52 protein-coding genes and 1 tRNA gene (2 of these 53 running past the window's edge) are annotated in these 56,517 nt (G+C 65.7%); 25 read left to right on the top strand and 28 right to left on the bottom strand.

Annotation, left to right across the window (positions count from 1 at the left end; translation table 11 throughout):
• Window positions 1–1,446, top strand: partial view of a carboxylesterase/lipase family protein gene (locus A9995_RS06790; protein ID WP_067610671.1) — the 3' portion only. 138 nt of this gene lie to the left of the window's left edge; only the last 1,446 of its 1,584 coding nucleotides appear in the window; its start codon lies beyond the left edge, outside the window; it ends in the stop codon at window positions 1,444–1,446.
• Between the two features lie 164 nt (window positions 1,447–1,610).
• Here the strand turns inward: A9995_RS06790 and A9995_RS17005 are convergent, their stop codons facing one another.
• Entirely contained in the window at window positions 1,611–1,823 is a 213-nt protein-coding gene (locus A9995_RS17005; RefSeq protein WP_067610669.1) for a hypothetical protein, read from the bottom strand.
• Window positions 1,824–2,299: 476 nt separating this feature from the next.
• On the opposite strand from A9995_RS17005, the gene A9995_RS06780 reads away from it, so the two are divergent.
• The 3 genes from A9995_RS06780 to A9995_RS06770 all read left to right on the top strand — a co-directional run bounded on the left by A9995_RS06780 (window position 2,300) and on the right by A9995_RS06770 (window position 4,940).
• Window positions 2,300–2,992 (top strand): DUF1826 domain-containing protein, encoded by a 693-nt coding sequence (locus A9995_RS06780; RefSeq protein WP_145916841.1) that lies wholly within the window; start codon window positions 2,300–2,302, stop codon window positions 2,990–2,992.
• Complete coding sequence (locus tag A9995_RS06775) at window positions 2,989–3,378, top strand: MerC domain-containing protein (protein WP_168157345.1); 390 nt, start codon at window positions 2,989–2,991, stop codon at window positions 3,376–3,378. Before A9995_RS06780 ends, A9995_RS06775 begins: the two co-directional genes overlap by 4 nt.
• 101 nt (window positions 3,379–3,479) lie before the next feature.
• Window positions 3,480–4,940: a DUF3526 domain-containing protein gene (locus A9995_RS06770; RefSeq protein ID WP_067610665.1), complete on the top strand. Its 1,461-nt coding sequence runs from the start codon at window positions 3,480–3,482 to the stop codon at window positions 4,938–4,940.
• 14 nt (window positions 4,941–4,954) lie between these two features.
• Here the strand turns inward: A9995_RS06770 and A9995_RS06765 are convergent, their stop codons facing one another.
• Both A9995_RS06765 and A9995_RS06760 read right to left on the bottom strand, forming a co-directional pair.
• On the bottom strand, window positions 4,955–5,929 hold the full coding sequence (locus tag A9995_RS06765) for a GGDEF domain-containing protein (protein WP_067610663.1): 975 nt from the start codon (window positions 5,927–5,929) through the stop codon (window positions 4,955–4,957).
• 32 nt (window positions 5,930–5,961) lie between these two features.
• Window positions 5,962–8,856: a pitrilysin family protein gene (locus A9995_RS06760; protein WP_067610661.1), complete on the bottom strand. Its 2,895-nt coding sequence runs from the start codon at window positions 8,854–8,856 to the stop codon at window positions 5,962–5,964.
• A 224-nt stretch (window positions 8,857–9,080) separates the two neighbouring features.
• On the opposite strand from A9995_RS06760, the gene A9995_RS06755 reads away from it, so the two are divergent.
• A complete protein-coding gene (locus A9995_RS06755) occupies window positions 9,081–11,255 on the top strand; it encodes a TonB-dependent receptor (RefSeq protein WP_067610659.1) in 2,175 nt (724 codons plus the stop codon).
• Window positions 11,256–11,474: 219 nt separating this feature from the next.
• Complete coding sequence (locus A9995_RS06750) at window positions 11,475–11,846, top strand: PilZ domain-containing protein (protein WP_145916840.1); 372 nt, start codon at window positions 11,475–11,477, stop codon at window positions 11,844–11,846.
• A 6-nt stretch (window positions 11,847–11,852) separates the two neighbouring features.
• Here the strand turns inward: A9995_RS06750 and A9995_RS06745 are convergent, their stop codons facing one another.
• On the bottom strand, window positions 11,853–13,931 hold the full coding sequence (locus tag A9995_RS06745; RefSeq protein WP_082992534.1) for a TonB-dependent receptor: 2,079 nt from the start codon (window positions 13,929–13,931) through the stop codon (window positions 11,853–11,855).
• A 95-nt stretch (window positions 13,932–14,026) separates the two neighbouring features.
• Between A9995_RS06745 and A9995_RS06740 the strand changes: the two genes are divergently transcribed.
• The 4 genes from A9995_RS06740 to A9995_RS06725 all read left to right on the top strand — a co-directional run bounded on the left by A9995_RS06740 (window position 14,027) and on the right by A9995_RS06725 (window position 20,406).
• On the top strand, window positions 14,027–15,529 hold the full coding sequence (locus tag A9995_RS06740; RefSeq protein WP_067610655.1) for an NAD(P)/FAD-dependent oxidoreductase: 1,503 nt from the start codon (window positions 14,027–14,029) through the stop codon (window positions 15,527–15,529).
• A gap of 33 nt (window positions 15,530–15,562) precedes the next feature.
• Entirely contained in the window at window positions 15,563–16,321 is a 759-nt protein-coding gene (locus A9995_RS06735; RefSeq protein ID WP_067610653.1) for a molybdopterin-binding protein, read from the top strand.
• A 76-nt stretch (window positions 16,322–16,397) separates the two neighbouring features.
• Window positions 16,398–19,388 (top strand): DUF2339 domain-containing protein, encoded by a 2,991-nt coding sequence (locus tag A9995_RS06730; protein WP_067610651.1) that lies wholly within the window; start codon window positions 16,398–16,400, stop codon window positions 19,386–19,388.
• 40 nt (window positions 19,389–19,428) lie between these two features.
• On the top strand, window positions 19,429–20,406 hold the full coding sequence (locus tag A9995_RS06725) for a hypothetical protein (protein WP_067610649.1): 978 nt from the start codon (window positions 19,429–19,431) through the stop codon (window positions 20,404–20,406).
• 44 nt (window positions 20,407–20,450) lie between these two features.
• Here the strand turns inward: A9995_RS06725 and A9995_RS06720 are convergent, their stop codons facing one another.
• From A9995_RS06720 to rplK, 3 genes are all read right to left on the bottom strand, one after another.
• Entirely contained in the window at window positions 20,451–20,630 is a 180-nt protein-coding gene (locus tag A9995_RS06720; RefSeq protein WP_067610647.1) for a hypothetical protein, read from the bottom strand.
• A gap of 224 nt (window positions 20,631–20,854) precedes the next feature.
• Window positions 20,855–21,550: a 50S ribosomal protein L1 gene (rplA, locus tag A9995_RS06715; RefSeq protein ID WP_067610645.1), complete on the bottom strand. Its 696-nt coding sequence runs from the start codon at window positions 21,548–21,550 to the stop codon at window positions 20,855–20,857.
• Between the two features lie 2 nt (window positions 21,551–21,552).
• Window positions 21,553–21,984 (bottom strand): 50S ribosomal protein L11, encoded by a 432-nt coding sequence (rplK, locus tag A9995_RS06710; RefSeq protein ID WP_067610643.1) that lies wholly within the window; start codon window positions 21,982–21,984, stop codon window positions 21,553–21,555.
• 663 nt (window positions 21,985–22,647) lie between these two features.
• Here rplK and A9995_RS16560 point away from each other — a divergent pair.
• From A9995_RS16560 to A9995_RS06690, 4 genes are all read left to right on the top strand, one after another.
• Window positions 22,648–23,436: a hypothetical protein gene (locus tag A9995_RS16560; RefSeq protein ID WP_145916838.1), complete on the top strand. Its 789-nt coding sequence runs from the start codon at window positions 22,648–22,650 to the stop codon at window positions 23,434–23,436.
• Between the two features lie 326 nt (window positions 23,437–23,762).
• Complete coding sequence (locus A9995_RS06700; RefSeq protein WP_067610639.1) at window positions 23,763–23,975, top strand: cold-shock protein; 213 nt, start codon at window positions 23,763–23,765, stop codon at window positions 23,973–23,975.
• 124 nt (window positions 23,976–24,099) lie between these two features.
• A complete protein-coding gene (locus A9995_RS17000) occupies window positions 24,100–24,369 on the top strand; it encodes a hypothetical protein (protein ID WP_067611022.1) in 270 nt (89 codons plus the stop codon).
• 266 nt (window positions 24,370–24,635) lie between these two features.
• Window positions 24,636–25,808, top strand: a complete 1,173-nt coding sequence (locus A9995_RS06690; RefSeq protein WP_067610637.1) for a sensor histidine kinase — start codon at window positions 24,636–24,638, stop codon at window positions 25,806–25,808.
• 72 nt (window positions 25,809–25,880) lie between these two features.
• Here the strand turns inward: A9995_RS06690 and nusG are convergent, their stop codons facing one another.
• Together nusG and secE are read right to left on the bottom strand one after the other, a co-directional pair.
• Window positions 25,881–26,417: a transcription termination/antitermination protein NusG gene (gene nusG, locus A9995_RS06685; RefSeq protein WP_067610635.1), complete on the bottom strand. Its 537-nt coding sequence runs from the start codon at window positions 26,415–26,417 to the stop codon at window positions 25,881–25,883.
• A gap of 62 nt (window positions 26,418–26,479) precedes the next feature.
• A complete protein-coding gene (gene secE, locus A9995_RS06680; RefSeq protein WP_082992533.1) occupies window positions 26,480–26,686 on the bottom strand; it encodes a preprotein translocase subunit SecE in 207 nt (68 codons plus the stop codon).
• Window positions 26,687–26,954: 268 nt separating this feature from the next.
• Here secE and A9995_RS06675 point away from each other — a divergent pair, with 268 nt between their 5' ends.
• Window positions 26,955–28,487 (top strand): sodium:alanine symporter family protein, encoded by a 1,533-nt coding sequence (locus A9995_RS06675; protein ID WP_067610633.1) that lies wholly within the window; start codon window positions 26,955–26,957, stop codon window positions 28,485–28,487.
• Between the two features lie 104 nt (window positions 28,488–28,591).
• Here A9995_RS06675 and A9995_RS16995 read toward each other — a convergent pair whose 3' ends face one another.
• Window positions 28,592–28,741: a hypothetical protein gene (locus tag A9995_RS16995; RefSeq protein ID WP_168157344.1), complete on the bottom strand. Its 150-nt coding sequence runs from the start codon at window positions 28,739–28,741 to the stop codon at window positions 28,592–28,594.
• Between the two features lie 206 nt (window positions 28,742–28,947).
• A tRNA-Trp gene (locus A9995_RS06670) sits at window positions 28,948–29,023 on the bottom strand.
• Between the two features lie 108 nt (window positions 29,024–29,131).
• Between A9995_RS06670 and aat the strand changes: the two genes are divergently transcribed.
• Entirely contained in the window at window positions 29,132–29,869 is a 738-nt protein-coding gene (aat, locus tag A9995_RS06665) for a leucyl/phenylalanyl-tRNA--protein transferase (RefSeq protein ID WP_067610631.1), read from the top strand.
• On the opposite strand, the gene A9995_RS06660 is transcribed toward aat, so the two are convergent.
• From A9995_RS06660 to A9995_RS06645, 4 genes are all read right to left on the bottom strand, one after another.
• Window positions 29,779–30,318, bottom strand: coding sequence for a DUF2155 domain-containing protein (locus A9995_RS06660; RefSeq protein ID WP_067610629.1), 540 nt, complete (start codon window positions 30,316–30,318; stop codon window positions 29,779–29,781). The two genes, aat and A9995_RS06660, sit on opposite strands and share 91 nt — an antisense overlap.
• 4 nt (window positions 30,319–30,322) lie before the next feature.
• On the bottom strand, window positions 30,323–30,721 hold the full coding sequence (locus A9995_RS06655) for an NADH:ubiquinone oxidoreductase subunit NDUFA12 (RefSeq protein ID WP_067610627.1): 399 nt from the start codon (window positions 30,719–30,721) through the stop codon (window positions 30,323–30,325).
• Between the two features lie 79 nt (window positions 30,722–30,800).
• On the bottom strand, window positions 30,801–31,283 hold the full coding sequence (locus A9995_RS06650; protein ID WP_233998117.1) for a DUF192 domain-containing protein: 483 nt from the start codon (window positions 31,281–31,283) through the stop codon (window positions 30,801–30,803).
• Between the two features lie 13 nt (window positions 31,284–31,296).
• Window positions 31,297–31,917: a regulatory protein RecX gene (locus tag A9995_RS06645; protein ID WP_067610625.1), complete on the bottom strand. Its 621-nt coding sequence runs from the start codon at window positions 31,915–31,917 to the stop codon at window positions 31,297–31,299.
• A gap of 129 nt (window positions 31,918–32,046) precedes the next feature.
• On the opposite strand from A9995_RS06645, the gene A9995_RS06640 reads away from it, so the two are divergent.
• Window positions 32,047–33,780 (top strand): fatty acyl-AMP ligase, encoded by a 1,734-nt coding sequence (locus A9995_RS06640; RefSeq protein WP_067610623.1) that lies wholly within the window; start codon window positions 32,047–32,049, stop codon window positions 33,778–33,780.
• A 27-nt stretch (window positions 33,781–33,807) separates the two neighbouring features.
• Here the strand turns inward: A9995_RS06640 and A9995_RS06635 are convergent, their stop codons facing one another.
• The gene (locus A9995_RS06635; RefSeq protein WP_145916836.1) at window positions 33,808–35,421 is read right to left on the bottom strand and encodes a DUF389 domain-containing protein; all 1,614 of its coding nucleotides are present in this window, start codon (window positions 35,419–35,421) and stop codon (window positions 33,808–33,810) included.
• Between the two features lie 163 nt (window positions 35,422–35,584).
• Between A9995_RS06635 and A9995_RS06630 the strand changes: the two genes are divergently transcribed.
• The 5 genes from A9995_RS06630 to A9995_RS06610 all read left to right on the top strand — a co-directional run bounded on the left by A9995_RS06630 (window position 35,585) and on the right by A9995_RS06610 (window position 41,271).
• Window positions 35,585–36,832: a toxic anion resistance protein gene (locus tag A9995_RS06630; RefSeq protein ID WP_067610621.1), complete on the top strand. Its 1,248-nt coding sequence runs from the start codon at window positions 35,585–35,587 to the stop codon at window positions 36,830–36,832.
• Window positions 36,833–36,860: 28 nt separating this feature from the next.
• Window positions 36,861–37,667, top strand: coding sequence for a hypothetical protein (locus tag A9995_RS06625; protein WP_067610619.1), 807 nt, complete (start codon window positions 36,861–36,863; stop codon window positions 37,665–37,667).
• Window positions 37,667–37,969: a polyhydroxyalkanoic acid system family protein gene (locus A9995_RS06620; protein WP_067610618.1), complete on the top strand. Its 303-nt coding sequence runs from the start codon at window positions 37,667–37,669 to the stop codon at window positions 37,967–37,969. The genes A9995_RS06625 and A9995_RS06620 overlap by 1 nt, the downstream gene beginning before the upstream one ends.
• A gap of 168 nt (window positions 37,970–38,137) precedes the next feature.
• Window positions 38,138–38,707: a biliverdin-producing heme oxygenase gene (locus tag A9995_RS06615; RefSeq protein ID WP_168157343.1), complete on the top strand. Its 570-nt coding sequence runs from the start codon at window positions 38,138–38,140 to the stop codon at window positions 38,705–38,707.
• Window positions 38,704–41,271 (top strand): HWE histidine kinase domain-containing protein, encoded by a 2,568-nt coding sequence (locus A9995_RS06610; RefSeq protein WP_067610613.1) that lies wholly within the window; start codon window positions 38,704–38,706, stop codon window positions 41,269–41,271. The genes A9995_RS06615 and A9995_RS06610 overlap by 4 nt, the downstream gene beginning before the upstream one ends.
• Here A9995_RS06610 and A9995_RS06605 read toward each other — a convergent pair.
• From A9995_RS06605 to A9995_RS06580, 6 genes are all read right to left on the bottom strand, one after another.
• Entirely contained in the window at window positions 41,268–42,086 is an 819-nt protein-coding gene (locus A9995_RS06605) for a class I mannose-6-phosphate isomerase (RefSeq protein ID WP_233998116.1), read from the bottom strand. The genes A9995_RS06610 and A9995_RS06605 overlap by 4 nt on opposite strands.
• Complete coding sequence (locus A9995_RS06600) at window positions 42,083–43,117, bottom strand: mannose-1-phosphate guanylyltransferase (RefSeq protein WP_067610611.1); 1,035 nt, start codon at window positions 43,115–43,117, stop codon at window positions 42,083–42,085. Before A9995_RS06600 ends, A9995_RS06605 begins: the two co-directional genes overlap by 4 nt.
• Window positions 43,118–43,182: 65 nt before the next feature.
• Window positions 43,183–43,926 carry an energy transducer TonB gene (locus A9995_RS06595; RefSeq protein WP_067610609.1) on the bottom strand — a complete coding sequence of 248 codons (744 nt, stop codon included), beginning with the start codon at window positions 43,924–43,926 and terminating at the stop codon, window positions 43,183–43,185.
• Window positions 43,927–44,061: 135 nt separating this feature from the next.
• A complete protein-coding gene (locus tag A9995_RS06590) occupies window positions 44,062–46,539 on the bottom strand; it encodes a TonB-dependent receptor (protein ID WP_067610607.1) in 2,478 nt (825 codons plus the stop codon).
• Between the two features lie 248 nt (window positions 46,540–46,787).
• Entirely contained in the window at window positions 46,788–47,717 is a 930-nt protein-coding gene (locus A9995_RS06585) for an isopenicillin N synthase family oxygenase (protein WP_067610604.1), read from the bottom strand.
• A 13-nt stretch (window positions 47,718–47,730) separates the two neighbouring features.
• A complete protein-coding gene (locus tag A9995_RS06580) occupies window positions 47,731–49,050 on the bottom strand; it encodes a NupC/NupG family nucleoside CNT transporter (protein ID WP_067610602.1) in 1,320 nt (439 codons plus the stop codon).
• A gap of 131 nt (window positions 49,051–49,181) precedes the next feature.
• Here A9995_RS06580 and A9995_RS06575 point away from each other — a divergent pair, with 131 nt between their 5' ends.
• A complete protein-coding gene (locus A9995_RS06575) occupies window positions 49,182–49,871 on the top strand; it encodes a queuosine precursor transporter (RefSeq protein WP_067610600.1) in 690 nt (229 codons plus the stop codon).
• A gap of 6 nt (window positions 49,872–49,877) precedes the next feature.
• Here A9995_RS06575 and A9995_RS06570 read toward each other — a convergent pair whose 3' ends face one another.
• The 3 genes from A9995_RS06570 to A9995_RS06560 all read right to left on the bottom strand — a co-directional run bounded on the left by A9995_RS06570 (window position 49,878) and on the right by A9995_RS06560 (window position 52,881).
• Window positions 49,878–50,393 (bottom strand): DUF421 domain-containing protein, encoded by a 516-nt coding sequence (locus tag A9995_RS06570; RefSeq protein WP_067610598.1) that lies wholly within the window; start codon window positions 50,391–50,393, stop codon window positions 49,878–49,880.
• 68 nt (window positions 50,394–50,461) lie between these two features.
• The gene (locus A9995_RS06565; protein ID WP_082992532.1) at window positions 50,462–51,496 is read right to left on the bottom strand and encodes a radical SAM protein; all 1,035 of its coding nucleotides are present in this window, start codon (window positions 51,494–51,496) and stop codon (window positions 50,462–50,464) included.
• Window positions 51,442–52,881 (bottom strand): NAD(P)/FAD-dependent oxidoreductase, encoded by a 1,440-nt coding sequence (locus A9995_RS06560; RefSeq protein ID WP_067610596.1) that lies wholly within the window; start codon window positions 52,879–52,881, stop codon window positions 51,442–51,444. The genes A9995_RS06565 and A9995_RS06560 overlap by 55 nt, the downstream gene beginning before the upstream one ends.
• A 76-nt stretch (window positions 52,882–52,957) precedes the next feature.
• Here A9995_RS06560 and A9995_RS06555 point away from each other — a divergent pair, with 76 nt between their 5' ends.
• Both A9995_RS06555 and A9995_RS06550 read left to right on the top strand, forming a co-directional pair.
• A complete protein-coding gene (locus tag A9995_RS06555) occupies window positions 52,958–54,010 on the top strand; it encodes a methyltransferase domain-containing protein (protein WP_067610594.1) in 1,053 nt (350 codons plus the stop codon).
• A 10-nt stretch (window positions 54,011–54,020) separates the two neighbouring features.
• Window positions 54,021–55,037, top strand: coding sequence for an SDR family oxidoreductase (locus A9995_RS06550; RefSeq protein ID WP_067610593.1), 1,017 nt, complete (start codon window positions 54,021–54,023; stop codon window positions 55,035–55,037).
• Window positions 55,038–55,052: 15 nt separating this feature from the next.
• Here A9995_RS06550 and A9995_RS06545 read toward each other — a convergent pair whose 3' ends face one another.
• From A9995_RS06545 to A9995_RS06535, 3 genes are all read right to left on the bottom strand, one after another.
• Window positions 55,053–55,775, bottom strand: a complete 723-nt coding sequence (locus A9995_RS06545) for a glycosyltransferase (protein ID WP_067610590.1) — start codon at window positions 55,773–55,775, stop codon at window positions 55,053–55,055.
• On the bottom strand, window positions 55,772–56,350 hold the full coding sequence (locus A9995_RS06540; RefSeq protein ID WP_067610588.1) for a TIGR04282 family arsenosugar biosynthesis glycosyltransferase: 579 nt from the start codon (window positions 56,348–56,350) through the stop codon (window positions 55,772–55,774). Before A9995_RS06540 ends, A9995_RS06545 begins: the two co-directional genes overlap by 4 nt.
• Window positions 56,351–56,449: 99 nt before the next feature.
• Window positions 56,450–56,517, bottom strand: the 3' portion of a protein-coding gene (locus A9995_RS06535) for a DUF2474 domain-containing protein (protein WP_067611008.1). Its footprint extends 67 nt past the window's final position; only the last 68 of its 135 coding nucleotides appear in the window; the start codon falls outside the window, past its right edge; the stop codon is at window positions 56,450–56,452.

Below are 56,517 nucleotides of genomic sequence, written 5' to 3'. Positions count from 1 at the left end.
GTCGCCGTGTTCCGCGGGATCAGCTATGCCTCCGACACCTCAGGGGCGAACCGCTTCATGCCCCCCCGGTCGGTCGAACCGTGGGCCGGAGTGCGCGATGCGTTGCACTGGACCGATGTCGCGCCGCAGCTGCCGGGCGATCGGCGGCATACCTATGCCGATCTGATCATGGTCGATCGCAACCCTTCCGGGATGGGCGAGGACAATCTGTCTCTCAACCTGTGGGCGCCCGCCATCGACCCGAACGCGAAGAAACCGGTCATCGTCGTGCTGCACGGCGGCGGTTTCTATTCCGGGTCGGGCAATTCGGTTGGCATGGATGGTGAGCAGATGGCTCGCTTTTCCGACAGCGTCGTGATTGCCATCAATCATCGCCTGGGTGCCTTCGGCTTCCTCCATCTTGCCGAATTTGGCGGCGAGGATTTTGCCACGTCGGGGACCGTCGGCATGCAGGACATCGTCGCAGCGCTGGGCTGGGTGCGCGAGAACGTTGCGTCCTTCGGTGGCGATCCCGACCGCGTGCTGGTCTACGGCCAGTCGGGCGGCGGGGCGAAGACCAGCGTGCTGATGGCGATGCCGGACGGCAAGGGACTGTTCCATCGGGCCGGGGTGATGAGCGGCTCCGCGCTCAGGATGATGCCCCCCGAAATGGCTTCGAGCACGGCGAAGCGGCTGCTGGATGCGCTCGACATCGCGCCCGGAGACGTGCGCAAACTGCAGCAAGTCGCATGGACCACCCTGCTGGAAACTCAGGCCGGACTCGAGGCAGCCGATCGTGCACTCGGGGAGGCCCCCCGCAGTTTCGCGCCAGTGGTGGACGGCATCACCCTGCCCCGCCATCCGTGGGACCCGGACGCTCCAGCCGTGTCCGCCGATGTGCCGATGATCGTTTCATCCGTGCTCGACGAGCGTTCCTATCGCATGGGGAATTTCACCATGGACGAGGGTGAGCTGCTGGATTTCGCGCGCGAGCGGCTCGGCGGACGGGCGGAGGATGCCGTAGCTGCCTATCGCACCGAGGACCCCGATGCCGCACCCTTTCTGCTGGCCGCGCGGCTGGATTCCGATCTGACCTTCCGCAAAGGTGCCTTCGCCCAGGCCGAGCTCAAGGCCAAACAGGGCGGCGCTGCGGTGTGGAGCTATCTCTGGACCGAACCCAGCCCCGCTGCCGACGGGCGGTTCGGTGCTGTGCATGGCATCGATGTCGCCCCCAGCCTCTACAATACCCGCGGCGCACTCAACGGTTCGAGTTCCGCAGCGAATGGTCTCGCCAAAGCCATGGCGTCGAGCTGGGCGGCCTTTGCCGCCAATGGCGATCCCAACAACGAACACGTCCCCGACTGGAAGCCTTACGCGGCTTCCGAAAGAACGACGCTCATCTTCGACAAGGACTTGCGCGTTGAAGCCGATCCCCGTCGGCAATTCCGGAAATTCTGGGTTGAATAAAGCCAAAGCTAGTGGAGAAACGGCGACTCGCCACTCGCAGGGCCAGGGGATTCCTTCGCGCTTCCGACGACAAAGGCATGTCTTGGGTGCGCCTCGCGTTTCTCATGGCGCCGGCCCGGTGGATATCCGAAACCCTCCAGACCGGCGCATAGGTAGTTAGAAGCTCAGGCCGCGGTATCGAACCGCTCGGCGTATTGACCCTCGAGCTTCGCAGCGTAGTTGCGTAACGCTTTGACCGAGCGGTGGTCACGGCGTTGACGGAGGTCGGTGCAGCCGTCGCTTCGCTGCTTGGGTTGTTCTTGCCACAATACGAGCGTTTTGGGGTAGTTGAGCAACAGCTTTTGGGTCGATAGCCGAGCTTCCGGATACGGCTGCATTGCAAGTGATAGGAGACAGTCTCCTAACCGCCCAGCTCGTTGAGCGAGGAGGGTATCGAAATATGGCCCCTGGATTCCCAAACGATACAGTGAAAACTCCGGACAAAATCTCGAGCCTAGATTGTGGGGTAGAAACGGGCATGAAATTGGTGCGGGTGACATTTAGTGGCATCATATAACAGTGGTTCAGAAGATTTGATCGAATCCCTCCGTCTCCGCCACTAATTCGTTCCAGCCGATACGATGGAACCCGTAGCTTCGCGCGGACCTTACTGTTCTGCCATTTCCACTTGATTCCGGCGCCGGCGTGCGGACCCATTTGCTGCGCCGTCGGCGAATGGCAGCCGACGAAGTCTTGCAGCAGGCTTCTGGAAGCCTGTTCTTTGTCCGAACCCTTTGAGACCTCTGCGCCGCCGTCATTACCTCCCCGGTGGGACGGTCTAGCCCATTGCGACACAGCAACCAGTCCACAGTCATTGAGCCAGACCTGCATGCATTCAGAAATTTCCAGATCAGCAAAGGGTGGCGCCGATTCCGGACCAGTCACCTTCGCTGGCGCGCCAACCGCCGGCGGAATCGCGCAACCACCGTCCACTGGCGTATCCGCTCCGGGTCCCGGCGCGATCGGATCTCGGTGGGACGGTCTCGACAGCCCCGAAAGAGCGCTCGCGCTCGAGATTCGCGATGTCGCCCACCTCGCAAGGGCAACCGACCGTCTGTTCGATCGGGATCCTTTTGAATGGATCGGGGCCGGGACGCCCGCCGAAGCGGTCGCAGCACTGGGAATCCTTCCACCGCCTCTGGCTACCGACATTCTGGATCTGGCCACGCGCTTCGACGATCTGATGAAGGCGGGTGGGGTGCGGATCCGGCTTGCGCTTGTGGTCACCAATTCCTGTCGGAAAATCCATTCGGATTACACCGATCTTCGCTTGATAACGACGTACTCTGGACCCGGCACGCAAGTGCTCCCGATGGGCGCGGAGAAGGCGGAGGCAAATCTCTGGTCGATGGCGACCGGATGGATTGGCCTGTTCAAGGGTCGGCTCTTTCGCGAAGGGCACTCTGCCTGCCTGCATCGGTCGCCCCCGGCAGGCGACCTTGGGGTCAGACGTCTTGTTCTGGTCATCGACACACCATCTTCCGCCCCCGAGAGTGCTCTGGCGTGATCATAGCGCGCCGAAAGGTCTCGAACTGGCTCGATGGAGTGGCGGTCTCCGTCTCGACGGCGTGCCTGATCCATTGCCTGGCCCTGCCCGCGCTGCTCGCGATTCTTCCTGCCTGGTCGCGCTGGCTCGGCCTGCCCGAGGCGATCCATTTGTGGCTTCTGGTGGTCGCGCTGCCGCTCAGCTCGCTGGTTCTGTGGCGAGCCGCGCGCCAGTCGGGTCAGGCCTGGCAATCGTTCTGGCTGGGTATGGCCGGTCTCTCGGGAATGAGCGCCGGCCTTCTGGTCGAGGAGCAGTCGGCGGAGACCATCGTCACCAGCATCGGCGCAACGCTGCTCGCCAGCGCGCTTATCATCAATTGGCGGCGGAGGTTTGGTTGCAGCCTCTGATCGACAGGCCTCAGCTCGGTTACGCCGTCCCGGTCCTGAGCCTCTCAGACATTCAACATGGTTACGGTGAGACTCTCGTCCTGCGCGGCTTCAACCTGTCTATGGCCGCCGGGGAACATCGCGTCCTGATCGGCCCTTCGGGTTCGGGAAAGTCGACGCTGATCGCGCTCGCGGTGTGGTCGGGCATCTCGGTATCGCAACGCCAGGATGCGGCGATCGAACGGGTGCAGGCGGCCAGTGCAGCCGCCCTGGCCTCGGTGGCCGAGGTCTATGGCCAGCCCGATGGCGATGCAGGCTATGGCGCGTATTACACCTTCTATCTGACTTGGGATCCGCCCTCGGCACTCGCCTTCGCAGCGGTCGGCCAACGCGACATCCAGCCCTTTGCCCTGCGGGTTCGCGCGCTCGGGCTGCAGCAGCAGCTCTATGAATCGGAGAACATCAATGCCGAGCTCGCGCAGCCGGGGCCGTTCGACTGGTCTTTCGTGCTCATCTATCTGGCACCGCTCGCCGTCATCGTGCTGATGCACGACCTCGTTTCCGGAGAGCGCGAGGCGGGGCGGCTGAGGCTGCTGTTGTCTTTTCCCGGTTCGCGAGGGTTGTGGCTGCGCAGGCTGCTGGCCCGCTATCTGCTCGTGTTTGCAGCGCTTGCCTTGCCGCTGGCGGTCGGCCTGATGCTGATGCAGGCGCCGTTGCTGGCTGGGTTGGGCAGCATGATCGTCGCGGCACTCTACCTCGCTTTCTGGTCGGGGCTTGGGCTGCTCGTGGCGGCATTCGTGCGCAGCTCGGGTGCTGGCGCCGCCAGCCTACTGGGTTGCTGGGTCGTGCTGACGCTGATCCTGCCCACGCTCGCCACCAGCGCGATCAACAGCGCGATCCCGGTTGCCCGCGGAACCGATCTCACCCTGGCACAGCGCGAGGTCATTCACGGGGCCTGGGACCGGCCCAAGGAAGAAACCTTCGACGCGTTCTTCGTCAACCATCCCGAATGGAGCGACACCCCGCCCGTGACGGGCCGGTTCCACTGGAAGTGGTACTATGCTTTCCATCAGGTGGGGGACGAGTCGGTCGCGCCGCAAGTGGCCGAGTATCGCGGCAGCCTGGCAGCGCGCGAACGCTGGACTGAAAGGGCAGGCTGGCTGCTACCGACCGTCGCAACCCAGGTCCTGCTGCATCGTCTCGCTGACACCGATCTTGCCGCCCAGCTGGCCTACCAGGACAGCATCGCCGCGCTTCACCGCCGCATCCGCGGCTTCACCGCCGCATCCGCTATTTCTATTATCCCTATGTGTGCGAGGAGCAGCCCTTCACCGCAGCCGACTTCGAGCGACTTCCCGAATACCAGCCGCGCGCATTCGGCGGGTCGATCGCATTGGGTTCGCTCATCGCGCTTGCGCTCGCGGCCCTGGCGTTGCTCTGGCTCGGCTTGCGCCGCGCCGGTCGGGTCGAGATGGTGCAGCCGACCAAGGGCGCGCGCGAATAGGCACGCCGGCTTTCAGGGTATCGAGACCGCGGGACGACGAGGCCCGCCCCCCGGTCGCGGAAGAGCGGATCCGGCCTGACAGATCGGCCCGGATCAATCCGAGCAGATGCGGTTTCGCCCCTCCGCCTTGGCGCGGTAGAGAGCGGCGTCGGCGCGGTGGATCGCGGCAACGCTGTCGGCATGCTCACCGGTCGCCACGGCGACGCCACCCGAAAAGGTGATCTGACCCATCGGCTGATCGTTTTCGCGCAGCTTGAACTCGCGTTTGGCCAGATCGGCGCGGGCCTGGTCGAGCATTGCAACACCGGCTGCTTTATCGCCGCCTTCCATCACGACCAGGAACTCCTCGCCCCCCCAGCGACCGACGAAATGCGGCGCGCACGCGTTTGCCAGCGACGAGGCGACCTGTTTGAGCACCCGGTCGCCCACCCCGTGTCCGTAGCGATCATTGACCCTTTTGAAGAAATCGACGTCGCACAGTCCCAAAACGCGCGCGCTCCCCTTCTTCGCAAGCCGCTGCAGATGGCGATCGATGGCACGGCGGTTCCCCAGACCGGTTAATTGATCGCGCTGCGCATCGTCGCGCGCGGCTTCCAATTCCTGCCGCAAGGCGGCGACTTCGCTCGCCGTGGCATTGAGGTCGATCTCGGTGGATTTCGAGCGTTCGATCATCCGCGCGACGATCTTGACGGTGCGCGCTTCCTCGCCACCGATGGTTCCCGCTTCTTCGCTCAATTCCCGCGCGAAAGCGCCGGTTGCAGCGGCGGCCGACGATGCGGCCTCACCCAGCTTGATCGCCTGGTGCCGCAGAGCATCCTGCTGGGCATGATCCGGGCTCGCAGATGCCTGCGCGGAGCCTGCGAGGTGAAGTCGGACGATCTCGTCGGCGTGGGTCTGACGGAGGCGGAAACCATCGGAATTGAACGCCTTCACCATCTGACCGATTGGCGATCCGGGGTCGGTCAATGCAATATACGCAAGCGTATAGTTCTCCGGCGTCGGCGCCAGATGCTGGTCGACGAGGAAGGCGAGGGCATCATCGCCCGGAGTGTGGTCGATCTTCGGCATCCGCCCTCTCGATCCAGCCTGCGAGCGCAGGACTAGTCTGCCCCCTCGGTTTCCGGAACCACACGAATCTCGACGGGCTCTGCGCCGGCAAGATATTTGCGTGCCAGATCCCGAATATCCGCGATACTTATTGCGTTCAAAATGTCCAGACGGGTGCGGCGGCGGTCGAGCAGGTCGGTTTTGCTCTGGGCCATTGCGACCAGGTCGAGCCACGCCGAATTCTGCGTTTCCGCCCGCTGATAGCCCGCCTGGATCGGTGACCGCGCGCGCTCGAGCAGATCGGCATCGACTGGATTGGTCGCCATCTCCGTTGCGATCTCACGCATGACCCGGGTGACATCGTCCATCGTCTCGGGGGTTGCCGTGGCAAAGGCTGTCAGGTGGCCAAATCCTGGATAGGTAGATTGCGACATGCTGAAGGCCTGCGGCGAATAGGTCGCGCCCAGTTCCTCGCGCAGGGTTTCGGTCATGCGCAATCCCATCGCCGCGGCGAGTACGTCGCGAGTGATGTCGTCCTTGATGTCCGAACTGTCGTCGGTTGACCAGCTCAGCGCCACAGCACCCTGATCGGGCTCACCGGAGTGGGGCAGCGTGCGGCTGGAGCGATCCGCGACGAATCGCACCGGCGCGGAGGTCTGCGCGGATTCGGTGCGGATGCCGCGCTCGGGCAAGCTGCCAATTGTAGCTGCGACAGCGGCGATGGCCGCCTCGGGATCGAAATCGCCGACGAGCCCCAAAGCGATCGCTCCGCCAGTCAGCTGCGGCTCGACCACTGCGCGCAAGTCGTCGAGCGAAATCTCGGCCAGCTCCCGCGCGTCGGTGAAGCCCAGCCGCGTATCATTCCCGGCGAGCGTCGCGTTCACCGCATTGACGAAGACCTGTACCGGAGCCGAGCGAATGTTCTGTGCGAGGATCGGCGCGATCCCGGCCCATTGTGCCTGCGTCGCGGGCCGCCATGCGGTTGCCGTCAGCCGCGCGGTCAGAAGGTTCAACTGCAGCGCCAGGTCGTTCGCGGTCGTCGTTCCCGCCGACACCAGCCCCGAGCCACCACCATCGAGCCCGAGACTGACTTCCTTGCCCGCCAGAACGCGGCGAAGCTCGTCGGGATCATGGGCTTCGAGCCCATCCACGCTCAGCGCGATCGGGAGCATGGCCTGCAGCCCGGCGACGCTGGCGGGAAAGACGCTGGTTCCCTCGCCGACCCGCATCGAGAAGGCAAGCTTGCCCGGTTCGAAATCGGTCGTCTTCATGTTGAGCTGAAGACCATTGGCGAAGCGCACGGTGCGGATGCCGAGATCCTCGATCGTTTCGTCGAAGACCACTTCGCCCGGTGTTCCCCATTCGTCATAAGCGAAATCGACCGCTGCGGCCTCCACCGGCGCCGCGACTTCGACGGCCGCGCTCTCGGCCAGACTTGCCGCAATCGCGGCCTGTCCGCCCTCGACCGGCTGCTTGGTCGAGACGTGAACCACGCTCGGTCCGCCCTGCCAGGCGGTCTGGAACGCCACACTTACAGTTTCGGCGGTAATGCCGGGCTCGATGGCGCGGTACATCGCCAGGTCGTCAGCGGGAGCGGTCGCCACCGCATCGTTGAGGCTGGCGTTGACCAGCGCATCGGCCAGTCCGGCGCTGGGCCGACCCGTGGCCTGTGCCACGGCATTCTGAAGCGCAGTGGCGATGTTGGCCTTGGCTTCGGCGATCTCGGCAGCGGAGAAACCGTATTGCTCGGCGCGGCGCAGTTCCTGCTCCGCCAGCACCAGCGTGTCGCGCCATTGGCCGTCCTTGGCGACGATCAGCAGGCCATAGGAGCGGGCGCTTCTAAACAGCGGCTGTTCCGCGACCTGTGCGCCGAGCATGGGCGAAGCGGGATCGCGCGAGAGCGCCGCGATCCGGTTCGACAGCGCCACCCCGGCGATCGCGCGCAGCAATTCGCGGCGCTGCGCCTCGATCGTGTTCTCGGCCGGTGACCAGGGGCCGATACGCTGGAGTTCGATGATCTCGGCAATCGAGGGATCGACGAAGTTCGAGATCGCCGGAGTTTCCGAAGCGGTGATTGGGCTGGCGTAGAGATCGCGCCCTTCGCCATCGCCCTCCCAGTCGGAAAAGACCGTTTCGATCTTCTGCTGCATTTCCGCGACGTCGAAATCGCCTACGATCGCCAGCGTGGAGCGCTCGGGCCGGTAATAGGCATCGTAGAAAGCGCGCAGATCGTCTGCCGAGATTTCGCGGATCCGCTCGACATCGGCATTGATCCGCTCACCGAGCCGGGAGCCGGGCAACGCGGCGGCCATATAGTCGGCGATGCGGCGGCGTTGCGGTTCGTTGCGGACCTGCGCTTCGCTCAGCAGGATGCCGCGCTCGCGTTCGACCGCTTCGGGAGCGATCGTCAACTCGCCGGCCATTTCGCGAATGACCGTGAGCGCGGTATCGACCGTGGCAGCCTCGGTGTCGGGCAGCGCCAGCTTGTAGGTCGTGTAGTCGAGCGAGGTCTCGGCATTGGTATCGGCGCCGAAAGCGAGGCCGAGGCGCTCGAGCATGGGCAGCAAGTCGCCTTCGGGAATATTGGTGGTGCCATTGAACGCCATATGTTCGACAAAGTGCGCGGCACCGTTTTCGACATCGGTCTCCTCGCGGCTGCCAACTTCGACATTGAAACGGATCGCCGCCTCTCCAGCCGGGTTGCCGTTGCGCTGGATGGCGTAGCGCATCCCGTTGGGAAGGACACCGAATACCACGTCAGGGTCGGGCGCGAAGTCGGGGCTGACGATCCCCCATTCGGGAACGCCAGCACCGGCACTCGCCTCGGGTGCGGACACCGCCGCCTCGGCGGTCTGAGCGAGCGCGGCTGGCACGCCTGCAAACGACAAAGCGATAGCCAGCGCGAAGCCAGAAGCTGCGGCAGCCGATTTGCGTGAGATGCGACCCATGAAAATTCCCCCTGAACAGCTAAAGACCATCGTCGACCCCACGACGCGCTGTCCCGCGCGTCGTTCTCGACAATCCTTCATGTCGGGGGATAGCGGCGAGATCAACACTAAGTGCGCAAAACGGCGCTTTCCTTTCACCCTTCAGGAATTGAACCCTTGCGCGATGCAGAGAGGCCGCCTACCCAGAATGGGATGTTGTAACATTATACCCCGGAGAATCCCCCTTGAAGAAGTTTGCGCTGCTGGCGACCACTTTCCTTGCCTGCCCGGCACTGGCCCAATCCGCCCCCGAGACGAACCGCGACCCGGTCCATGGCGATGACGATCGCGTCATCATCGTCACCGCCGATTTCATCGACGAGCTCGACATTCTGGCCGGCACTTCGGTGGTCACCGGCGACGATCTGCTGCGCCAGATCGAGCCGCAGATCGGCGACATCCTCGTCAATCAGCCGGGCGTCTCGGCGACCTCCTTCAGCCCCGGCGCCTCGCGCCCGGTGCTGCGCGGGCTGCAGGGCGAGCGCGTCCGGGTCCTGACCGACGGGATCGGAACGCTCGACGTATCCAACACCTCGGTCGATCACGCGGTCACCATCGATCCGCTGGTTACTGAGCGGATCGAGATTTTCCGCGGCCCAGCCGCGCTGCTGTTCGGCAGCCAGGCGATCGGTGGCGCAGTCAACGCGCTGGACCGGCGGATTCCCCGTGCGGTGCCCGAAAACGGCTATCACGCCGATGCGATCGGTTCCTATTCCTCGGCTTATGAAGGCTACAGCGGCAGCGCCGCCGCCGATATCGCGCTGGGCGATCAGTTCGTGTTCCATGTCGACGGCAGCTACCGCAAGACCGAGGATGTCGAGGTCGGCGGCTATGTCCTCTCGCCGAGGCTTCGCGCCGAGCAACTCGCGGTCGCCGAGGAAGAGTTCGAGGAAGGTCATCTCGAAGAGGCCGAGGAGGCGCAGGAATTCGCCGATCGGCGCGGCGTGCTGCCCAACAGCGCGACCGAGACCTACACGCTGGGCGCCGGCTTCGCGCTGATCAACGAGGGCGGCAGCCTTGGCGCATCGGTTAGCTATTTCGACAGCCGCTACGGCGTTCCCGCGAGGCCGGGGGCCGAACACGCGCATGGCGAAGAGGGCGAAGAGGAACATGACGACGATCACGATGACGAGGAGGGCCACGAGGAGCACGGCGAAAGCCCCGTCACGATCGATCTCAAGCAATATCGCGCCGATTTGCGCGGCGAGGTGTTCACCGGCGAGGGCTTCCTGGAGAAGATCAAGTTCCGGGCCGGATTCTCCGATTACGAGCACACCGAGTTCGAAGGCGATGAAGTCGGTACGGTGTTCACGACGCAAGGGTTCGAGACCCGGCTCGAGCTGGTCCAGAACGACCGCAACGGTTGGCGCGGCGTGACCGGTTTCCAGGCGTCGACGCGTGAATTCGCAGCGGTAGGCGCGGAAGCCTTCGTGCCGCCCAACGATACCGACCAATACGGCATCTTCACGCTCCAGGAATTCGAATTCGGCCCGATCGGTCTCGAATTGTCCGGGCGCTACGAGAAGACCGACGTTCGCTCGGACAGCGTTGCAATCGGGCTGGAGGAGGACGCGGTGATCACCGCCGTGGACCGCAACTTCAACGCCTTTTCCATCGCTGGCGGCGTGAATTACGCCATCGCACCCGAGGTGAAGCTGGGTCTCAATCTCAGTCGGGTGGAACGTGCCCCCTCGGCGGAGGAACTGTTTTCGAACGGCCCGCATATCGCGACCCAGGCCTTTGAAATCGGCGATCCCACGCTGGAGAAGGAGAGCAGCCTCGGGGTCGAGGCCTATCTGCGCGGCGAGACGGGAGCCGCACGCTTCCAGCTGGCCGCCTATTTCAGCCGCTTCGACAATTTCATCTACGAGACCGATACCGGGCTCGAAGCCGACGGGCTGCCGCTGTTCCAGTTCCTGCAATCCGATGCCGATTATTACGGCTTCGAAGCGCAGGCCGCCTACGATCTGATCGATCGCGACGGGCTGACGGTGACGATCGACGGTGTCGCCGACTACACCAGGGCCGAGATCGACGACGACGGCCCCGCGCCGCGGATCCCCGCACTGCGGGTGCTGGGAGGTGTCGAGGCCAGCCAGGACGCTTTCGGCGCCCGGGTCGAGGCCGAATGGGTCGCCGATCAGGATCGGACCGCGTCGTTCGAAATGCCGACCGATGGTTATACCATGGTCAACGCCTCGGTTTCGTGGAAGCCGTTCGGCGCGCGCAACGAGACGATGCTGATCCTCTCGGGCGACAATCTGTTCGATGTCGATGCCCGCCGCCATGCCAGCTTCACCAAGGACTTCGTGCCGCTGGCCGGGCGCAACATCAAGCTGTCCGCTCGTCTGAGCTTCTGAGCTTCTGAGCTTCTGAGCTTCTGAGCTTCTGAGCTTCTGAGCTTCTGAGCTTCTAGGATGCGCGACCTTGCCACCGCCGCCAGCGTAGCGCGGCGGTGGCAAGACTCGTCCAGTTCTCGGCTCGTCCGGTTGCGGGGTTCGGCCGGTTCCGGGCGCACGCTAACCTCACCTTAAGGCTATCGGGTTTACGCTGATCGCTCGATCAGGGTCGCAAACCGATTGGACGATGCGCGCATCGCACTAAGAATGTTGAACAAAGCCGACGATAGCCAGACACACGAGGCGGCGAACCAACGCCGCGAACCACGCCATGTCGTGCAGGTGGCCGGACGCTACCGCTCGCGTGTGGGGACCGCCCGCGACATCTGGATCAAGGATATCTCCGAGACCGGCTGTCGCTTTTTCGACAAATTCTCGGTCCTGCCGGTCGACAGCAGCATTACCTTCCGGGTGGGCTCAATCGGACCGATCTCGGCGAAAGTGCGGTGGCGCGAGAAGAGCGTGATCGGCATCGAGTTCGAAAACCCACTCTACCCAAGCGTGCTCGAGCATATCATCCGCACCATGGATGAACCCGACCAGGCGGAGTAATCCTGCTCAGAACCCGTAACGCAGGCCCGCCCACACAGTACGCGGCGTCCCCAGATCGATATCCCCGCCCGAATTGCGCGTGACGATCCGCTCGTCGAGCAGATTCTCCCCGCGCAGCACCAGTGCGAATCCGCCCGCCAGCGGTGCCTGCAGATAGGCGCCGAGCGTGGTCGCTGGCGGCAGGCGGTCGGTTTCGACATCGCTTTCGAACTGCGCACCGACATGGCGCAAAGTGGTCGAGATCAGCCAGTCCGCTGCCGGTTCGTAAGTCAGCGTCGCTGCGGCGGCCCAGCGCGGCGTCTGCGAGGGGCGATTGCCGTCGAGCGCAAGCGTGGGACCGTCGCCCACCACCTGCGCATCGGTATAGGCCAGAGTGCCATCGAAGCGTAAGCCGCCGCTCTCGACCCGCAGGCCCGCCTCGATCCCGCGCGCATCGATCGAAGGCAGGTTCTGCCGCTGGCGCAGATTGGGACTGAGGGTGACATTGGCGATGGCGTCCTTCACCCGATTGTCGAAGCCGGTCAGCGCGAGTTCGACACCTGCTACCGGGGACCAGTCGAACCCGAGTTCGAACCCCACCAGCCGCTCGTTCTCCAGCGCCGCATTGGCCTGTGTCACCACGGGGAAGACCACAAAGGGGCGCAGCAATTCGTTGAGCGTTGGCAGGCGCAGCCCGCGGTAGGCTGCGGCGCGCAGCCGCAGCTGTTCGTCAAGCTCGTAGGTCGCGCCGGCACGCCAGGACAGCGTCCAGTCGGAGCGCGCCGGGGTCAGCTCCTCGGTGACCAAAGACCGCGCAGCGTTGCGCGCGATGTAGAAGCCATCGCCGATCTGCGTGCGGTCGAGCCTGAGCCCGCCGGTCAGCACCAGCGGGCCGCTGGTCCAGTCGTTCTCGACGAACAGGCCGATGTCGCTGGTACTGCCGCCGGCGCGCCGGGTCTCGGTCAGCGCGCCACTGAAAGCGCTGTAGGCATCCTCCTGCAATTCGCCCTCGGCGCGGCGGTAGTCGGCACCGACCCTCAGGATGTTGCCGCCGCCGACGGGAGGGCGCAATTCCAGCTTACCGCCGATCCCGGTAGTGGGCGTGTTGCGCTGATCGAGGACGCGGGTGAAGCGGGTGGAACTGATGACAAGATTGGTAAAATTGCGCGTGTGGACATAGGCGAGTGCGTCGAGCGCCCAGGGACCGCGGCCGACCACGCGCAGGCTCGCATCGGCGCCGCTGGCGCTGCTGTCGGCGCCCTCGAAGCGCAGCGTGCGCTGGTCGTCGAACACGAGGCCCGCCGCCTGCAGCTCGAGCGTGTCGCTGAGCGGCGCGACCCCGCGCAAGGCCAGCGACCAGCTCTCGTAGGCGGCGCGCGCCGAAGCCGGAACGCGCTGGTCCTCGGGCGTGGTGAAGAAGCCCGGCCCGCGGTCCCAGCGCCCGCCGACGGTGACGAAGCCCGCCCCCAGCTCCTGCGCCAGCAACGCGGAGGCCTCGGTCCCGCCGCGGTCGTTGACCGCCACGCTCGCGCCCAGCGGCGGCAATATCTCGGGCCCGGCGCTCTCGAGCTCGATCGTCCCCGCCAGCGCGCCCGCGCCGAACGGCCCCGCCCCACCACCGCGCGTCACCCGGATGCTCTTCAGCCGTTCGGGCGCCAGCGCGGTGAAGGGAATATAGCCGAAGAAGGGGTCGGCGACCGGCACCCCGTCGAGCAGCACCAGCGCGCGGCTGGTGGCGTTGCCGCCGAGCGCGCGCAGCGTGACGCCTTGCGCGCTGGGGTTGGACGAGCGGCTGTCCGAGCGCCGGAACTGCTGGAACCCCGCGACCGCGCCAAGCGCCTCCTCGATCCGCCCCGATGGCGCGGTAACGAGCTGCTCGCGCGAAATCTCGCGGCTGGCATAGGCGGTGACAGAAGGGGTGTCGGGCAGGCCTTCGCCGATCACGACGATGGTCGGTGCGGCTCCGGTCTCCTGCGCCCGCGACTCATCCGCCCCGCTCTCTTCGACTTGCCGCTCCTCCGGTCCGGGAACTCCCCGCTCTCCCGACTGCGCGAGGGCGGGACCGGCGAGGCACAGGCTGGTGGCGGCAAGGAAATAGGCTTTCATGCGCCGCCGCTAGCGCAAACGGGTTGCATTGCGCAACGGGGCTGGCGCTGGCGCTGGCGGTGCGTTACGTTCGCGACGGGACTAGGAGAGCAAAGATGACCGAACAGGCCAGCCATTTCGACGTGCTGATCGTGGGCGCAGGGATTTCCGGAATCGGGATGGCCGCGCACATGACCAAGAAGTCGCCCCATGCCAGCTATGCGATCCTCGAGCGGCGCGACAATCTGGGCGGCACCTGGGACCTGTTCCGCTACCCCGGAATTCGCTCGGACTCCGACATGCACACGCTGGGCTTCGATTTCGAACCGTGGAAGCACGAGAAATCGATCGCCGATGCTCCCGCGATCCTCGACTATCTCCATCGCATCGTCGACGAGCGCGGCATCCGCCAGCACATCCGGCTGGGCCACAAGGTCGTCGCCGCCGATTTCGACAGCGCCACCGCGCGCTGGACGGTCCAGATCGAGACCGGGGAAGGCGAGCACAAGCGGCTGACCGCCAATTTCCTCTATCTCGGTTCGGGCTATTACGATTACGATGAGCCCTACGACCCCGGCTTCGAGCTCGGCGAGTTCGAGGGCCAGGTGCTCCACCCGCAATTCTGGCCCGACGATCTCGACTATGCCGGCAAGCAGGTGGTGGTGATCGGCTCGGGTGCGACCGCGGTTACGATCACCCCCTCGATGGCCGACAAGGCCGCCAAGGTCACGATGCTGCAACGCACCCCGACCTGGATGTTCTCGCGCCCGGCCAAGGACAAGATCGCCAATTTCCTGCGCAAGATCCTCCCCGAGGAAACCGCCTACCGGCTGACCCGCTGGAAAAACATCAAGATGCAGGACATCGGCTTCAAGCGCGCGCGCGACAAGCCCGAGAAGGTGAAGGACTTTCTCTACAAGAAGATCGAGAAGGCGCTGGGCGACAAGTTCGACCGCAAGACCTTCACCCCGCCCTACAATCCGTGGGACCAACGGCTGTGCCTGGTGCCCGACGACGATCTGTTCAACGCCATGAAGAGCGGCAAGGCCGATATCGTTACCGGCCATATCAAGGCCTTCGAGAAAGGCGGGGTACGGCTCGCCGACGACCGCTTCCTGCCCGCCGATATCGTGGTCACCGCGACCGGGCTCAAGCTCGCGGTCGCGGGCAAGATCGCGGTTTCGGTCGATGGCGAGAGCGTCGATTTCGCCGAGCGTTTCTACTACAAGGGCGTGATGTTCTCGAACCTGCCCAATCTGGCGGTGGTGTTCGGCTATCTCAACGCCAGCTGGACGCTGCGCGCCGATCTCAATTCCGACTATATCTGCCGCGTGCTCAACGCGATGAAAGCCAAGGGTGCCGATATCGCCATGCCGGTGCTGGCGGACGATCACGCGCTGGTCGAGGACGACATCTTCGATTTTTCCAGCGGCTATATCCAGCGCTCCAAGCAGATCATGCCCAAAAACGCGGTGGCCTATCCGTGGCGGCTGAATCAGGAATATGTGATCGATCGCAAGCGCATGGCGAGCGATCCGGTGGAGGATGGCGTGCTCGCCTTCCGCCGCGCGGGAGCCAATGCGACACAGCAGGAGGAACGGCTCGAAGCGGCGGAGTAGCCAGCGCGCTTCGGGCGAGCTAGGCAAGAGCGCATGAGCGAACGCATCTGGACCGCCGGCCTCGTCGTCATCGGCGACGAAATCCTCTCGGGGCGAACCCACGACAAGAACATCGCGCAGGTCGCCAGCTGGCTTCAGGTGCAGGGCATCCGCCTTTCCGAGGTCCGCGTGGTGCCCGATGTGACCGAGCGGATCGTCGCGGCGGTCGACGCGCTGCGCGAGGACTACGACTATCTCTTCACCACCGGCGGGATCGGCCCGACGCATGACGACATCACCGTCGATGCGGTGGCCGAGGCGCTGGGCGTCGAAGTGGTCATCCACCCCGAGGCGCGCGCTTTGCTCGAGCGGTACTATTCCGACAAGCCGGGCGGGCTGACCGAAGGGCGGCTGCGGATGGCGCGGGTGCCCAAGGGCGCCGAGCTCATCCCCAACCGGATGTCGGGCGCGCCCGGGATCAAGCTGGGCAATATCCACCTGATGGCGGGGGTCCCGCATATCACCGCCGGGATGCTTGATGCGCTCACCGGAACGCTCGAGGGCGGCGCGGTGCTGATCACCGAGACGATCGGCTGCTGGACCGCCGAGAGCGAGGTGGCCGATGTATTGCGCCAAATCGAGCAGGCGCACCCCGCCTGCCAGATCGGCAGCTATCCCTTCTTTCGCGAAGGCAGGGTCGGCGCCAATTTCGTTGTCCGCTCGACGCAAGCGGAGCAATTGGCGAGCTGTGTCGATGCGCTGTGCGACGGGCTGGCCACCGCAGGCTATGATTTCACCCCCGGCGGGATCTGAACCCGCGCTCCGGGCTTCGGCGCTTTGCCCGGGCCCCAAAGCCGGTTAGCGTGGCGGTGAAGAGGGGACGCGAAGCGTGGAATGGCTGGTCATCATCGCGTTGTGCGGCGCCGCAGCCTTACTCTGGCAGCGGCTGACGCGGGCCGAACGCGCGCTGGCTGCGCTGGCGGAGCAGCAGGACCGCATCGACATCGCGCTGGCCGGGCTGACACGCGAAGGCCCGAACGGACAACCGAGCGGCTGGCCAAGCGACAGGTCGAGCGTTGCGGACTCGCTTGCCGAACACCAGCCTGCACCAACCGCAGCACCCGCCGCGGCGCGCAATCCATGGGTCTCGGTTCCCAGCGTCGCGCTGGCGCGCTCCGACCCGGGCGCCAGCGCGCGCACTGAGCCGACGCCCCCGCCCGCTACCGCTACCCCCGCCGGTCCCGATTTCGACGATACCCACGCGGATAGCGAGCCCTCCACCCCAGCGCGCTCATGGCGCGAAAGCTTCGATTTCGAGGACATCTTCGGACGCCGCCTGCCGATCTGGGGCGGCGGGGTCGCGCTGGCGGTCGCGGGTGTCTTCCTCGTGCGCTATTCGATCGAGGCGGGACTGCTGTCCCCCGCGGTGCGGGTCGGTTTCGCCTTCCTGTTCGGGCTGCTGCTGCTGGCGGGCGCCGAACTTGCCTATCGCTATGAGCACCGGGTCGCGGACCCGCGAGTACGGCAGGCGCTGGCGGGTGCCGGGCTGGCGACGCTCTATGCCGGCTTCTATCTTGCGGGCAACCAGTACGGGCTGATGGGCCAGACGCTGGCCTTCGTCGGGCTGGCGCTGGTGACCGCGGGCGCCATCGCGCTGTCGTTCCGCTTCGGACTGCCGAGCGCGGTGCTGGGGCTGGTCGGCGGGTTCGCCGCGCCCGCGCTGGTCGGCGGCGAGGAAGCGAACCTGCCGCTGCTGGCGCTCTATCTCGGGCTGGTGACCGCGGGGCTGACGCTGTCGGGGCGCAGCCAGCAGCGCCCGTGGATGGGGATGACCGCGCTGGTCGGGGGGCTTGGCTGGGGCGCGCTGCTGCTGCTCGCGGGCGATCCCGATTTCGTCGATATCTTGGCGCTGGGGCTCTATTTCATCGTGCTGGGCGCGGTGCTGCCCGCGCTGGCCGGAGCGCAACGGTTCGGGCGGTGGTTGCGGCTGGGCTCTGCAGGGCTCGCCAGCCTCCAGCTCGCGGTGCTGGTCGCGCAGGGCGACCATGCGCCGCTCGCCTGGGGGTTCTACCTGCTGCTCGGCGCCACTCTGGCAGGCCTCGGCTGGCGGCGGCCCGAACTGCGCGAGGCCAATGGCGTGGCCGCGACGGTGGGGGTGCTGCTCTATGCGATGTGGCGTGCGCCCGAGCCGATTATCTTCGCTGCAGTCGGTGCCGGGCTGGCGCTGATCTTTGCCGCGGTGCCGCTGGTGCTGGCGCTGCGCGGTGCGGCGCGGCGGTTCGACCTGTGGCAGATCGCCGCGGTCGCCCCTGCGCTCGCGCTGGTCGCCTATGGCACCTTCGGCCAGTTCGATGCCGATCCGGTCGAGCCGTGGCTGGCGCTGGCGTGTGCGCTGCTGGCGGGTTTCCCGCTGGCTGCGGCGGCGCGGATGGATCGGGCGGCGGCGTCGGTCGATTTCGCGCTGTTGCTGGGTTCGGGGCTGGCGCTGGCCTTTGCCGCGCTGCTGCTGCTGACCCCGGGGTGGAGTGCGCCGCTGCTCGCGCTGCCGGTGCTGGCGCTGCCCGCGTGGCTGCTGCGGAGCGATCATCAGACCGCTGTGGCGAACTTGCTGTGGGCGGGCGCGGGGGTGCTGCTGCTGGTGCTGATCGGCACGCCGCATTTTCTCCCTGAAGTGGCGCATCTTGGCGGCGGGGGCGAGAGCGCTCCCGCATTGCGCGCATTGCTGCGCTGGGCGAGCGCGGCGCTGCCGCTTGTCGCGCTGGCGCTGCTCGACCGGCGCGCTGCGTGGCGGCACGGGGCCGAGGCGCTGGCAGCGGTCGTCACCTATGGCGCGCTGGCGCAGGTGGTGCCCGCCGTCGCGTTGGCATGGTGTGCCGCTGGGCTGGCGATTGCGCTCGCGTGGGGCGCACCCGAGCGGCTGGCGGCGCGGGTGAGCCTGCTGGCCATTGCCCTGCTGTGGGCGCTGGACCCGCTGGGCGAATGGCTGGGGGCCGGGGCGCTCGCGCTGGTGGGGGAACCCTTCTTCGCCGTCGATGCGCCGGACCTGCGCGATTCGCTGACCCGTCTGTTGCCCGCCGCCGCGGCACTGGCGCTGCTCCGCCTGCCGCGGATGGCGTATCGCGGCTGGAGCTGGCGGGCCGAATGGCTCGGCGCGGCGCTGCTGCTGGTCGTGGTCCACGGCCTCTACAAGCAGGTGTTCGCGATCGAGACCCTGACGCGCTTTGGCGAGCTCGGGATGATCGAGCGGACGGTGTGGCAGATCGGCCTGCTCGGCGCGGCCTGGATCGCCGCCGCCGGAGTCCCGCGGCTGGGCGCGAGCCGGGGGCTGGGTATCGGTTTCGCCGCCGCCGCGCTGGCGCATTTCTCAGTGTTCACGCTGCTGTGGCACAACCCGCTGTTCGCGCCGCAAGCAGTTGGCGCGGTGCCGCTGGCGAACTGGCTGACCATCGGCTTCGGCACGGGAATCGCGGCAGCCTGGCTCCTGCGCCGCTGGTCGGGCGAGAAGCTGCGGCCGTGGTTCGACGCCGGCATCATGGCGCTCGCCACCGTGGCCGCCATCGCGCTGCTGCGGCAGGCCTATGCGGGTTCGCTGCTCACCGCCGTCCCGCTGGGCGAGACCGAGGATCTGCTGCGCTCGCTGGTGGGGATCGTGCTGGCGCTGGGGTTCCTGCTGCTGGGCAGCCTGATGGCGCAGCGCAGCTGGCGGGTCGGCTCGCTGGTGCTGATGCTCGCCGCGGTGGTGAAGGTGTTCGTGGTCGATGCCGCGGAGCTGGGCGGGCTGCTGCGGATCGCCTCGTTCGCTGCGCTGGGGCTGAGCCTGATCGCGCTGGGGTGGTTCTACGCCCGCCAATTGTCCGCCCGGCCCGGCCCGGCCGACTAATTCCCCTGTTAACCAAATATTGCTAGAGATATTCACCGTGATGCTGGCCTATATTACGATAGACACCGAGTATTCGTCCGGAATGGTGCGCGAGGCGGGGCGGGATTGCCGGGCGGAAAATCTCGCCTGCGCGGTCTCGGGGCGGACCGGGGAGGGCGAATACGGGCTGGCCTACAAGCTCGACATGTTCAACAGCCACGGCCACCGCGGGGTGTGCTTCGTCGATCCGATGCCCGCATTGCTGTGGGGCGTCGCCGCGATCGAGGATATGGTCGGACCGATTCTCGAGCGCGGGCACGATGTGCAATTGCATCTCCACACCGAATGGCTCGAACTGGCAGACGCCGACCATCCGCTGCTCCGTTCGCTGGGAGGCGCGACAGGGCGCAACATCAAGGACTTCACCTTCGAGCAGCAATGCACGCTGATCGACTGGGCGCGCGACACGCTGGTGAGTGCGGGCGCGCCGCCGCCGGTCGCGTTCCGCGCGGGCAATTACGGCGCCAACGACACGACGCTCAGCGCGCTCGCGCACTGCGGGATCGGCTACGACACCAGCCACACGCCGGGGATCGTCGATGGCGATTGCGCGATCTCGCTGGGGGCGGAGCACCGCGTTCCCTTGCGTCATCAGGGGGTGATCGAGGTGCCGATCGGCTGCATCGCCACGTTGGGCGGGGGCGTACGGCATGCCCAGATCACCGCGCTTTCGGTGCGCGAGATGGTGCGCGCGCTGCGTCATGCGCGCGATGCGGGGACGCAAAGCTTCACCATGGTTTCGCACAGTTTCGAGCTGGTCAATCGCCAGCGCGGCAAGGTCAACCGGATCGTCCGGCGGCGCTTCGAGCGCCTGTGCGAAGCCATCGCGCGGATGAAAGGCGTGCAGACCGGCACCTATGCCGATGCCCCGCCGCCGCTGGTCACGCTCGACCCGACAGATACGCTCGCGCCCGCCGACCCGGTCGCGGAAACGCTGCGGATCGCCGAGCAGGTCGCCTCCAACACGCTCTACGGCTAGCACGCTCTAGGGCCAGGCTCCGCGCACCGGCCTAGAGAACCGGCCTAGAGATCGGCGTCCTTCTGGGGGCTGTCCTCGATGTCCTTGCGCAATTCGCGTGCGCCATGTTCGGCGCGGAGTTTGTTGGTGCGGCTGGCCTGCCGGTTGCGCAGCCAGGCCCAGATGATCGCGCCCAGCAGCAGGATCGGCCCGACGACGGTGGCGATGGCGAGTACGGATTCCATGATGCGTCCTTCATTGCTTCACCCCATCAACGAGCGAGCGGCGCGATTTTTCCGCCAACGGCCAAATCGGCCCTCCCCGCTTCCCGCAGCACCGCCCAGACATCGCAAACCACCCGAGAACACCGCACAGCAAAAAGGGGCCGGAGGTTTCCCCCCGGCCCCTTGTTGTAGAGTGTTGCTGTAGCGTTCACTCCCCGGCGCGGGCCGGAGCAGCGATCCTGAAATCAGGCGCCCTCGACTTCGCCCAGATCGACCTTGAGCCCGGGGCCCATCGTCGAGGTGATCGAGATCTTGCGGACATATTTGCCCTTCGAACCGGTCGGCTTGGCCTTGACGATGGCCTGCGTCATGGCCTCGAAATTGGCCTTGAGCGCGGTGTCGTCGAAGCTCAGCTTGCCGATGCCCGAATGGATGATGCCCTGCTTTTCCACGCGGAACTCGATCTGGCCGCCCTTGGCGTCCTTCACGGCCTGTTCCACATTGGGGGTCACGGTGCCCAGCTTGGGGTTGGGCATCAGGCCCTTGGGGCCGAGCAGCTTGCCGAGCCGGCCGACGACACCCATCATGTCGGGGGTCGCGATGACGCGGTCGTAGTCCATGTTGCCGTTCTGCATGTCTTCCATGAGATCCTCGGCACCGACGCGGTCGGCACCGGCGGCGGTCGCCTTGTCGGCATTGTCGCCGCGCGCGAACACCGCGACGCGGACGTCCTTGCCGGTGCCCGAGGGCAGCGAGACCATGCCGCGGACCATCTGGTCGGCGTGACGCGGATCGACGCCGAGGTTCATTGCGACCTCGACCGTCTCGTCGAACTTCTTGGACCCGAATTCGCGCAGCGTGGCGAGAGCCTCGTCGACCGAATACAGCTTCTCTGCGTCGAGCTCGGCGAGCGTCTTCTGTCGTTTTGTCAGCTTTACCATGATCAGCCCTCCACCACTTCGAGGCCCATCGAACGGGCGCTGCCGCTGATGATCTTGATGGCCTGGTCGATATCGTTTGCGTTGAGGTCGGCCATCTTGGTCTCGGCGATTTCCTTGACCTGGCTCACCTTGATGGTCCCGGCGGAAACCTTGCCCGGCTCTTTCGAACCCGACTTCAGCTTGGCGGCCTTCTTCAACAGGAAGCTGGCGGGCGGGGTCTTGGTGATGAAGGTGAAGCTGCGATCCGCATAGACCGTGATCTTGGTCGGGATCGGAGCGCCCTTCTCGAGCTCCTGCGTGGAGGCGTTGAACGCCTTGCAGAATTCCATGATGTTGACGCCGCGCTGACCCAGCGCGGGGCCGATCGGCGGACTGGGATTGGCGGCGCCGGCGGGCACCTGCAGGTTGATGTAACCTGTAATCTTCTTGGCCATTGTGGCCTCCTGTTCTCACTGTCGCCTGCCCTCGCGAAACACTCGCTACACGGCAGGCTCATGGTAAGCGGTTGAGCGATCCGGCTGGCCGGACCTCCCGCGGTGATTCCCGAAACTGTCGCTTGGGAGGCGCGCCGATAGCGGGGAACGGGGGGATTTGCAAGGGATTGGGGACCTTGCAAAAATGGCCCCGCCGGAGCGGGGCCAAGTTGTTGGACGGAGAGGACGACCGCAGTCACCCCCATTGTTCAGCCGCCTATGCTAGCGCGAGCGCCAGTGCGCGCGGACGGTTTCGAAGCGCCCAAAGCGGATGCGGCAATAGGCCGAGACACGGACCATCACGCAATTTCCTTGCTGTTGGCGAAGGAACATGCGATTCACAGGGTGCAAAGCGAGCGATCACAGCGGTTCCTCCGCTTGGTTGTTCCAGGGGGTCGGCCGCAAGGTCGGCCCTCGTCATTTCGGCTATCGGCTGCCGAGACCGTTTCATTTCCTCATAAGCACCTCACCTCCTTCCAGACGCCCCGATTGGGCTTGCGTCCGGGAGCGTTCCACCACGAGCCAAGCATGAAGTCAACGCAGAATATACCATTCGCCGTTTATTTTGGTGGATTTTTTCTCTTCTGCCCGCTAGGGAATGGCTTGTAGGCAAGGAGAAGTGGCATGTCCCGAATGCGAAGCCCAAGTTACCCGAGCGTTTCTCTCAAGCAAGCAATTGAACTCGTTGAGAAAATACATCAGGCTAACCGGACCAACGTAATCGACCGCCAATCTGCTGCTCGTGATATGGGGTATTCCGGGCTCACCGGGCGTTCTCTTAAAGTTCTAGCCGCTCTGCTCCAGTTTGGCCTGCTAAGTAAGGCTGGCAAGGGTGAAGTGAAGGTAACGCAAACCGCCGTCGATATTTTACACGGTATCGCCCCATTAGATCGGGACGCAGCCCTCTTACGAGCTGGCACATCACCCACGCTCTTCCAAGAACTCCACGAACGTTTTCCTGAAGGTCCCCCATCTGAAAATGCGATCCGATCGTATTTAATCCAACAAGGTTTCGCGGATGTCGCAATTGGCCCAGCCATAACGGCTTATATGGACACCTATCATTATCTGGAGAATATTTCTGAGGGTGAAGGCCTTGTAGATGATGGTGCCGAAATCCCAGAATCAGTGAATTCGGAACCTGGAGGGGCTCCGGCGCTTCCGGCCAAAGCGCCGCTCATGGCGGCTAAGGAAGGCCTTCCCGCTCACGCATTCGCTAGCGGAATTCCCGATCTCAATAAAATCAACATGAACATTCAGGGAGACCGCGTATTACTTAGCGGGTTGCTGGACCTAAAGGGCCTCCGCTTGCTGAAAAAACGCATCGAAAGCCTCGAAACGCTGCTGGAACCGTTTGAGGACGACCGGCCTGTCGCGGCCTTCGACGAAACTAACGAGGAAAGTCGTTCCTAGCCTTCCTCTGCGTTACTTTAGGCAGAACAAGCCGGGGTTGTGCGAAAACCCACCGCCATACTCATGCTCAATCTAAGCTTACGAGCCGGGCTGGGATGCTTCGAGAAAGCCACCAGACGGTTTCATTAGGTAAATCCCGCAAGCTGTGCCATAAGGCTCGGGCAGAAGTCGAAAGTTGCGACACTCCGAAGTTGACGACCGCCGCATGCTCGCAAGAGCCCCGGCGTAAACCAGGCGACGATTCCCTTTCATCTGACGACCAGACGCACGGCCCGATCGGCACTTCCGCCGCCCGGGCAAACCAAGGTTTCTGAAAGGAATCTCCCATGGCCAAATCTGGCACCGTAAAATTCTTCAACGCCGACAAGGGCTATGGCTTCATCCAGCCCGACGACGGCTCGGCCGACAGCTTCGTTCACATCTCGGCCGTCCAGGCTGCCGGCATGCAGACCCTCGACAAAGAGCAGCGTCTGAACTTCGAAGTCGAGCAGGGCCGTAACGGCAAGGAAAGCGCCGTGAACCTCTCGCCTGCCGATTGATTCTCGACACCGCTGCGCGCCGCATTCGCTTCGGCGAGTGCGGCGCGTCGCACATCTGCAGACCACCAAGCATGGTTTGCCGCAAGCCGCCCCCTTCCCCCCCTTCCCGCTGGAGCCCGCCGCGATGAGCCAGACCTTCGAATTCTACCACGCCCGCGCCGAGGAATCCGCAACCGAAGCCAACGCCGCGCAGCTGGACAATGTCCGCGATCGCGCGCTGCGTTCCGAAGCCACCTGGCGCGGTCTTGCCGAGCAGGCCCGCAAGGTCGCCGAAGACCGGGTCAAGGCCGAGCATGAACGCTCGGTCAAACGCGCCGCCGAAGCCGAAGCGCTCGAAGCGCGCAATCTCGAAGATTCGCTGCACGATTCGCTGCAGGACCAGACCGCGCATTGAGCGGTCGGCGGCACGGCCCGGGATAACCCGGCCCGGCCGCCCGATCCCGGCATTCAGCCAGCCCGCCGATCCGGCCCGCGCCGGAACCGCGCCCTAGCCGTCCGCCCCGAGTCGTTCGCCCCGATTTGTCCGCTAGGTACGAACCCTTACTATCGCGGCAATTCGCGATCGGCTAAGCTGTCCGACGTCCTATTATAAGCCACTGGCAATGCCCGCAAAACCGGGCCGTGCCCGACCGATGCGCTCGCACCTTTGGGAGAAGGCGAATGAGCAGTTTTTCCGATATCTGGCAGTATATGCCGCATGGCATGTGTCTGCTGTGGCAGCCGTGGCTGGTGGCGCTGTGGGCCGGTTCGGACCTGCTGATCTTCCTGTCCTATTCGGCGATCCCGATCGCGCTGCTGACGGTGCTCAGGCGCCGCAACGATGTGCCGCATCGCGGGCTGGTGCTGCTGTTCGCCTCGTTCATCCTGCTGTGCGGGATCACCCATGCGCTTTCCATCGTGACGCTGTGGATCCCGATCTATCCGCAACTGGGGCTGGTCAAGCTGGCCACCGGGCTGGTGTCCTTCATCACCGCAGTGGTGCTGTTCCGGATGATCCCGACGCTGGTCGCGCTGCCCTCGCCCGCCGAAATGACAGCGGCCAACGATCGCCTGCGCGACGAGATCGATGCGCACAAGGCCACGCTCGCCTCGCTCGAGGCCAAGGTCGACACCCGCACCGCCGAGCTCAGCCGGGTCAATGCAATCCTGGCGGTGCAGGCGCGCGAGGCGGTCCACCGCAGCAGCAATCTGCTCGCGGTGGTGGCCTCGATCGCGCAGCAAAGCGCGCGTTCGGCGACGACCAAGGACGATTTCCTCGAGGCGCTGCAGGGCCGCATCTGGGCGCTGGCCGATGCCACCCGCACGGTGATGCAGGGCGACGCGGGGCCCGCGAGCGATGTCGACACCGTGGTCCGCATCCAGCTCGACAAGCTGCTCCCCGATATCCGCGAACGCGTGACGATCGCCGGCCCCGAGGTCGCCATCGGCTCCGAGGCGGCGCAGCAATTGAGCCTCGCGCTGCACGAGCTGGCCACCAATGCGCAGAAATACAGCCTCGGCCTGATCGACGAAGCGAGCGTGGATGTTTCCTGGTCGTTCGAAGAGGGATCGCCGGCGGCGGGGGAACCCGATGCGGGCACTTTCCACCTGATCTGGCAGGAGCATCGCGCGGGTCTCGCAAGCGACGCCGTGCAGCAGGCGAGGGGCTTTGGCACCAAGCTGCTCACCAGGGTCATCCCGGCGATGCTGCGCGGCACCGCACAGCGCGAGTTCACCGCCGAAGGGCTGGTCTACCGGCTCGAAGCGCCGCTGTCCGCGATCCGCCCGGTCCCCGCCCAGAGCGGCGAACCGGCGCAGGCCGCCGAGATCGTCGACCGGACGTTCGGGAGTTAGGAAACCGGCGGTAGGAAAAACGGCGGTAGGAAAAACGGCGGGACCGGCGCGGACGCCAGCCTCGCCGGAGCCTTACTTGCTCAGTTCGACCTGCTCGAAATCGAGCTCCACCGGAGTGGCGCGGCCGAAGATCGAGACGCCGACCTTGACCTTCTGCTTGTCGAAATCGAGTTCCTCGACCAGCCCGTTGAAGCTGGCGAAGGGCCCGTCGAGCACCTTGACCTGGTCGCCGATCTCGTAATCGACCGAGATCTGCTGCTTGGGCGCAGACTTGGCTTCCTCGACCCCGCCGAAATAGCGCGCCGCCTCTTTTTCGGAGATCGGCTGCGGCTTGTTGTCATTGCCAAGGAAGCCGGTGACCTTGGGGGTGTTCTTGACGAGGTGATAGACGTCGTCGGTCATCTGCAGTTTGGCGAGCACGTAGCCGGGCATGAACTTGCGCTCGGTCTGGACCTTCTTGCCGCGCTTGACCTCGGTGATGGTCTCGGTGGGAACCTGAACGTCCTCCACACCGTCGGACAGGCCGAGCCGTTCCGCTTCCGAAAGGATCGAATCGCGAACCTTGTTCTCGAAGCCCGAATAAGCGTGGATGATGTACCAGCGTGCCATGGATTACCTTGTCGAAGAGTGACCTGTCGCGTGCCGGACGCGTCGATGGATGGAAAGGGCGATCAGCCCAGCGTCAGCAGCCAGGAGACCACCGCGCCGAAGATGGAATCGATCCCGAGGAAGAACAGCGAGAGGATGATCACCATGATGAACACGAAGATCGCCGTGCGTACGGTCTCTTCGCGGGTCGGCCACACGACCTTGCTGGTTTCGGCGCGAACCTGGTTCACGAACTCTGCCGGCGATGTCTTCTTGGTTTTCTCGGCCATCCGGGACGCCCTCATCATCTGCGATCGAAACTGTCTGCCTTCCGGAATGGGGGGATCGCCGCCCCGTTTCAAGTCGGGAGGGGCTGAACCGTGCCATCGATGTCGGAAGACAGTTCGCATCTAGGGCCATGCGTATCCGATTGCAAGCGCGCCGGGGCGGGCCCGCGAAAGCCGCGACTTTGGGCTGGTTTTTACTCCGCCGCGGCGATAGCGTGCCTCGCTTCGAAGCAGGGCCCGGGAGCAGGGGGCCAATTATGGGGGTGCCTTGATGGCCGCAAGCGATACCGGGTCGTTCTCTTTGATCGACCGCGTCACCAATATTTCCGACTTCATCTGGGGCGGCACCTGGAACGGGGTCGAGGTCATCCCTTTCCCGCCGATGACGCTGATCCTGCTGGGGATCGGGCTGTACATCATGATCGGCCTGCGGTTTTACCCCATCGTCAAGCTGGGCAGCGCCTTCGCCGGACTGTTCAAGGGCCGCAAGAGCGCGGGCGCGGGCGAAATCTCGCCCTTTGCCGCACTCTCGACCGCGCTTTCGGGCCAGGTCGGCACCGGTAACCTCGCAGGCGTCGCCACCGCGATCGCGCTGGGCGGCCCCGGAGCGATCTTCTGGATGTGGGTGACCGCGATCTTCGGCATGGCATTGGGATTTGCGGAAGGCAGCCTCGCGATCCGCTACCGCGAGAAGACTTCGGACGGCGTCTATCGCGGCGGTCCGATGACCTACATCATGATGGGGCTGGGGCCGAAATGGACCTGGCTCGCGATCCTGTTCTGCCTCGGCACGCTGTTCAGCGCGCTGGTGACGGGCAATTCGATCCAGGCCAACGAAGTCGCCAGCGGGCTCAACGAGCTGTTCGGCTGGGAACGCTGGTTCGGCGGTCTGGTGATCGCGATCGCGGTGTTCGTGGTCATCATCGGCGGGATCAAATCGATCGGCAAGGTCGCCGAGAGCGTCGTCCCCTTCATGGCCGGCGCCTATATCGTGATGGCGGTGATCGCGCTGATCCTCAATTTCGGCGATCTGCCCGAGACCTTCGGGCGCATCTTCTACGGCGCCTTCAACTTCCAGAGCGCCAGCGGCGGTTTTGCCGGGGCGATGATCATCCTCGCCATCCGCGCGGGCGTGGCACGCGGGCTGTTCTCCAACGAGAGCGGCCAGGGCTCCACCCCGATCGCGCACGCGGTCGCGCAGACCAACGATCCCGAGCAGCAGGGCCGGATGGCGATGCTGGGTACCTTCATCGACACGATGGTGATCTGCACCATGACCGCGCTGGTCATCCTCACGGTGCAGGGCGACTTCACCTTCCAGGGCCAGGCGGTCGAGCATGTCTGGCAATCCGATCTGGGGACCACCGCGCAAAGCGGCTTCGTCACCACCTCGGGCGCCTTCGCCGCGGCATTCCCCTACGAGATCGCCTCGATCCCGCTGGGCACGCTGGTCGCTTCGGTGGCGCTGATCCTGTTCGTCTTCACCACGCTCCTGACCTGGAGCTATTACGGCGAGCGGGCGATCACCTTCCTCTACGACCGCGTTCCGGGTTCGACCCGTGGCGGCGAGAAGGTGCTCCACATCCTCTGGCGGGTGATCTGGTGCATCGCGATCTATGTCGGCGCGACCCAGCCATCGCAGCTGGTCTGGCGGCTGGGCGACATCTCCAACGCCGCGATGGCGCTGCCCAACCTGCTGGCGCTGGCCTTGCTCTCGGGCGTGGTGTTCAAGCTCTCGCGCGGAGATCGCACCGCGGGCAAGGACTTCCACAAGGATACCCCGGAAGAGCCCGAGGAATACTGACGCGCGCGGGCCTTCGCGGGTTCGACACACGAAAGGGGCCGGAAGCGTGATGCTTCCGGCCCCTTTTCCATGCGGTGTAACTTATGCGGTGTGATCAGGCTGCGTCAGCGCGCTCCGAACAACCGCTCCAGAAAGCTTGGCGGATTGAGCGGCTGGATCCGGCCGTGGGTGTGGCGCCGCACGCTGGTGTCGCCCATGCCCTTGGGCATGGTCCAGCGATCGGGACTGCTGCTGCGGAAGGACAGTTTCGACATCGGCGGACTCCTTGTGAAACCATTTACTATGGTCCGGAGCCTATCAACCACCCGATCACAGCCGGGTTCCCGGCCGTGGCACATCGGCACCACTGCAGGGGACGCGAGCGCCCACCCGCCCGCGAGCAATGCGCAGGGTTCGGGATCGGATTGCGGGAAGGGATAGCCAGGAAAATGCCAGGCCGGCAAAATGGCAGGCTGGCAAATGGCAGGGGTGTGCGGACTCGAACCGCAGGCCCTCGGTTTTGGAGACCGATGCTCTACCAACTGAGCTACACCCCTGCAGCCGGTCGCGGCCCGTAACCCTAGCGGCGCGCGATGGCAAGGTATTGGTTATTGCGCGGGCTTTTCGGGGCGGTTTTTTGCGCTTCGGCCTGCTAGAGAGCCGGGATGCATGCGCCGCCGCCCGATCCCGCCGCTGTGCCGGAGCCGATCCCGGTCGAACTGTTGCTGCACGCCTATCGCGCAGGGGTGTTCCCGATGGCGGACCACCGCGAGGACGACGAGGTGTTCTGGGTCGAACCGCGCGAGCGCGCGATCATCCCGCTCGACGGGTTTCGCCTCTCGAAGAGCCTGCGCAAGCTGATCCGGCGCGAGCGGTTCGCGGTCACCGTGGATGGCGATTTCGACGCGGTGATCGACGCCTGCGCCCAGCCGCGCGAGGAACATGCCGAAAGCTGGATCAGCCTGCGGATCGAGGCGAGCTATCGCGCGCTGCACCGCGCCGGTCATGCCCATTCGGTCGAATGTCGGCTGGATGGCGAGCTGGTCGGCGGGCTCTACGGGGTGGCTTTCGACCGGGTGTTCTGCGGCGAAAGCATGTTCAGCCGGGCGGACAACGCCAGCAAGGTAGCGCTTGCCTGGCTGGTCGCCTGCATGAGAGCGGCCGGCTACCGCGTGCTCGACTGCCAGTTCATGACCGGCCATCTCGCTTCGCTGGGGGCGGTGGCGATGCCGCAGGCGCGGTATCTGGAACTGGTTGCCAATGCCCGCGGGGCACCCGAGCGGACGCTGCCCGAGGCCTGGGCGGCATTCCTTCAGGCTCCGGCTTCGGGTTCCTCGCCCGATTCGCCATCCGCACCCTCGCCCGGAAATTCCATCGTGCAATCCTTGACCCAGACATCGTAGATCGGGTGCTCGACGACGTTGACGCTGGGGGCGTTCTTGAACAGCCAGCCCGAGAATATCCGCCGGAAATCGCCCTCCGACCCGCGCTCAAGGGTCAGCACCTGGACAAAGGCCCCGACCTCCTGAGGCAGTTCCCACGGAGCGGTCCGCTCGCAGGCTCGCAGCCGCACGATCACATCGCCGACGCGGCGTGACTCGCCCGGCGCCATCTCCAGCTCCTGCGAGAGATTGTTGCGTTTGTTGAGCAGTCCGATCGTCGCCACCCGCTCGGCCAGTGGGGTGCCGATCTGCGCTTCGTCGCCGACAGCGGGTTGAGCCGGGGCGGAATCGCGCAAGCCTTCGGGAATGGTGGTGGCGACCGGATCGGGTTCGGGCGGCTCCTCGGTGCAGGCGGCCAGCAGCAGGGCCGGACCCAGCAGCACCGGGAGAAACGCGGATAGGCGCGTCATGCGATCAGGCGTCCGGCGACCAGGCTTCGTAATCGCCGGTCGCGCGCGCCCGCTTGCCACCGCGCTCCAGCGCGCCCGCCGGGCGATAGGCAGCCATGGTGCCGGTGGCGTTGGGCGAATATTCGGTTTCCCAGATATGCGGCGGGGGCAGATGGCTTTCGGGCACATCGTCGAACGAGCCGTGGAGCCAGCCGTGCCATTCGCTGGGCACGCGGCTGGCATCGTTGGCGCCCTGGTAGATCACCCAGCGTCGCTCGCGGCCATCGCCGTGCTTCTGCTTGCCGCGGTAATAGACGTTGCCCTGCCCGTCGGTGCCCACCTTGATGCCCTTGCGCGCGGTGTGCAGCGAGGTGCCGATGGTGGCACCGTTCCACCAGGTGAAGATTTTCGCAAGGATACCCATGGGCGGCGCGGTTAGCCGATTTGCCCTGAGTCGCCAAGCAGATCGTCGCCAGGCATATCGTCGCCAGGCATAGGTGTGATCACCACTCGACCAGATCGCCCTTGGCGATGCCCAGCTCTTCCGCCCGGCCGCCGCGCAATTCGAGCACGCCGCTGGCGATACCCGTCGAATAGAGCGAATCGAGCGAATAGGGCGTGGTCATCGGATGGATGTTGAGGATCCGGCCATCCTCGCCGACATAGATGATGTCGAGCGGGAGCGGGGTGTTCTTCATCCAGAAGCCGCGCACCTGCGGCGGATCGGAGGGGAAGATCATCCCTTCCTGGTCGCCCAGCTCGGTGCGGAACATCAGCCCGCGCTCCTGCGCCTCGGGGCTTGCCGCGAGCTCGACATCGAAGCGATGGACTGTCTCGCCGCTCGTCACGGTGAGCGGAATGACCTCGAGCCCCGAGACCGGATGCACGCTCGCGACCGGCGCGGCGCTTGGCGTCGCTTCGGCCGAGGGTTGCGGCGAACAGGCGGCGAGCAGGCCCATCAGGAGCGGGGCGAGAACTGCTTTCATAGCGGGGCGGCTTTCATGACGGGGAATCTTCCCGGGCCTCTTCGACCCATTGCGCGAGCTCGTCTGGGCTGGCTGCATCGAGCACCCGGCGGGCGTGGTCGAAATCATGGCCCGCGCGCACCATCGCCGCAAGCTGCTTTTCGCGCAGCCGGTGCGCTTCCTCGCCCGCCAGAGCCTCGCGCACGGCGAAGGGTCCGAACCGCCGCTTTCGCGCCAGCGCCAGCGCTGCGGCGCGGCGTTCTGCCTCCTCGGGAGCGACATCGGCGCGCAGATCCTCGGCGATGCCCGCCTGCATCAGCTGCTGCGACACCCGCCGCGCGCCATAACCGCGCCGCAGCAAATCGGCGCTGCGCATCCGCGCGTAACCGGCATCGTCGACATAGCCATGCGCGACGAAACGCTCGATCAGCGCCTCGATATCGGGTGGCGGCGGGGAGTCGGCGTCGCGATCGCCTTCCTCCCCATCCGCGACCCAGCCGCGCTCGCGCAATTTGCGCTTGAGATAGGTCCGCAGCTTGCCCGCAGTGGTCGCGAAACGCGCCACATAAGACAGCGCCAGCTCCTCCAGTCGCGCGGGATCGAGCGGTCGGGGCGAGCGCTTCCTCGCCTTCTGGGGACGATCACTGTGGTCCATTTGCCATAATGGTGCCATACTCGTTACCGATTGGGAAAGTTTATCGCGGCGCGCCAAACGACGCCGCGTTGCCGGGGGTTCACAAGGGATGCCGCAAGGCCCTGACTTTTCACGGATATCATAGTGCTTATGAGTGACGACGCATTGACGCCGACGCCGAATGCTTGCGACCTGCCGCGCCGCCGGTCCGATTTCGCCACCTTCAACGAGGCGATCGACTACGCCGCGCGCAGCAAAAAAGGTCTCAATTTTCACGATATGCGCGGGACGCTGATCCACGCCTATCCGTTCACCGAAATGCGCGAAGACGCGCTCGAGGCCGCGCGCCGGCTGGTCGCGATGGGGATCGGCAAGGACGACCGCGTCGCCTTGATCGCCGAGACCGGACCCGAATTCGCCGCGCTGTTCTGCGGCTGCATCTATGCCGGTGCCTGGCCCGTGCCGCTGCCGCTGCCGACCACTTTCGGGGGCAAGGAAAGCTATGTCGACCAGCTCGCGGTGCAGCTGGAAAGCAGCGATCCCACGATCCTGCTCTACCCCGGCGAAATCGGCGGCATGGCCAAGGCCGGCGCCGAGCGGCAGGGCTGCCTGGGCGAAAGCTGGGACGAATTCGCCGCCCGCCCGGCGCCCGAATGCACGCTCCCGCAAGCGCAGCCCGACGACATCTGCTATCTGCAATATTCCTCCGGCTCGACGCGCTTCCCCACCGGGGTGGCGGTCACGCACCGGGCGCTGCTGCACAATCTGCATGGCCATGCGACCTCGATGCAGGCGCAGGGCAGCGACCGGGTGGTCAGCTGGCTGCCGTGGTATCACGACATGGGGCTGGTCGGCTGCTTCCTGTCGCTGATCGCCAACCAGATGTCGGTCGATTATCTCAAGACCGAGCATTTCGCCCGCCGTCCGCTGGCCTGGCTCGATCTGATCAGCCGCAACCCGGGTACCACGCTCAGCTATTCGCCGACCTTCGGCTACGACATCTGCGCCCGGCGCATCTCCAGCCAGAGCCAGGTCGAGGAACGCTTCGATCTGTCGCGCTGGCGCATCGCGGGCAATGGTGCGGACATGATCCGGCCCGACGTGATGCAGAGCTTCGTCAACGCCTTTGCAAAGGCCGGGTTCAAGGCCTCCGCCTTTACCCCCAGCTACGGGCTCGCCGAGGCGACGCTGGCCGTCACCGTGATGCCGCCGGGCGAAGGCATCCGCGTCGAGCTGGTCGAGGAGGAGCGGCTCTCGGGCCGCCCCCGCGACCTGCGCAGGCCCGCGCGCTACCGCGCGATCGTCAATTGCGGCAAACCGATCGCGGGTATGGAGGTCGTGATTCGCGGCGAGGACGATAGCGCCCGCGCCGACCACCAGATCGGCAAGGTCTGGTGCCGCGGGACAAGCGTGATGCATTCCTATTTCCGCAACCACGCAGCCACCGAGGAAAGCCTCGTGGGCGGCTGGCTCGATACCGGCGACATGGGCTATATGGCCAATGGCTATCTGTTCATCGTCGGCCGGGCGAAGGACATGATCATCATCAACGGCAAGAACCACTGGCCGCAGGATATCGAATGGGCGGTCGAGCAATTGCCCGGCTTCAACCACGGCGACATCGCCGCCTTCGCGGTCGAGAACGAAAGTGGCGAGGAAACCCCCGCAGTGCTGGTCCACTGCCGCGTCTCCGACCCCGAGGAACGGATCAAGCTGCGCGACCAGATCGCCGACAAGGTCCGTGGCGTCACCGGTATGAACTGCGTGATCGAACTGGTCCCGCCGCGGACGCTGCCGCGCACCAGCTCGGGCAAGCTCAGCCGCGCCAAGGCCAAGAAGCTCTACCTGACCGGCGAGATCCAGCCGCTCGAGATCGCCGCCTGAGGCCGTTCGGCCGAAGAAAGCCGGCCGCTACTCCTCTGGTGCAGTCGCCCAGCGCGCCTGCATGACGGGCCCACCGACGATCAGCTGCGGCTCCACTCCGGCTTCCGACAGGATCTCGGCGGCGGTTTCGCGCGTCGCGACGCTCCCACCTTCCAGCGCCAGCGGCAATCCCAGCCGCTGCGCCGCCCAGGCGGCCAGCTCGAGGTTCTCGAGCCCCTGGGCGGTCGGCTCGCCATCGGCGAAGGGGATCGTCGGCAGCGCGGAAAGCGGCGGGATCAGCTCCACGTTCCAGTCGGGATAATTGTCCGCGACGCGCTGCTCGATCGCGCGGAACGTCGCCAGCCCTGCCCCGCCGAGCCCGCTCGCGCGGACTATGGCGCGGCGGTTGTCGCGGTCGATCGTGACCGCGCCCGCTTCCACCCCTGCGAGCATTGCCAGCCTGGCGCCCAATTCGCGCGCCTGCTGGACCTCGTCGCGTCGTTCCCGGGCGCTGGCGGCGGCGATTTCTGCCGTTTCCGCTTCGGCCTCGGTGCCGACCAGGAACTGCGTCAGCTCGAGGTCGACCGGCCTGGCGAGCAGGGCTGTCAGCGATTCCTCGCTCAGCCGCTCGGCAACGCGGCTCGTTTCGGGCGTCAGCACCGTGGCCTCGACCGTGATCGGTTCGGCGTCCAGATTGAAATCGATCTCCGAGATCCGCACCTGAGACTCGAAGCTTGCCACCAGTGTGGCGCGGATCTGCCGCGCCGCGTTGGTTTCCCACACGATCTGGCGCAGCGAGAAGAACAGCGGCGTCGCCAGCGCGATGAAGATCACCACGATGATCACCGTCTGCCAATTGGTCTGGCGTTCCGAGAGCGTGTGACTGAACCCGTAAAGCCGCGCCATCAGCGTCGCCACCAGCGCGATGGTCATCAGATTGGTGATGTAGAGCAGGCTGGCACCCCAGAAGACGGTCCAGTTCGCCGTCGCCAGCCCGAAGCCGACCGCTGCAAGCGGCGGCATCAGCGCGGTGGCGATGGCCACGCCAACGATAGTGCCCTCGCGCCCGCGGATCATCGCATAGGCACCCGCGAGCGCGGAAAACACCGCGACCCCCAGGTCGAACAGATTGGGCTGGGTGCGCGCCGCGATCTCGGGCGTGATGGTCTGCAGCGGCGAGACGAACACGATCAGCGCGGTCAGACCGACTCCCAGAGCCGTCCCTGCGACCAGCGCCCGGACCGATCCGGCCAGCCAGCCGTAATCGCCTATGGCGAGCGCGAAGCCGGCACCGATGATCGGCCCGATCAGCGGCGCGATGAGCATGGCGCCGATCACCACCGCCGGCGACGACAGCAGCATGCCCAGAATCGCGATCCCCGCCGACATGGCGAGCATGAACAGAAAGCGCGGCGAATTGTAGGCTTCCTCGCGGCGCGCGGCGATGACCGCAGGTTGATCGACGGTCTCGATCACCTGGATGCGCCACCAGCGCCGGAACACCTCGAGCGAATAGGCCAGCGAGACGCCGAAATCCTCGTTTTCGTCGTAGCGATGAGCGGTGCGCGATTCGCCCGCGGGTTCGGCGCCCGATCCTGCCGCGTCGCGCCTGTCGCCACCGCTTCTCGCCGTCGCCCGAGGTATTGTCGCCTTGCCTGTCACTCTGCTTCCCTGCGTATCCGGCTGCCAGAACTTGCCTTAAGCGGCGCACACGGCAAGGGAAAGCAAACTTGGGCAAGGCCGGAACGACCTGTTTGCAAGCCGTTCTATTTGCATAACACACTGTGCGATGCCATATTGTCGCGGACCAGGACGAGGACACGAGATGACCGAAGAGCTGAAATCCCAACCCGCCCCCGCAACCGCCAGACAGGCGCCGACTGCGACGGCGACCGAACCCGCTTTCGACCTCACCCCGCCCGATCCGGTGCCGCATGTCGCGCCGGAGAAAGCATCGGGCCTCGTCCCGGTGTCCGAGGAGAACAAGAGCAAGCTGCAGGCCAAGGTCGACGGCTTCGTCGAGGATCTGGTCGCTTCCGATGCCAATTCGCCCGAATTCGGCAAGAAGGTCGATCAGCTGACCAATATGGGGCGCAAGGAAATCGCCGCTGCTGCCGGCATGTCCAACCGCTTCCTCGATCGCCCGGTGCGCGCGATGGATAAGGATGAGGGCGTCGGCACCGATCTCGCCGAACTGCGCCGCGTGGTCGAGGATCTCGATCCCGGCAAGCGCGGCAAGCTGACCGGCCCGCGCAAGATCCTCGGCATCATCCCCTTCGGCAACAAGCTGACCAATTATTTCCGCAGCTACCAGAGCGCGCAGACGCATATCCAGTCGATCCTGTCCAACCTTGCCAATGGCAAGGACGAGCTCTTGATGGACAATGCCGCGATCGATGTGGAGCGCCAGAAGCTGTGGGAGGCGATGGGCAATCTGGAACAGATGATCCACATTTCCAAGACGCTCGACACCAAGCTGGAAGAGAAAGCCGCCGAGCTCGACGCGACCGATCCGGCCAAAGCCAAGGCGATCCGCGAGACCGCGCTGTTCTATGTCCGCCAGCGCACCCAGGACCTGCTCACCCAGATGGCGGTGAGCGTGCAGGGCTATCTGGCGCTCGACCTCGTGAAGAAGAACAATGTCGAGCTGGTGAAGGGCGTCGATCGCGCCAGCACCACCACGGTGGGCGCGCTGCGCACCGCGGTGACGGTGGCCGAGGCGATGACCAACCAGCGGCTGGTGCTGGGCCAGATCACCGCGCTCAACACCACCACCGCGGGGATCATCGATTCCACCAGCACCATGCTGCGCGACCAGACCGGCAAGATTCACGAGCAGGCCGCCGCCAGCACCATCCCGCTCGAGACGCTCCAGCGCGCCTTCCAGAACATCTACGACACGATGGACGAGGTCGATCAGTTCAAGCTGCGCGCGCTCGATTCGATGAAGCAGACGGTCAATGTGCTGTCCGACGAGATGGAGAAGTCCAAGGGCTATATCGCCCGCGCCGAAGGCCAGGCGCAGGCGCAGAAGCAGGTCTCGGAATCGAACCTGCTGAGCATTGAAGATTGAAGGTGGGATTGAGTGCGGGAGACACGGCTTGGGCGATCTGACGCACAATAGCGACCGCTTGATCGAGGAAGGCCGCATGCTGCGCGACGACAATCGTTCGGGCGGACGCCACCGGCGCGCGGTCTCGATCGGCAAGGGCTCCGCGGCGGCGAAGCAGAAGCACTGGGTCGCCAAGATCCGCAACGTCGTCATCGCGCTGTTCGCGATCTGGGTGGCGGCAGGAGTGCTCGGGATGGTTCTGAACGGCATCGGTTTTGCCGGAGTGATGGCGCTGGTGCTCGCCAGCGTGGTCGCGGTTGCGGTGCTGGGCCAGTTTCCCAAGATGAAGACCCCCAAGCGCGCCGACATCAACAAGGGCGATGTTCAGCAGATGGTCGGTCGCACCGAATTGTGGCTCGAGGCGCAACGGCCCGCGCTGCCGCCGCCGGCTGCGAAGATCCTCGACGATATGGGTGTCCAGCTCGATGCGCTGGGGCTGCAGCTCGACGGGCTCGACCAGAACCATCCCAAGGCGCGCGAAGTGCGCAGCCTCGTGGGCGAGCAATTGCCCGAGATGATCGACAGCTATCGCCGCATCCCCGCGCAAATGCGCCGCGAGGTGCGGATGGGGGGCACGCCCGACGAGCAATTGACCGACAGTCTCGGCAAGATCAGCGGCGAGATCGATTCGATCACCCGACAGCTGGCCGAAGGCTCGCTTGACGATCTGGCGATCAAGCACCGGTTTCTCGACTACAAATTCGGTGCCGGCACCGCGCCCGCGCCCGAACTCGACCACAGCCCCCTTCCCGGGCCCACATCCAACACCACACCCAAATCCACCGGAGCCGATTGATGCGAGTCCCCATCGCCCACGAACTGCCGCGCGAGGAAGTGCGCCGCCGCCTGCACGAACGCAGCCACGAGATCGCCAGTTTCGTCCCCGGCGGGATGGCCGACGTCACCACCGCCTGGCCCAATGAGGATCTCATGACGCTGGCGGTGCGAGCCATGGGTCAGGGGATCGACGGGCGGATCATCATCGAGGATCATCAGGTGGTGTTCGAGGTCGATCTGCCCCTGGCCTTGTCCTTCGTCGAACCGATGGTGGCGGGCGCGATCCGCGACAAGGGTCAGAAACTGCTCGCCAAGAAATAGCGGCGCGCCCGAGGCACGCCCGCACAGGACCGTCGGCTCGGCAATTTTTGCGGAACCGATTGCGGTGCCATGCGCTACATCCTAATGTTCGCCGCAGGCGAGCCGGTCGGGAGCACCCTGGCAACACCGCCTTTCGGGCTTCTGATCTGCGTAGAAAGCTTGCCAAACTTGCTGCATCGAAAATCCAGCCGCTCCGGCGACGACACATTGCGCCGGATATTGAAGCGCGAAACCAGCGCATCGCATGACCGGCTCGATGCGGCGATGGGCGATCTGCCGGTCGTCTCGGCGCAAGGTTATGCGCTGTTCCTGCTCACCCAGTATCGCTCGCGCGAACCGATCGAGTGCTGGATTTCGCACGCCATGCCCGCCGATGAAGCTCCGCCGGCGCAAGCCGCTCTGATCGCACGCGATCTGGGCGAGCTGGGGATCGCCCTGCCCCCGACCGACGAATTCACGCTCCCCGCAGGCGCCGACCCCGTCGGGCTGGTCTGGGCGCTGGCGGGCTCATCGCTGGGCAACCGCACCATGCTGCGTCATCGCCGGAAAATCGGCGCCGCCGGGCCGGAGCATTTTCTCTCGGACACCGCCATGACCCAGTTCTTCACCCGGTTTCGCGCGCGCATCGAGCGCCCCGTCGCCGACGAGCTCGCCCGCAGCGCCGTGGCCGGAGCGCAAGCCGTCTTCACGGCATTCATCGCCGCCCTGCCCGATCAGACCCGGAACGCCGCACCATGACCATTCCCCCGCAACCCGTCGATCTGACCAATTGCGATCGCGAGCCGATCCACCGGCTGGGGATGATCCAGGATTTCGGTGCGCTGCTGGCGCTGACGGGCGACTGGATGGTGGCGCACCGTTCGGCCAATTTCGCCGAGATGCTCGCGCTCGACGCGCCGCCCGAACCCGGAGACCCGGTCGGCACGCTGTTTTCGACCGAGGCGATCGCGCTGCTGTCGAAGGCGGCTTCGCTGCTGGACGGCAGCGACGATGTCGAGCGCATCTTCAACATCGATCTGGTGGGCAACGAACAGTGCTTCGACTGCGCGCTGCACGCCAGCGGCGGTCTGACGATCATCGAGATCGAGCCGCATGAAGATGATCATATCGACCGCCAGCTGCGGCTCGTCCAGCCGGTGATGCGCGAGCTCGAGAAGGCTGCGGATGTCGCTGCGCTGTGCCAGATTGCCGCCGAGCAGCTGCGCGGGCTGCTCGAATTCGATCGGGTGATGGTCTACCGCTTCCGCTCGGACGAAAGCGGCGAGGTGGTCGCCGAATCGCTCGCCGAAGGGACCGAAAGCTTCCTCGGGCTCAACTACCCGCGCACCGACATCCCCCAGCAAGCGCGCGAACTCTACATCCGCAACCGCTTCCGCATCATCAGCGATGTCCATTCCAAATCGGTCCCGATCGAGCCGGGTGTCGGCGACGATGGCGCACCGATCGACCTGTCGATGAGCACGCTGCGCTCGGTCTCGCCGGTCCATATCGAATATCTGACCAACATGGGGGTCGATGCCTCGCTGTCGATCTCGATCGTGGTCGGGGGCAAATTGTGGGGCCTGTTCGCCTGCCATCACTATTCCCGGCGAGTGCTGCCCTACACCCTGCGCACCGGCGCCGAGCTGTTTTCCGAGCTGTTCTCGCTGGCGGTCGAGCGTTCGCTGGGGCGCCACCAGACCGAACTGGTGGTGCTGGGGCGCGAATTGCACGACCGGCTGATGCGCGCGGTGGTGGGCGGGCAATCGCTGCTCGATGCGCTGCCGACCCTGCGCCCGATCATCCAGCGCTCGCTCCCGCACAACGGCATCAGCGCCTATATCGAAGGCGTCTACCAGGCGATCGGATCGGCCCCGACCGAGGACGAGTTCCACGCGCTCCGGCCGCAGCTCAACGCCGCCGCCTCGAGCACCGTGGTCGCCAGCCAGCGGCTGACGGAGCGCTTCGACAAGGCGCAGGCCTTCGCCGACCGCGCGGTGGGAGCGTTGATCATCCCGGTCTCGCGCAGCCCACGCGACTATGTCGTGCTGTGGCGCAAGGAATTGAACCAGACCGTCCACTGGGCGGGCAACGCCGAGAAGCCGGTCGAGACCGGGCCCGATGGCGACCGACTCTCGCCGCGGCGCAGCTTCGCCAGCTGGAAGCAGACCGTGCGCGGTCGCAGCACCGCCTGGACCGAGGGCGAATTGCGGCTGGCGGAGAACCTGCGGGTCACGCTGATCGAGGTCATCCTGCGGCTGACCGACGAGGTCGCCGCCGAGCGCGCCAAGGCGCAGCAGCAGCAGGAACTGCTGATCGCCGAACTCAACCACCGGGTGCGCAACATCCTCAACCTCATCCGCGGGCTGATCAACCAGTCGCGCCACGATGCGGTGTCGATCGACGAGTTCGCCGGGCTGGTCGGCGGGCGGATCAACGCGCTGGCCACGGCGCATGACAATATCACCCGCCAGAACTGGTCGCCCGCGTCGCTGCGCGAGCTGATCGAGACCGAGGCGGAGGCCTATGTCAGCGGCAAGATGGACCGCGTCCGGATCAGCGGCGACGATGCCCTCGTCGCGCCCGAGGCCTACACCGTGCTGGCGCTGGTGATCCACGAGATGATGACGAATTCGGCCAAATACGGCTCGCTTTGCGACCGTTCGGGCACGCTCGCCATCGAGGTGGATTGCGACGACAGCGGGATGACGCTGTGCTGGAAGGAGCGCGGCGGGCCGCCGGTGAAACCACCCGAGCGACGCGGCTTCGGCAGCACGATCATCGAGAAGTCCATCCCCTTCGAACTCAATGGCCGCGCCCGGCTCGATTACCGGCTCGGCGGGGTCGAGGCTGAGTTCTGGGTCCCCGGGCGCTTCGTAACCTGCACCGAAGTGGGCGAGGAACGCTCCCGGGGCCAGGCCAAAAGTACCAAGCGGCTCGATCAGGGGGCCGATACGCTTGCGGCGGCGATCGGCTCGATGCTGCTGGTCGAGGACAGCATGATCATCGCGCTCGATACCGAGGAAAGCCTGCGCGAGCTCGGGGTCGAGACGGTCATGGTCCAGAGCTCGGTCGGCGCGGCGCTGGAGGCCCTCGACAGGACCAGCTTCGATCTGGCGTTGCTTGATTACAATCTCGGGACCGAATCGAGCGAGGCGGTGGCCGAGCGGCTCAAGGAGATGGGGATCCCCTTCTGGCTGGCGACCGGATACGGCGAAATGGCCGACAAGCGCGAGGAGATGGGCGCCTCGGGATTGCTGGTCAAACCCTATGGCCGCGAGGAACTGGCGCAGATCCTGACCGAGTTCGAAGCCCAGGGCTAGACCGCTCCGACCACCAGGCAGCGCTGGCTGGCGCTGAAATCTACCCCTCCGAGCGCGAGCGCAACTGCGCTTTCGCCGGGCGCAATGACCGCACCATCGACCATGACCTCACCCGCAATGGGGAGGATCTGGCAGACGCCGCGATACGCGGCGCGCAAGCCCGTCCCGGGTTCGCCGACAAGCTGGTCGAGACGGAAATGGGGGCCATCGACCAGGCAGGCATTCGCATCCGGATCGACGCGGCGATGCAGCTCGCGGCGATAGGGTTCGCCCGATGCCACCGCGAGCGCCCGGTCGAGATGCAAGTCGCGCGGGCGACCGTAATCGTACAGGCGGTAGGTGATGTCGGTGTTCTGCTGCACCTCGATCAGCGATATCCCGGCGCCGATCGCATGGACCGTGCCCGCGGGCAGGTAGAAGAAATCGCCCGGCCTGGCCTCGTGCCAGGTCAGCAAACCCTCGATCGAGCCATCGAGCGCCGCCGCGCGCATTGCGTCGCGCGACACAGGCCGGTCGAAGCCGATCGCAAGCCGTGCGCCGGGCTCGGCCGCGACTACCAGCCAGCATTCGTCCTTGCCCGGCACCCCCGCACCCGCCTCGCCCGCGCGCGGATGGACCTGCACCGAAAGCTTGGCGCTGGTGAACAGGTATTTGACCAGAATGTCTGGCATTGCCGCGCCGGGTTCAAACCAGATTTCGCCAACGGGATCGCTCTCGGTACGCGCGAATGGTGCGGGCAGCTGCCTGCGGCCCCAGACCTTTGCCACGCTGCGGGTCGCGAGCCGCGGCCCCGCCATGTCCCCGTCGCGGCTCATTTGCCGGTCGCTCCGGGTAATTTGCCGACCGCCTGCGCCCCGGCGCGGGTGGTCACCAGCACCTCGTCGCCATCGACCACGATCACCACATCCTCGAGCCCGATCGCGGAAACCCGCGGACCGTCGCTTTCAACCAGCACATTGCGGCAATCGACGAGCTCGGCGCGCCCGGTGGTGGAATTGCCCTCTGCATCGCGGGTCCGCGCCGCCAGCACCGCATCCCAACTGCCGATATCGGACCAACCCATATTCGCCGAAACCACCGCGGCGCGGTCGGTGTTCTCCATCACCGCGTAATCGATCGATTCGCCAGCGATCGCGGCAAAGGGTGCGGCTTTCGGACGCCATTGCCAGCCCGCATTTTCACCGTCTGCCATGGCCTCGCCGACGCTGGCCGCCATCGCGGGCCGATGCCGCGCGAGTTCCTCGAGATAGGCCCCCGCGCGCATGCAGAAGATGCCGCCGTTCCAGACATGGTCGCCGCTCGCGAGGAAAGCTTGCGCCGTGGCCAGGTCCGGCTTCTCGACAAAGCGGGCAACGCGGTGCCCGTCGTCGAGTGCCTCGCCGATCCGGATATAGCCATAGCCGGTCGCGGGCTCGGTCGGCGCAATGCCGAAGGCGACCAGCCAGTCCTCGCGCGCCAGCCGCGCCGCGCGCTCGACACCCACGAGGAAAGCCGCCTCGTTGGCGATGTGGTGGTCGCTGGGGCACACCAGCATGATGTCCTCGGGGGCAAGGCTGTGCGCGGCGAGCGCGATGGCGGGGGCGGTGTTGCGCGCTGCGGGCTCTACCAGCAACCGCGCGCCTCCATCCATCGTGGCCTGCTCTTCGATCGCGTCGACATGGGCCGCGCCCGCAACGATCAACGGCGGCGCGAAGCGCGCAAGATCGCCCACCCGGTCGAGGCTGCGCTGGAACAGCGTGCGCCCGCCCAGCAGGTCGAGAAAGGGCTTGGGCCGCGCCGGGCGGCTGCGCGGCCACAGCCGCGTGCCGCTGCCCCCGCACAGGATGACTGGATGGATTGCTGTCATGGCTCGGCTCTAGCGTCTTTCCTTCGACAAGCGCCAGAGCCTAGCACCGCAAGATATAGCCCGCTTTAACGCGCGAACCAGTCCTGTCGCCAGCCATAGTCGGCGGGCACCGGATTGCCTTGGGTATCGACGGCCGGACGGAACACGAAGCGCTCGACCGCGAGCCGGCAGACGATGGCATCGGCTTGCGGATCGGGACTGGGGCGCAGCACGCGGCAATTGCGCGCGCGGCCATCGACCCCCACGGTCATCGCCACGGTCACCGAATTGCCGAGCCGCGCCTGCCGCCCGCCGGGCGGGATCGGGAAATCGCTCGCGGCATTGATGTCGCCGGCGATCTTGACCGGCTGGGTTGCGACGATCCCGCCGCGCCCTTGCCCGCCGCGGCCGCTGCCGGTCCCCTGACCGCTGCCCGCCGCACCCGTGCCCTCGCCCGCCTGTTGCGCGCCCGAGGTGGGCGCGGTTCCGGTGGAGGTCGCGCGTGGCACCGGGCGATCTTCGCGCAAGCGGACCGCAGGGGTCGGCGCGGTCACCGGTGCCGGAACCGCCTCGCGCCCCGGAGCGCCCTGTTCGCCCTCGTCGGGCTCGGGCTCGACTTCGGGAGGGGGTGGCGGGAGCGGTTCTTTCGGCGCGGTGACGGTGACCGAGAAGGCGGCGACCACCGAATTCTCGACGGTCTGCACAGCCCCGGGCGCAAGCGCACGGATGAGGCCGTAGAACAGCGCGGCATGGAGCAACGCGACCGCGACGATCACCCAGGGGTTCGGGCGCTTCCTCGCGCTCGCATAGCCGGTTGGCGGTTTATCCATGAGCGATCAACGGCGCAGCGAGCGGCTGCGTTCCGACGGGCTCGCTCCGTCTTACCGGGTCCCGCAACACAAAGGGGGCGGCCCTTCGAAAAGGACCGCCCCCCAGGTGTGCGATCGGACCGAAGTCCGGAGTGCCTAGAAACCCCAGATCAGCGACGCCGTGAATGCACGGGGCGAGCCGATGTTGACGAATTCGCCAGTGGTCGTGAGCCCGGTGGGAGCGGAACCGATGTACACCTCGTCGAGGATGTTGGTCACGTTCACCTGGAAATAGGCCTTGTCGAAGTCCGGGTTGAAATAGCCCAGTGCGAGGCGAGCATCGAGATCGGCTACCGTGTAACCGGGCAGTTCGACCGTGTTGATGTCGTTGAGGAACCGCGAACCGGTCCGCTTGATCTGCGCACCCAGCTCGACCGGTCCGAAACCGGCTTGCGCGCGGGCCCCGAGGGTGAACTTGGGCGAGCCCGATTCACGCTTGCCGGCAGTTGGGGCGAAGGTGGTCGCGCCGGTCTGGACGTCGTCCTTGATCTCCGACTTCAGGTAGGAACCGAAGACATAGAGCAGGAACGGATCCGCGGGCTGCCAGGCAATGCTGCCGTCGACGCCATACTTGTCGACCTGACCCAGATTGCGGGTAACCGAGCGGTCGAGGATCGGATCATACGCCGTGGCCAGACGGTTCTGGTAACGGTTGAACCAGCCCGTAACCTGCGCCTGGATGTTACCGGTCTGATAGCGGACGCCGAGATCGAAGGATTCCGAGGTTTCGGGCACCGGAGCAACGCCGACGAACAGCGAACCGTAAAGGGCATCGGTGCCGGGTACCGAAAGATTCTTGGCGTAGCTGGCGAAGACGCTGGCGTCGGAGGTGAAGTTGTACGTCAGGCCCACGTTCGGCAGGAGCTTGTCGTACTTGTAGGTCGCCGAGGTCGGAGCCACGAGGCCGGGGTTCGCTGCCAGGTAAGCGGCAAGCTGGGCATCGCCGTTGACGCAGTTGACGTTGCCAGACGGATCGGTGGTTACGCAATTCTGGTTGAGCTCGCGCTTGAAGAACGGCGCACGAACACCGACCGTCGCGACCAGGTCGCCGAATTCGCCACGATATTCACCCGAAATCTGGTTGAGGATCGCGAGGGATTTGCGGTCGCGCTTTTGCGGGGCAATGCCCTGACCGTCGAGGAGCGGATCATTGATCGGGAAGACGTCGAACGGTTCCGCATTGGTTGCCAGCAGCCCGGCCTGGCCCGTCTGACGGTGACGAGCGTGATCGAGAGTATAGGCGAGGCGGACGCGATGATCGGGATTGATGTCGTAGATCAGGTTGGCGATCACGCCATACCGATTGGTCTGTGTCTGGCTGGGCGACAGGATCGTCGCGAAGTCCAGCGTATCGCCGTCGCCGTTCAGATCGGTACCGCCGAAATAATAGTAGGTAGTGCGGCTGCCGGGACCACGTGCCGTGTTGCGGTTATCGGCACCGAAGAACACACCGGTGAGGCCAGCGGGCGAAAGACCTTCGAAGCCGACCGAGGTGCCGCCGCCATTGGCCTTGACGTACTGGTAGCTCGGATCGATCGTCAGCGTCAGCTTGTCGGTCAGCGAAAAGAGCGAGTTGCCGCGGATATTGCCGGTGTTCGAGGGATTGTAGCGCCGTTCGAACGGAGTACCGCAGCTGTTGTAGCTGTCCTGGACGCCAGCCTGACCGCGCACCGTGGTGCAGGGCGTACCGTCGGTCAGATTGTAGAACCGATCTTCCGGCTCCTGGATCGGACCGGGCTCGCCAGTGTAACGGAAGGGCGAACCGTTGAAATTGTTGCGGTTCTCGTTGTAGTGGCCGGCGATCGAGATGAAGTCGCCGTTCGAACCGATGGGCTGGAATATCTTCGCGTTGTACTGCTGCTTCTTGACGCCGCCATAGTTCGAAAACACTGAATCGTTTTCGGTCGTCGACGCAGAGACAAATGCCTTGAGACCACCAGAAGTCAGTTCGCCCGTCTCCACTTTCGCGAAGAAGCGGTACATCATGCGGTCGCCGGGGTTCCCGCGCGCGATAATGTTGCCATAGGTCGAGGTCGTCAGGACGCCGAATTCATTGTCCGGGGTCTTGGACCGGATGTTGATCGTACCACCGGCAGCGGCTGCGGTCGGGCTGTCGACATCGGTCGAACCCAAGGTAACGGTCGCGAATTCGATGATCTCCGGGTCGAGCATCTGGTTCGTGTAGAGCGCATAATTGCCCGAGTCGTTCAGCGGGACACCATCGAACGTCTGCGAGATGCGGTCGGACGAGAACCCGCGAATGGTGAAATTGCCGCCCAGCGAACCGAAGGGATCGTTGTTGGTGAAGCTGACACCGGGGACCAGGTTCAACGTGTCGTTGATGGTCTGGCCGGGGGTCTGGCGTCCGATCAGCTCGGAGCCGATCTGCACCTTGGCCTTGGGCGAGTCGGGGATTTCGACGCCGCCGACAGCGGTGTCGCGCGCGCCGGAAACGATGATAACGTTGCTCTCATCGAAATCGACCGAGCCGGTGGACTGGGCGTGTGCCGCAGAGCTCATGAAGCCTGCGGAGAGGCTGACCATGGAAGCCGCCAGGAGATATTTGATCTTCATCGAGATGGACCTTCTACTCGAGAATGGGACTGGGAACGAATCGCGCTTCCCGCCGTTAGCGGGCTCGCCGCTCCCAAGCGACTCTTATGTGACATGATAAAGACACGCCCTGGCGCTTTATGCTGCAAGAGCGAAAGGCCGCGAATTATGTCTTTTTTTGAGGCGCTTATACGTGTGGCTTGCAGGGCACACCGCGGGAACTTTCGATCCTGTTGCGGCAGAGGCACACGGATCGCGCCCGAATCCCGTCAGGCGAGATTGATCTCGCGCAGCCGCTGCATCAGGAAATCATGGCTCGAGATCGGTTCGGGATGATCGTCCGGCGCGGCGGGATCGATGCAGGAGGGCAGCGTCTCGATCGTGTAATCGGGGCGGAAATGCAGGAAGAACGGCATCGAATAGCGCGCGCGATAGGCGGCCTCACCGGTCGGATTGACCACGCGGTGGGTGGTCGAGCGCAGTCTCCCGTTGGTCAGCCGGTCGAGCATGTCGCCGATATTGACCACCAGCGCGCCCTCGGGCGGATCGATCGCCAGCCACTCGCCATCGGTGGTGAGCAATTCGAGCCCGGCTTCCTCGGCGCCCAGCAGCAGGGTGATGGTGTTGATATCGCCATGCGCCGCGGCGCGAATCGCCCCCTCGGCACCTTCGCCCTCGAGCGGCGGGTAGCGCAGCAGCCGCATAACCGAATTGCCGTCGGCCACGGTGGGCGCGAAGAATCCGCGCGGCAGGCCGAGATGAAGTGCGATCGCCTCGAGCACGCGCGCGCCGGCATCCTCGAAAGCGGCAAAGAGCGCGCTGAAGGTTTCGCGGAAGCCCTCGACTTCGCCGGGCCAGATATTGGGCGCCATGAATTCGGAAAGCGCATGCCCCTCGGGCAGCTCGCGGCCGACATGCCAGAACTCCTTGAGATCCTGGACGCTGGCTCCCTTGGCCTTCTCGGTACCAAACGGCGTGTAGCCGCGCGCGCCGCCGCCACCGGGAATGTGATAGGCGCGCTTGGCTTCGTCGGGCAGCGCGAAGAACGCCTTGGACATTTCTTCCGCGCGATCGATCAGCTGCTGAGGAATGCCGTGGTCGCGGATCACCGCAAAGCCGTATTCCTCGAAGCTTTGCCCCAATTCCTGAGCCACTTCCCCCAGCGGGCGGGCGATCGAAACGCTGGCGATGTCGGACATGGAGAAAACCCTATCAATACGGCAGGAACAGCCCCGCCAGCGCCGCGCTCATCAGATTGGCGAGCGAACCGGCGGCCAGCGCACGCAGGCCGAGCCAGGCAATAACGGGGCGCTGGTTGGGCGCAAGCCCTCCGGTGACCGCCATCTGGATCGCGATGGAGCTGAAATTGGCAAAACCGCACAGCGCAAAGGTGACGATGGCAAGGCTGCGCTCGGACAATGCGCCCGCCCCCAGCGCGCCCAGTTCGATAAAGGCGACGAATTCGTTGAGCACGATCTTGGTGCCGAACAATCCGCCCGCGATCCCGGCATCCTCCCACGGAACGCCGATCAGGAACATCACCGGGGCGAACAGCGTGCCCAGCGCCATCTGGAACGACAGTTCGGGATAGCCGAACAGCCCACCGGCCCAGCCAAGCAGGCCGTTGGCCAGCGCCACCAGCGCGACGAATGCGAGCACCATCGCGCCGACCGCGACCGCGAGCTTGACCCCGGTCTGCGCGCCCTGCGCCGCCGCCTCGATGATGTTGGCGGGCTTCTGGCCCTCCTCGAAGGTCTCGGCGATCTCGACCTCGTGCGGCTTGCCGCCCTCGACCAGCGCGGCGGGCCCGTCGGAGCTGATGCGGTTTTCGGGCAGGTCGAGCCGGCCTTCCGCCTCGGGCGAAGCCTCGTCGTCATCGGGCATGATGATCTTGGCCATCAGGATGCCGCCGGGTGCCGACATGAAGGCCGCGGCGAGCAGAAAGGGGAGGTATTCGCTGCCCAGCAGCCCGGCGTAGGCGGCGAGGATGGTGCCCGCGACGCCCGCCATGCCCACGGTCATCAGCGTGAACAGCCGCGCCGGCGACAGCGCGGCCAGATAGGGGCGCACCACCAGCGGGCTTTCCGACTGGCCGACGAAGATATTGGCCGCGGCGCCGAGCGATTCGACCTTGGAGATCCCCGTGACCCAGCCGATCGCACCGCCGACCCAGCGCACCACCTTCTGCATCACGCCGAGATGGTAGAGAATCGAAACCAGCGCCGCGAAAAAGATGATCACCGGCAGCGCCCCGAGCGCGAAGGTGTTGGCCAGCGGGTTGGTCTCGTTGGGCCCGAACAGGAATTGCGTGCCCTGATCGGCATAGGACAGCAGCGCCGCGACGCCGTTGGACATCCCCTGGATCACCGCGCGCCCGCCGCTGGTGGCCAGCACCAGGAACGCCATCAGCGCCTGCAATGCGAAGGCGGCACCCACCACCCGCAGCCGGATCCGGCGCTTGCCGACCGAAAGCAGGAAGGCGATCGCGAGGATCACCACGATACCGATAAGACTGGCGACGATGGGCGGCATGCGGAGCCTTCCGGTAAGGGCAACTGCGGATGAAATCGCGCGCTGTCTTGCGCGCATGGCCCCATTAGTCAATTTCGACCCTGCTTTAACCGACCGATCTTTCACCGATTCCGCGAACGGGACCCGAACAGATGACGCAACCTGCTGATACGAGCCGCGCCGCCGCAGCGGCCATGCCGCGCGGATTGTTCGTCTATCTGCTGTTCTACGGCGGGATGACGGTGCTGGCCGGGGTGTTGGCGTTCAAACAGGTGCAACTGTGGCCGACCGAGCTGGCGGTGGAATCGGGAATCTTCGCCTTCCTGCTGCTGGTGGTGATCTCGAGCACCATCGCCCAGCTCTATGGCGAGAAGCTCGCCAGCCGGCTGGTGTGGTGGGGTTTCCTGCCGCTGGCGGTCTCGGCGACACTGATCTGGGTCGTGCTCTCGCTCCCCGCCTCCCCCGAGATGGTCGAGTTTCGCGGCACGGATCTGGCGGCTTTCGAAACGGTGTTGTCGCAGACCCCGCGGATCATGATGGCCGGGCCGGCCGCCTATATCGTCTCGCTGCTGCTGAACGTCTGGATCTTCTCGCGGCTGCGCGGCGAGGGCGAAGGCAACACGCTGGGGCTGATGGCGCGCGGCGCGATCGCCAGCGCGCTCAGTCAGGCAATCGATTCGGTCATTTTCGTAACGCTCGCTTTCTATGGCGAGTTCGACATCACCAATCTGATGATCGGCCAGGTGATCGCCAAGGTCGTGCTCAGCATCGTGCTGGTGCCGTTCCTGATCGTCGGCGGGGTGGCGCTGGCCAAGCGGCTCGATCGCACCGCTGCAGCCTAGCAGGCGCTACGGCCGCTCGATGCCCGCGACGACGCGGTCGTCGAGCCGGTCGCCATGCAGCACCGAAACATCGCCGGTGGTCTCGAGCACCACCGCACGGACATTGCCCATTTCGAGAGCATTGGCCTCGCGCAGCTTGGCCAACAGATCGCTTTTCGCGACCCGCGACACTTCGAGCGCCTCTTCGATGAATTCGCCATCGTACATCAGGAAGATCGGGCCGTTCTGGATCGCATCCTCGAAGCGATCCGAATTGCGCCTCAGCTTGGCGAGCAGAAACTGGATGACGAACAGCGCCGCCATTGCCAGCAACGCCTGCGCAAAGCCGGTCCATGCCGTCGCCTGCACCGCGCCTGCGAGCAGCGAACCCGAAGCGATCGTGACGACGAAATCGAAATTGGTCATCTTCGACAGCGTCCGCAGCCCGATCATCCGGATCACCGCGATGACCCAGATCATGGAAACGGCGCTGAGCACCACCACGCGTGTGGCGATATCGAGTGTCGTATTGTCGAAGAACATGCAGTGGCCCCTTGCTTTCCTGCCCTCCCAACGGGCGAGACCGCAAAGCTATCCGCCGCCGCTCCCGATCAGGCCGAACAACTCGCCCCGCCGAGCACACAGAACCGCGCGCAATGCGGGTGGTTGAGCGCGACCTCGCCCGCCGCCTCGGCGAGAGTGTCGCCGAGATCGAAATCGTGGTGGTAGGGGATCAGCGTGCAGGCGGCGACCCGTGGGCGCGGCTCGCCCTTGCGGTGGACCACCATGCGGCTGGTGGCGCACATCACGTCGGCAGGCGACTTGCCCAGGATCGACCAGCACCCGGTGGTGATCTCGGCGATATCCTTGGCCGCATCCATTTCGGGAAACAGCACCAGTCGCGCAGGGTCATGAGCATCGACCGCGATGCCCTCGCGCGCAAACAGCGCGGCGTAATGTTCGCGCGCCGCGCGCTCGTCCTCGCCCGGCACCATGCGGCCCGCGACCGCGAGCGCAAAGCCGTGGTCCGAGAGCCAGCGTAAGCCCTGCATGGCGGGCGCCCAGCTGCGCGGGCCGCGCTCGCCCTCGTGCACCGCCTGGGTGTGATGGTCGAGACTGATCCGCAGGACCAGCTTCTCGGCATATTCCTCGCGCAGGGCGAGCAAGGCCGCCTCGTGCCGCCGCATCGGCTTCATCGCATTGGACAGCACCAGCGCCGCAAAGCCGCGTTCCAGCGTGTCTTCGAGCAGCGGCAGGAAATCGGGGTTCATGAACGGCTCGCCCCCGGTGAAGCCGATCTCGCGCGTCGCCAGCGATTCCGCCTCATCGAGGAACGGTACCGCCGCCGCATGGGTCAGATAGACCAGCGCATCATTGGTCGGGCTGCTCTCGATATAGCAGCTCGCACAGGCCAGATTGCACAACGTACCGGTGTTGAGCCAAACCGTTTCCAACCGGACCAACGGCACGCTCGCGCGCGGCTCGCCCGCTGCGGTCCAGTTCGGATCGGCGAATTTCGCTACCGGCAGCGTGTCGGCCTCGACCCGGAAGGGCGAGGGTCCCGCAGGCGCGGTGCGCGACGCCGAGCGGCTCACGCCATCCGCCGCCGCAGCTTCGCCAGCGTGCCCGCCCACTTCTTCGGCCATTCGCCGAACACCGTGGGCTCCCAGGCAGCGAAGCTTGCCGCCTTGGATATCTCGCTGCGGGTGGGATAGGCGATCACCGCCGAGCCGAGCGCGAAGGTGCTGCTCTTGCCGGTGATCGACTGGCTGAAGGGCAGCAGCATCTCGCCCGCATTCTTGCCGACGATGCTCGCGCCCAGAACTGTCTTGCCCTTGAGCACCAGCTTGAGCTGGCCAATTGTGTCGCCATCGGCAATCGCGCGTTCGTTGTCGTCGAAACGCTCGACCACCACGCTCACGCCGTCGCCATGCTTCGCACGCGCATCCTTCTCGGTCATGCCGACCTGCGCCACTTCGGGGTCGGTGTAGGTGCACCACGGCAGCGCGGACCAGTTCACCTTGGTCGGCAGGCCGAGCGTGATTTCCAGCGCGACATTCGAGCCTTCATAACCCGAAACATGCGTCAGCCGCGGCCCGTCGCGGCAATCGCCGATGGCGTAGATGTGTTTGAGCGAGGTACGCCGCCGCCGGTCGACCACGATTCCCCCGGCGCCGATCTCGACCCCGATTTCCTCGAGCCCGAAACCCTTCGCATTGGCCTCGCGCCCGGTGGCGATCAGCAGATGCGAGCCCTCGATGGTCTCGCTATTCGCGCCAGTGGCGCCATTCAGGGCGACATGGAGGCGAACACCGTCGCCGCGCGCCTCGACCCGGCTCGCCTTGCCCTCAATGAAGCGCACGCCTTCGCCCTCCATCGCCTGGCGGACGATTGCCACGTGATCGGGATCGTCGCGCGCCAGCAGCGCCCCGGGCTCGACCAGCGTCACAGCGCTGCCCAGCCGGCGGAAGGCCTGCGCCATCTCCATCCCGATCGCGCCGCCGCCGACCACCACCAGATGCTCGGGGCGCTCGGTCAGGTCGAACAGCGTTTCGTTGGTGAGATAGGGCACATCGCCCAGCCCCTTGATCGGCGGCAGCGCGGGGCGCGAGCCGGTGGCGATCACGATCCGCGGCGCGGACAGCGTGCGCTTGCCGACCTTGACCGTGTGCTTGCCCGTAATTTTCGCCCAGTCGCGGAAGACCTCGCAGCCCATCTCCTCGAAGCGGCTTTGCGAATCATGCGGGGCGATAGCGGCGATGGCGTCATGGATATGCGCATGGACCCCGCGCCAGTCGACCCGTGGTTTGGTGAGCATGACGCCATGACGCAGCGGCGTGCGCGCCTCTTGTGCACGCTTGGCGGCAGCGATCAGCGCCTTCGACGGCACGCAGCCATCATTGAGGCATTCGCCGCCCATTTCGCGCGCCTCGATCAGCGCCACTTTGAGATCGAACAGCGCGCAGCCGCCCGCCGCAGTAAGCCCAGCGGCGCCGCCGCCGATTACGATTACATCATGGGTGAAGTTCATGGCTTGCCCCCTAGCCGATTATGCTGACAAAGCGAGCCCGAAGCCCCTCTTCACGACGGCAGGACCCGCACACCCGATGAATCTCGAGAACTCGCAGGATTATTACGGCAAGGTGCTCGCCAGCTCCGCCGATCTCAGGACCGATGCGTGCTGCACCGCCGAGGCGCCGCCGCCCGCGATGCTGGCCGCGTTGCGCAATGTCCACGAGGATGTCCGCGCGCGCTATTACGGCTGCGGGCTGGTCGCACCGCAGGCGATTGCCGGCTGCCATGTCCTCGATCTGGGCTCGGGCAGCGGACAGGACGCCTATGTGCTGGCGCAGATGGTCGGCGAGGCGGGTTCGGTCACCGGGATCGATGCCACCCCCGAACAGCTCGAAGTCGCCCGCCGCCACGAGGACTGGCACCGGGAGCGCTTCGGCTATGCGCAGGCCAACACACGCTTCCTCGAGGGCGATATCGAGAAGCTGCTCGAGCTCGACCTGCCCGAGGGGCATTTCGACGTCATCGTGTCGAATTGCGTGATCAATCTGGTGGCCGACAAGCGCGCCGTGTTCGACGCCGCATGGCGGCTGCTCAAGCCCGGCGGCGAGCTCTATTTCTCCGATGTCTATGCCGAGCGCCGCGTGCCCGAGCCTTTGCGCGAGGACCCGGTGCTGCATGGCGAATGCCTCTCGGGAGCGCTCTACTGGGGCGATTTCGTCGCGCTGGCCAAATCGGCGGGCTTTCGCGATCCGCGGCTGGTCACCAGCCGCCCGCTCGGGATCGAGGATCCCGCGCTTCAGGACAAGCTCGCGGGCATCGCCTTCCACTCGGCCACCTACCGATTGTTCAAGCTCGAAGAGCTGGAAAGCCAGTGCGAGGACTATGGCCAGGCGGTGCGCTACAAGGGCACCGTTGCGGGGCAGGAGCGGGTCTTCGAACTCGATGGCCACCACCATATCGAGGCGGGGCGGGTGTTCCCGATCTGCGGCAACAGCTGGCTGATGCTCGCCGCCACGCGGTTTGCCGACCATTTCGACTTCATCGGGGATTTTTCGACCCATTACGGGGTGTTCCCCGATTGCGGCGTGGCGGTGCCCTTCGGCGCGATCGGCGGCGATCCCCAGCCCGCCGCCCCCTGCTGCTGAGCGCGCGGCGATGAAGATACTCGTCACCGGTGCCGCCGGCCTGCTCGGCGGCGAGCTGTGCAGGCTGTTGGTCGCCGCCGGGCACAGCGTCACCGCGCTGGTCCACACCAATCGCGATATCCGCGCCAATGACGGCGCGCCGGTCACGGTCGCCGAGACCGTGGCGGGCGATGTCTCGCTGCCGCGCTTCGGCTGGGATGCGGCGCAGTTCGCGGCGATTGCAGCCTCGCACGAGCTCCTGATCCATTGCGCCGCGACGGTGCGCTTCGATCTCGACGAAGCCGATTACCGCAGCGTCAATGTCGAGGGCACCCGCCATGCGCTGGCATTGGCCGAGGCGGGCGGCATGGCCTATCTCCACATCGGCACCGCCTATGTCTGCGGCACGCGCAACGGCGTGGTGCGCGAGGACGATCCGCTGCCCGAGAGCGGCTTTGCCAATGGCTACGAGGCGAGCAAGGCGGCGGGCGAGCGGCTGGTGCGCGCCAGCGGTCTCGGCTGGGCGATTGCGCGCCCCGCGATCGTGCTGGGCGACAGCGCGAGCGGCGCGATCCGCCAGTTCGACACCACCTACACCGCCTTCAAGCTGATCGCCGAAGGCCGGGTGCGCGCCATGCCCGCGACCCCCGGCGCGACGCTCGATTTCGTGCCCATCGATCATGTCGCAAACGGCGTGGTCGCCATCGCCGAGCGGATGGCGGCCGCGAAGGGCGGCACGTTCCACCTCGTCTCGGGGCAGCCGCTCCCGGTCGAGCGCTTCGCCGCCGCGATCGGGTCCTATCCGCATTTCCACCAGCCCGCGCTGGTGCCGCCCGCAAGCTTCGACCCAGCCGCTCTCGCCCCGCTCGAGCGCCGCCTGTTCCGCCGCATCGCCGGGCTCTACGCCAGCTATTTCCAGCGCGACCCGCGCTTCGACGACACCGCCTTCCGCACCCTCACCGGCCGCCCCTGCCCCCCGACCGGCGAAGCCTATATCCGGACGCTGATCGACCACTGCATCGCGGTAGGCTTCCTGCCGGCGGAATAAGCGAGTGGACGCGCCTCAGCGTACGTCCGGGTAATGCTTCGCCATCCGGCTGCGCAAGCCGAAGGCCCAGAGCATTCCGACCTTGAAATAGATCCAGTTCGCCTTGAGCGGACCCCAGGCGGCAATGCGGCGGTCGGAGGTTTCGATCATGCGCGGGACCATCCGGATCCGCCCCAACCGCGCAAATTTGACGCACAGATCGGCCTCTTCCATCACCGTGTCGCCGGGGTTGCAGCCCCCCAGCGCGAGAAATTCGGCGCGGCGGAAGAACATCGCGTGATCGCCGAACAGCAGCCGCACTCCCTGAAAGAACAGGTGCGGGCGGGTGAGCAGCGGCGCGTACCAGGTCTTGGCCCAATTGTGTGCGGTGGTGACCCAGCGGGTCCCCTGCGGCCCGCGGATCACCGGGGTGAAGCTGGCCAGCGCGAGGTTCGGGTCGGCCAGCGTCTGCTCGACCACCGCGACCATATCGGTGGGCGGCAGCGTGTCGGCATGGAGCACGCAGACCAGATCGCTCCGCGCCGCCTTGACCCCGAGATTGATCTGCAGCGCCCTCCCCCGCTCGGCCGCCAGAATCCGCCAGCCGGCGCGGCGCGCGATCTCGGCCGTGCCGTCCATGCTCCCGCCATCGACCAGCAGGACTTCCGCCGGTTTCGGATCGAGCGCAGCAAGCCGCTCGACCAGCGCGGGCAACGCCTGCTCCTCGTCGAGCGCTACGATCACCAGGGTGACGCTCATTGCGCGAACCGCGGAAAGCGCGCGAGATCGGCGGGCGTATCGATATCGCCAAGCTCGGGCAGCATCGCGGGCGAGATCCCCTGCAGGCCGAAGCGGCGCAGGGTTTCGGCAAGCACCGCTTCGGTGCTCCATGCCATCTCGTGGAACAGGAAGGGCATCGGCCGGGTCATGCCGAGCAAATAATAGCCGCCGTCGCTGGCCGGACCCACCACCGCGGGCGCACGCTCCAGCGCGGTCGCCGCGCGGCGCAGCATGGCCGCGTCGCAATCGGGGCAATCGCTGCCGATGAGGATCGCGGGCGCCGCGGCCCGCGCCATCCGCGCGCCCAGATCGCCCTCGCCCTGATCGACCACCGCCAGATCGCCGCCCAGCCAATCGTGAAACCGCGCGGGTTCGCCCCCGGTCACGCGCAGCTCGAGTGGCAACCCGCTGGCACGCGCCTCGCGCAGCGTGTGTTCAAGCAGGCGACGGTAGAGCGCGGCGGCGCCCTCAGCCCCCAGCGCCGGGATCAGCCGGGTTTTCGCCCGCCCCGCCTCGGGCCAGCGCGCGAAGATCGTGAGCCGTGCTGCGCTCATGGCTGGATCGCGCCTCGCGGTTTGCAGGTGAGTGCGGGGATCATGGCAGCGCGATTGCACAAGGCTCGCAGGTTGCAAAGGCCCTAGGGACTCGAGATTTCAGCCGTTCAGCCAGAAACGGATCACCATGGCCACCGCCCCCAGCACGCTGATGCTCGCCAGCCAGA

It is taken from the genome of Erythrobacter sp. QSSC1-22B, assembly GCF_001678665.1.
Classification (GTDB): Bacteria; Pseudomonadota; Alphaproteobacteria; order Sphingomonadales; family Sphingomonadaceae; genus Qipengyuania.
This window is presented reverse-complemented; position numbering and strand designations above follow the sequence as displayed.

Coding starts and splice junctions, on each gene's coding strand:
- secE (WP_082992533.1), bottom strand. CDS start 26,686: ATGGCCGAGAAAACCAAGAAGACATCGCCGGCAGAGTTCGTGAACCAG.
- A9995_RS06725 (WP_067610649.1), top strand. CDS start 19,429: ATGCTGGCCTATATTACGATAGACACCGAGTATTCGTCCGGAATGGTG.
- A9995_RS06575 (WP_067610600.1), top strand. CDS start 49,182: ATGACGCAACCTGCTGATACGAGCCGCGCCGCCGCAGCGGCCATGCCG.
- A9995_RS06745 (WP_082992534.1), bottom strand. CDS start 13,931: ATGAAAGCCTATTTCCTTGCCGCCACCAGCCTGTGCCTCGCCGGTCCC.
- rplA (WP_067610645.1), bottom strand. CDS start 21,550: ATGGTAAAGCTGACAAAACGACAGAAGACGCTCGCCGAGCTCGACGCA.
- aat (WP_067610631.1), top strand. CDS start 29,132: ATGCATGCGCCGCCGCCCGATCCCGCCGCTGTGCCGGAGCCGATCCCG.
- A9995_RS06645 (WP_067610625.1), bottom strand. CDS start 31,917: ATGGACCACAGTGATCGTCCCCAGAAGGCGAGGAAGCGCTCGCCCCGA.
- rplK (WP_067610643.1), bottom strand. CDS start 21,984: ATGGCCAAGAAGATTACAGGTTACATCAACCTGCAGGTGCCCGCCGGC.
- A9995_RS06600 (WP_067610611.1), bottom strand. CDS start 43,117: ATGACAGCAATCCATCCAGTCATCCTGTGCGGGGGCAGCGGCACGCGG.
- A9995_RS06765 (WP_067610663.1), bottom strand. CDS start 5,929: ATGCCGAAGATCGACCACACTCCGGGCGATGATGCCCTCGCCTTCCTC.
- A9995_RS06540 (WP_067610588.1), bottom strand. CDS start 56,350: ATGAGCGCAGCACGGCTCACGATCTTCGCGCGCTGGCCCGAGGCGGGG.
- A9995_RS06585 (WP_067610604.1), bottom strand. CDS start 47,717: ATGTCCGACATCGCCAGCGTTTCGATCGCCCGCCCGCTGGGGGAAGTG.
- A9995_RS06660 (WP_067610629.1), bottom strand. CDS start 30,318: ATGACGCGCCTATCCGCGTTTCTCCCGGTGCTGCTGGGTCCGGCCCTG.
- A9995_RS06655 (WP_067610627.1), bottom strand. CDS start 30,721: ATGGGTATCCTTGCGAAAATCTTCACCTGGTGGAACGGTGCCACCATC.
- A9995_RS06700 (WP_067610639.1), top strand. CDS start 23,763: ATGGCCAAATCTGGCACCGTAAAATTCTTCAACGCCGACAAGGGCTAT.
- A9995_RS06760 (WP_067610661.1), bottom strand. CDS start 8,856: ATGGGTCGCATCTCACGCAAATCGGCTGCCGCAGCTTCTGGCTTCGCG.
- A9995_RS17005 (WP_067610669.1), bottom strand. CDS start 1,823: ATGCAGCCGTATCCGGAAGCTCGGCTATCGACCCAAAAGCTGTTGCTC.
- A9995_RS06640 (WP_067610623.1), top strand. CDS start 32,047: ATGAGTGACGACGCATTGACGCCGACGCCGAATGCTTGCGACCTGCCG.
- A9995_RS06650 (WP_233998117.1), bottom strand. CDS start 31,283: ATGAAAGCAGTTCTCGCCCCGCTCCTGATGGGCCTGCTCGCCGCCTGT.
- A9995_RS16560 (WP_145916838.1), top strand. CDS start 22,648: ATGTCCCGAATGCGAAGCCCAAGTTACCCGAGCGTTTCTCTCAAGCAA.
- A9995_RS06735 (WP_067610653.1), top strand. CDS start 15,563: ATGAGCGAACGCATCTGGACCGCCGGCCTCGTCGTCATCGGCGACGAA.
- A9995_RS06555 (WP_067610594.1), top strand. CDS start 52,958: ATGAATCTCGAGAACTCGCAGGATTATTACGGCAAGGTGCTCGCCAGC.
- A9995_RS06630 (WP_067610621.1), top strand. CDS start 35,585: ATGACCGAAGAGCTGAAATCCCAACCCGCCCCCGCAACCGCCAGACAG.
- A9995_RS06550 (WP_067610593.1), top strand. CDS start 54,021: ATGAAGATACTCGTCACCGGTGCCGCCGGCCTGCTCGGCGGCGAGCTG.
- nusG (WP_067610635.1), bottom strand. CDS start 26,417: ATGGCACGCTGGTACATCATCCACGCTTATTCGGGCTTCGAGAACAAG.
- A9995_RS06545 (WP_067610590.1), bottom strand. CDS start 55,775: ATGAGCGTCACCCTGGTGATCGTAGCGCTCGACGAGGAGCAGGCGTTG.
- A9995_RS06580 (WP_067610602.1), bottom strand. CDS start 49,050: ATGCCGCCCATCGTCGCCAGTCTTATCGGTATCGTGGTGATCCTCGCG.
- A9995_RS06560 (WP_067610596.1), bottom strand. CDS start 52,881: ATGAACTTCACCCATGATGTAATCGTAATCGGCGGCGGCGCCGCTGGG.
- A9995_RS17000 (WP_067611022.1), top strand. CDS start 24,100: ATGAGCCAGACCTTCGAATTCTACCACGCCCGCGCCGAGGAATCCGCA.
- A9995_RS06605 (WP_233998116.1), bottom strand. CDS start 42,086: ATGAGCCGCGACGGGGACATGGCGGGGCCGCGGCTCGCGACCCGCAGC.
- A9995_RS06590 (WP_067610607.1), bottom strand. CDS start 46,539: ATGAAGATCAAATATCTCCTGGCGGCTTCCATGGTCAGCCTCTCCGCA.
- A9995_RS06620 (WP_067610618.1), top strand. CDS start 37,667: ATGCGAGTCCCCATCGCCCACGAACTGCCGCGCGAGGAAGTGCGCCGC.
- A9995_RS06595 (WP_067610609.1), bottom strand. CDS start 43,926: ATGGATAAACCGCCAACCGGCTATGCGAGCGCGAGGAAGCGCCCGAAC.
- A9995_RS06570 (WP_067610598.1), bottom strand. CDS start 50,393: ATGTTCTTCGACAATACGACACTCGATATCGCCACACGCGTGGTGGTG.
- A9995_RS06740 (WP_067610655.1), top strand. CDS start 14,027: ATGACCGAACAGGCCAGCCATTTCGACGTGCTGATCGTGGGCGCAGGG.
- A9995_RS06770 (WP_067610665.1), top strand. CDS start 3,480: ATGGCCGCCGGGGAACATCGCGTCCTGATCGGCCCTTCGGGTTCGGGA.
- A9995_RS06610 (WP_067610613.1), top strand. CDS start 38,704: ATGACCATTCCCCCGCAACCCGTCGATCTGACCAATTGCGATCGCGAG.
- A9995_RS16995 (WP_168157344.1), bottom strand. CDS start 28,741: ATGTCGAAACTGTCCTTCCGCAGCAGCAGTCCCGATCGCTGGACCATG.
- A9995_RS06690 (WP_067610637.1), top strand. CDS start 24,636: ATGAGCAGTTTTTCCGATATCTGGCAGTATATGCCGCATGGCATGTGT.
- A9995_RS06720 (WP_067610647.1), bottom strand. CDS start 20,630: ATGGAATCCGTACTCGCCATCGCCACCGTCGTCGGGCCGATCCTGCTG.
- A9995_RS06675 (WP_067610633.1), top strand. CDS start 26,955: ATGGCCGCAAGCGATACCGGGTCGTTCTCTTTGATCGACCGCGTCACC.
- A9995_RS06565 (WP_082992532.1), bottom strand. CDS start 51,496: ATGGCCGAAGAAGTGGGCGGGCACGCTGGCGAAGCTGCGGCGGCGGAT.